Raw genomic sequence first — 56135 nt, forward strand, 5'->3', positions numbered from 1 at the left:
AAACCGGCGGATGTCTGTCGCGGCGGAGGCGCCCAGGTGGCATGGACCTCACGCGTCGTGGCGTCGGCATCCGATATCGTCTTCATCTGCGTCACCGGCTCGCGCGAGGTGGAGGCCATTATTCGCGGTCCCGGCGGCCTCAAGGAGGGGTTGAAGAAGGGGTCGGTCGTCGTCGACTGCTCCACCTCAGATCCGGTCTCGACGGTTGCACTTGCCGCAGAACTCAACGCGCTTGGCGTCGACTATGTCGACGCGCCGCTCAGCCGCACTCCGAAGGAAGCCTGGGAAGGCACGCTCGACGCCATGGTCGGCGCGCCCGACGCCGTCTTCGCCAGGGTCAAGCCGGTGATCGACACCTGGGCCGGCCGCATCGTCCATATCGGCGACACCGGTGACGGCCACCGCATGAAGCTGCTCAACAATTTCATCTCGCTGGGCTATGCCGCGATCTACTCCGAGGCATTGGCCCTGGCGGAGAAGGTCGGCATCTCGCCGCCGCGTTTCGACAGCGTCATCCGCAACGGCCGCATGGATTGCGGCTTCTACCAGACGTTCATGCGCTGGACGCTGGAAGGCGACCGCGACGCCCACAAATTCACCATCGCCAACGCCTTCAAGGACCTGACCTATCTGGAATCGATGGCCGGTGCGGCCGGCATCGCCAACCCGCTCGGCAACGCCACCAAGAACTCCTTCGCCGGCGCCCACGCAACCGGTCCGGCCGAGCAGTTCGTGCCGATGCTGGCCACGCACATCGCCAAAGTGAATGGCGTCGACCTGATGCCAATGAAGGACGGAAAGAAGCAGACGATCTGAGACCCGGACCGCCGGCGGGCCTTACCGCCGGCCCCTTCCGATCCCCTCATCGGTGTCGGCAAGCAGCTTGTGCACGGCGTTGCGCGCCGCCGCGGGCCGCTGCAGGCGGATGCTCTTCTCGATCGCCTCGTGCAGTTTCTGTGCCCGCCGCTGATCGCCAACCTGGCGCGTGGTGAAGACGAAGAGATGGTCGAGCGCCGATTCGATCAACACGCCGAGCGGCACCAGAAGGTCGTTGCCCGAGGCCCGCAGGATGGCGAGGTGGAAGCGCGTGTCGGCGCGGATGCGCTCGGGCAGGTTGGCCGCCTCGCCCATCTCGCGGCAGGCCAGGCTGATCTCGGCCATCTGCTCGTCGCTGCGCCGCATGGCGGCAAAGGCGGATGCTTCCGGTTCGATGATGTGGCGAAATTCCTGCACGGTGCGAAGGAACGCTTCGCGATCCGGCGCGGTCGCGTACCAGGCCAGCACGTCGCGGTCGAGCAGGTTCCAGCGCTCCTTCGGCTCGACCCAACTGCCGATCTTTGGCCGCGACGCCAAAAGGCTCTTGGCCATCAGCATCTTGATCGCCTCGCGCACCGCCGAACGGCTGACATTGAAGGTTTCGGCCCATTTGGCCTCATTGGGCAGGATGCTGCCAGGCGGATAGTCGCCGCGTACGATCCTGAGGCCAATCTCGCTGGCGAGCGAGGCATGGACGCTGGACCCGGGAAAGTGCGCCGCATCCGCCCTGCGCATGGCTGCCGGGTCGTGGCTGGCTTGCGCCTTGGCCCGGCCGGTTTTTTTCTTTGCCTTCTCGTCCGGCATCCACGTTCCAATAGGTCGGCCGCCAGTCACCCGGATTGATCCGAACCCGCGCGGCGCACCGATCCCGTTGCCGAAAATCCAAACCACTGACGCGTCAAAGCCGGGGCCCGATTGCCCCAACCATGGCGTCCTGTTGAAGAATTGAGGAAACGGGGCGCTCGTTGGCGAGCGCCCCGAAATCGCGGCCTACTTCTGGATGCAGGTGTCGACCGTGTCCTTGGTGCATTCGTCAAGACCGGTGAAGACCGGATCGTCAACCTTCTTGCCTTCGACCAAGTCGATCATCACCGATGGTGCCTTGTAGCCCATTTCGAAGGGCCGCTGGCCGACCAGCGCGGTGACAAGGCCGTCCCTGGCGATCGCCACCTCGTCGCCGATCGTGTCGGCGGCGCCGATGACGAAGTCGTTCTTGGCCAGCCGGTCCTTGAGCGGTTTGACCAGGTCGCGATAGGGCTGCGGCGCACCGAACAGCGGCCAGCCGCCCATGATGCCGAACGCGTCGAGCTTGGGGTTGGCGGCGAGGATGTCGGTCATCGCCTGAACGCCCTTGGCGCCATCGTCATTGGTGAACACCGGGCAGCCGGCGACTTCCGTCCAGCCGCCTTCGCCGGCAAGTGCCGTGAGGCCTTCCTTGCCCGTCAGCGCGTCGCGCATGCCTTGCGCGCGACGCAAGATGTTGTCGGCCGCCGGATTGCCCTCGATGGTGCAGATCGTGCCACCATTCGGCTTGGCCTTCTTGATGTACTCGCCGATCTTCTTGCCCATCAGGTAGTTGTCGGTGCCGAGATAGGTCTTGCGCAGTGCCGCGTCTTCCTTGGCGAGGTCGGCGTCGACGGTCATGATCGGGATCGACGGATTGGCGCTCTTGATCGTCTGTGCGATCAGTGGTGCGTTGGACGGCGAGATCGCCATCGCCACCGTGTCGGCCTTGCTCAGCATATCCTGCACGATCTGCGCCTCGCCGGCCTCGTCGGAAGTCGATGCCGGGCCGGTGTAGAAGCATTCATATTCCGAGCTGGCGTTTTCCTTGTTCCATTTCTCGCAGCCCTGGTGGATGGCTTCGAAGAATGGATTGTCGAGACCTTTCACCACGATGACGAGCTGCTTCTTGGCCAAAGCCGGCCCGGCGCCTAACGCCATGGCGGCGACGGCGGCGAGCAATACTGTTTTCCTCATGTCAGTCCTCCCTTTGCAACCAGACGGACACGGCGTGCCCGCCACACAAACCAGCCAGGATGCGAGATGACTGAGACGCGTGCGCCCATTCAATCCGGCCGGGCCGATAAGCATTTTCAGATGCGACCCTCCCAGCGACGACGCTGCATGATCGCCAAAACCTTCTTACCGCTGGCGCCGCCGAGGGCGTCGTCAAAGCCGGCATGTCCTCCTCCGACGCTCAACTAATAACGGCTTGCCGCCAACGTCAATGCTATTTGTCCTACAAAACGGATTTTTCAAAATTCGCACGGCACTATTCGTCTGACAATTGCCTGTTCGACAATTGACGCCCGCGACGCCATTCGCGTAAATGACCGCATCGCTGTCCCCGGGAGGAGCTGGGGAAAGCCAACGGAAGCTGTCGCCTGTCCGCGTGCGGATGGGCCAGGCATGGGAGGCAAAGACGGGTGGCGGTTCTCGAACTCACCAACATCTCGAAGCATTTCGGCGCCATCCAGGCGGTCAACGACGTGTCGCTGTCGATCGAACCGGGCCAGGTTGTCGGCCTGATGGGCGACAATGGCGCCGGCAAGTCGACGCTGGTCAAGATGATAGCCGGCAACTTCCGGCCGAGCCACGGCACGATGCGGATGGATGACAAGGAACTGATCCTGCACAAGCCGGTCGAGGCGCGCCAGCACGGCATCGAGATCGTCCACCAGGACCTGGCGCTCTGTAACAATCTGACGGCGGCGGCCAATGTCTATCTCGGGCGCGAATTGCGCCGTGGCGTCGGCCCGTTCCGCATCCTCGACTATGCCGCGATGTACAAGCGCGCCGGTCAGATCTTCGCCGAGTTGAAGTCCGAGACCCGCCCGCGCGACCTCGTCAAGCAGATGTCGGGCGGCCAGCGCCAGGCGGTGGCGATCGCCCGCACCATGCTGTCGCAGGCCAAGATCGTGCTGATGGACGAGCCGACGGCGGCGATCTCGGTGCGGCAGGTGGCCGAAGTGCTGAACCTCATCCGTCATCTGCGCGACCAGGGCATCGCGGTAGTGCTGATCAGCCACCGTATGCCCGACGTCTTCGACGTCGCCGACCGCGTCATCGTCATGCGGCGCGGCAGGAAGGTCGCCGACAAGGCGATCGCGTTGAGTTCGCCCGAGGAAGTCACCGGGCTGATCACCGGCGCCATCGAGCAGGTGGCATGACAATGGCGACCCCGGATTTCACCGCGCATCGGAAGCGCAGGAAAGGTCTATAATGGCAGTCACCCTTGACCAGACGATCGCGCAGAAGCAGCACAGCTTCCTGTCGCGCCTGTTCTCCAGCCAGACTTTCTGGGTGGTGATCGCCGTCATCCTGGCCTGTATTTTCCTGTCCTTCGCCACCGACGCCTTCGCCACCTCGAAGAACCTCTACAACATCACCCGCAACATCACCTTCGTCGCCATCGTCGCGCTCGGCATGACTTTCGTCATCATCACCGGCGGCATCGATTTGTCGGTCGGCTCGGTGCTGTGCCTGTGCTCGATGGTGCTGGCCGTCACCATGCATGCCGGCTATTCGATCGAGATCGGCATTCTGGCTTCGATCGCCACCGCGCTCGTCATCGGCGCCTTCAACGGCATTTTTATCGCCTATCTGGGCTTTCCGCCCTTCGTAGTGACGCTCGGTATGCTGTCGATCGCCCGCAGCCTCGCCATGGTCGCCTCCAACAACACCGTCGTCTTCCAGTTCGGGCCGGACCACGACAAGCTGCTGGCGCTTGGCGGCGGCGCCTGGGTGTTCGGCATCGCCAATCCGGTGCTCTACATGATCCTGCTGGCGCTGATCACCGGTTTCATCCTGCGCTGGACGAAGTTCGGCCGCCATATTTTCGCCATTGGCGGCAACGAGCACGCCGCGACGCTGACCGGCGTGCCGGTGCGCCAGATCAAGGTCGCCGTCTACATGATCTCGGCGCTGTCGGCCGGCATTGCCGGCATCATCGAGACCGGCTGGCTCGGCGCCGTCACCACCAATCTCGGCAACGGCATGGAACTGCAAGTGATCGCCGCCACCGTCATCGGTGGCGCCAATCTCGCCGGCGGCGTCGGCACCGCCTTTGGCGCCATCGTCGGTGCTGCCCTCATCGAGGTGATCCGCAACAGCCTTGGCCTGCTTGGCATCAACGCCTTCTGGCAAGGCACCTTCATCGGCGGCGCCATCCTGCTGGCGGTTTTGTTCGACCGCATCCGCAATTTCAGGCGCAGCGATTAGCGCTGCATCCACCTTCCCCCCCTTGTGGGGGAAGGTGGCCTCGCGAAGCGAGGTCGGATGAGGGGTGTTCCAGGGAATACCAACGCCTCACTCCGCTGGAACACCGCGCTGGAGCGCTATTCCTTTCGCCTCCTATCGCTCAGTCTGAAAATCCGTCGCCAAGAACCCTTGCGAGCGCACGCCCCGGGCCCGTAGCTTGACGCGAGCCAGCCCTCAGCCGCACAATCCTCCTGCAGGCGAAGGGAGGCCAGTCGCTTGCGGGAGGATATACCCATGACGGAAGCGATCAGGCTCTACTGGGGCCGGTTCGGACATGTCTCTGTCCTGAATGTCGCGAGCGACTTCGTCACCCATGCCCATGTCGAGGCACATCTGATCATCTGGCTCGAAGGCACCGCCGGCGAGATGACAATCGGCCGCGAGACGGTCCGCCTCGGCCCGGGCACCGCCGCCGGCATCAACTCGCTCCAGCCGCATAGCCACGTCCTGTCCCAGGATGGCAGGCCGGGCCTGTTCCTGGCCTTCTACATCGACCCGGACTGGGCGCGCCGGCGCCGCGACCTGCCATCCAGCGCGCCGCTGTTCTCGCAGGCGGCGATCGCGCTCGAACCATGGCTGCACCAGGCCGCCGCCAGCCTGCTCGACCATCTCACCGACAATGAAAGCGTCGACGATGTCGCCAATTACGAGATCGAGCGCTTCATCGACTCAGTGCTCGATGCCGCCGACGCTTCGGCACCGCAGGAGGCGCGCGGCCGCATAAACACGATGCAGGATTTCCGCGTCCGCAAGGCGATCCAGCTGATGAAGGCCAATGTCTGCGAGCGGATCTCCTTCGATGACGTCGCCCGCGCCGTTGGCCTGTCCAGGCCGCATTTCTTCGCCTTGTTCAAGGAACAGACCAATCTGACGCCCAACGTCTACTGGAACACGCTGCGCATGGAGGAAGCGGTGCGGCAGCTGCAATGGTCGCGGGAGCCGCTGATCTCTGTCGCCTGCAATCTCGGCTTCACCACGCAAGGCAATTTCTCGCGCTTCTTCCGCGATCATGTCGGAGTGCCGCCGACGCTCTACCGCGAGGCCGCGCGGGCGACGGCCTGAACCGGCAGCCATCTGTTTTTCAGACTGGTTGATACACGCTCAAGACGCATTGATAAACGCTGCCCGCTCTGGCGCCCTACCCTTGCCGCAACGATCATTCGGAAGGGAACATTTTATGGCGAAAGTCACCGTCTCCAGCGTCATCGACGCGCCGGTCGAAAAGGTTTGGGCGCGCATACGCGACTTCAACGGCCTGCCGGGCTGGCATCCGCGCATGGTCGAAAGCCATATCGAAGACGGCGAGGATTCCACCACGATTGGCTGCGTGCGCAACTTCCAGCTCGCCAGCGGCGCCCGCCTGCGCGAAAAACTGGTCGATTTTTCGGATGACGATTTCCTGGTCAGCTATTCCATCCTGGAAACACCGCAGCCGCTCACCAACCACAAGGCGACGCTGCAGCTCAGGCGCGTCACCGACGGCAACCGCACCTATGCCGAATGGACCGCCAGCTTCGACGCGGCCCCGGAGGAAGCCGACAAGCTGGCCGAGGGCATGGGTACCAATGTTTTTCAAGGCGGCTTCAATGCATTGAAGAGCCATTTCGCCGGCCAGAGCTGAAGGAGCGGGCCATGGCGCTGGCATTGCAGACATTCTCGACGGTGAAGGACGCGGATGCCGCCCTGAAGTCCGCCGGCACGCGCTATCTCGGCGGGGGTACACTCGTGGTCCGCGCGGCCAATGAAGGCGATGTCTCGGTCTCCGGCCTTGTCAGGTCGACCGACCCGGCGCTGTCGGCCATCGCGGTCAGCGGCGGTAAGGTCCGCATCGGCGCCTCGGTGACCATGGCGGAGATCGGCGGCCATCCGGAACTCGGCACCCTTGCCAAGGCCGCCCGCGCAGTCGGCGGCCCGGCGATCCGTAACATGGCGACCGTCGGCGGCAATCTGTTCGCGCCGGCGCCCTATGGTGATTTCGCCGTCGCCCTGCTGGCGCTCGATGCTACGGTCGGCACCGATGAGGGCGAAACGCCCATCGAGACCTTCCTGGCCGGACGGGACGATAGTCGCGCCATCGTCACGTCGGTCAGTTTCACGAAGGCTGACAGCTTCCGCTTCCTCAAAGTGTCGCGGGTCAAGCCCAAGGGGGTCGCGGTGCTCAGCATCGCGGTCGTTCTGGAACAGGCTGAAGACGGGACCGTGTCCTCGGCGCGGATCGCGCTCAGCTGCATGGCCGATCGGCCGATGCGTGCCAAGGCAGCGGAAAAGGCGCTGCTCGGCAGGACGCTCGATCCGGACGGCGTCGCGGCAGCGCTGGCCGCCGCCACCAAAGGCACCGCGCCCATCACCGATCCCATCGCCAGCGCCTGGTATCGCGCTGAAGTCCTGCCGGTCCATCTCGGCAGGCTGTTGCTCAGCTAATCACACGTGGGGGGCGCACGCTTGCCCTGCGGGGCAGGCGCGCAAGGAGGAAGAATGGCAAAGGTTCCGGTTCAATTCACGCTCAACGGGTCTGAAAAGGCCGAATTCATCGACAGCGCCACGACGTTGCTCAATGCCTTGCGCGACAAGATTGGCGACACCTCGCCGAAGGGCGGCTGCCACCAGGGCACGTGCGGCGCCTGCTCCGTTATTATCGACGGCGAGTTGAGGCTCTCCTGCCTGACGCTGGCCGAGACCTGCAATGGTGCAACGATCACCACCACGTCGGGCCTTGCCGAAGGCGGCGTGCTGCACCCGCTGCAACGGGCTTTTCTCGACACATTCGCTACCCAATGCGGCTTCTGCACGCCGGGCATGATCATGGCGGCCAAGGTGCTGCTCGACCACACCCCCAATCCCAGCCGCGAGGACGTCGTCGAGGCGCTGTCTGGGAACGTCTGCCGTTGCACCGGCTACGAGCCGATCATCCAGGCGGTGCTCGCCGCCGCCCGCGCCAATTCGCAGAACGCGGCTTGAGGGACCAAAGAATGGAACTGCGCAAGAGCTACTTCGCCGATGTCCGCAAGGACGATCTGCACGAGATCGGCCAGCCCCGGCCACGCTCGGATTCGCCCGGCCACGTCACCGGCAGAACCGCCTATTTCGCCGACCGTAATTTCCCCGGCATGCTGCACCTCAAGATGGTGCGCAGCCCGCACCACCATGCCCGCATCCGCTCGATCGACACCTCCGAGGCCAAAAAACACCCAGGCGTTATCAAGGTGCTGACGGCCAAGGACGTGCCGCACAATGTCTACACCATCCTGATCCTCATCCAGGTCGGACCGGAGGACGAGACGGTGCTGGCCGACGGCAAGGTGCGCTGGAAGGGCGAGGCCGTGGTGGCGGTGCTGGCCGAAACCGAGCGTGCCGCCCAGGAAGCGGCCGCCAAGGTCAAGGTCGACTATGAGGTGCTGCCCGCCGTCTTCGACATGGAAGAAGCACTGAAGCCCGGCGCGCCCATCGTCAACGAATATCACGGCCAGAACTATTACCTCTATGACAGCGGCGCGTGCCGCAAGGTGCGCTTCGGCGATGTCGAGGCGGGCTTTGCTCAAGCCGATCACGTGCTGGAGCAAAGCTATCAGTCCTCGCCGATCGAGCACGCGCCGACCGAGACCACCGGCTGCGTGGTGGCGCCTGAAGGCAATGACCGCTTCACCTGCTACACCAACACGCAGGCGATGTTCTTCACCCTCGACAACACATCGATCATCCTGCAGATGCCGGGCAGCAAGCTGCATTTCGTCGGCGGCACTGTCGGCGGCGGTTTCGGCGGCAAGGTCGATGTCATCGTCGAGCCGATCGCCATCCTCGGCGCAAAATTAACCGGGCGACCGGTCTGTTTTATCTACAGCCGCGAGGAGGAGATGCAGATTTCATCGCCCCGCGCGGCCGAAAAAGTCGTCATCAAGGACGGCGTCATGAAGGACGGCCGTATCGTCGCGCGGAAAGTCACAGGCTACACCGATGCCGGCGCCTACTCCCGCCACTCGCCCTATGGCGCGCAGAAGGGGGCGGGCCATTATCCCGGTCCCTACACCATCCCGAATGTCTGGATCGACACCTACTGCGTTTATACCAACCGCACGCCGTCATCGGCCATGCGCGGCTTCGGCGTCACCATCGGCGACTTCGCGCTGGAGGTGCAGATGGACAAGCTGGCCCGGCTGATCGGCATGGACCCGCTCGAATTCCGTTTCATCAACGCCTATCGCGACGGCGACATGAAGGCGCATCGCCAGCCGACGGAGGGCGCGGGGCTGATCGAGTGCATGCAGGAAGCCTCGCGCGTCGCCAACTGGCCGGTCGCGGAGAAATACATGGCGATGTCCTCCTACAAGAACGGAGCTTGAGATGGCGATCAGGCGCGGACGCGGCGTCGCCGCGATCAACTATCCCACCGGCATGAACCTTGGCGGCGACCCGACCCAGGCGCTGGTGCATTCGACCCCGACCGGCAATTTCATGGTGACGCTGTCGTCGGTCGATCTCGGCCAGGGCATGAAGCAGATCATGGCGCAGATCTGCGCAGAGACGATCGGCGTACCGACCGACCGCGTCGTTGTCGACACCGCCGACACCGATACCGGCCCGCATTGCATGGGCACCTTCGCCTCGCGCGGCACCCACCGCGCCGGCAATGCCGTCATCCAGGCCGCCAGGGAAGCCCGCCAGGTGATGCTGGAAGTGGCGGCCGAAGAGCTGGAGGTGAACGCGTCAGACCTCGAAACCGACGGCCAGGGCAACGTGCTGGTCAAGGGCGCGCCGCAGAAATCCATCTCGATCTTCGATGTCGCGCTGTCGGCGCATTTCAAGCGCGGCCGCTCGATCTCCGGCCGCGGCATGTTTTTGATCCCGCGCTCCTATCCGGAGAAGGAAACCGGCGCGATGAAGCCATCGACCTGCTACGCTCATGCCTGCACGGTCGCAGAAGTCGAGGTCGACGACGAGACCGGCGAAGTCACGGTGCTCACCGTCAAGAACGTCTTCGAGATTGGCCGCGCGCTGAACCCGAAAATGGTCGAGCAGCAGCTGGTCGGCGGCTCCTGGATGGGCATCAGCCACGCGCTTTACGAAACGACCGAGCCCTATTATCCCAACCGCGACCATGGCGGCACCGACTTCAACCAGTATCTGATGCCTGGCCCCGGCGACCTCGCCGAGACCGAGATCATCGTGCTGGAGCGTCCCTCGGCCGACGGACCGTATGGCGCCAAGGGGCCAGGCGAAATGTGCGCCAACCCGCAAATACCAGCGGTTGCCAATGCCGTCTTCGACGCCGTCGGCGTGCGCATCGACACGCTGCCGATCACGCCCGAGCGCATTTTGCGCGCGCTGAAGGCGCAGGCTTCCAACTGAGTGCTGAGAATGCCCGATGTGAACACCGAGACTGTCGCGACCTCGCCGGAGGCGGTGGCACAGCATCTCGCCGCCTCGCGCTATCTGGCCGACGACAGCCTCGCCACCGCCATCTTCCTTGCCATCCGGCTCGGCAAGCCGCTGCTGCTCGAAGGCGCGCCGGGCGTCGGCAAGACGGAAGCTGCCAAGGCGATCGCCGAACTGATCGGCCGAGATCTGGTGCGTCTGCAATGTTACGAAGGCATCGACGCCGCGCACGCGCTCTATGAGTGGAATTATCAGCGCCAACTGCTCGCCATCCGCCATGCCGGCGAGCATGAGATCGACATCTATGACGACCGTTTCCTCATTGCCCGGCCGCTGCTGCAGGTGTTGAAGGCGCCGCAGCAACGCGTGCTTTTGGTCGATGAGATCGACCGCTCGGACCATGAATTCGAGGCGCTGCTGCTGGAATTCCTGTCCGACTTCCAGATCAGCATTCCCGAGCGCGGCACCATCCGCGCCGAGGCACAGCCAATCGTCATCCTGACCTCGAACCGCACCCGCGAACTTGCCGAGGCGCTGCGTCGCCGCTGCGTCTATCACTGGATCGGCTATCCCGACGCCGAACGCGAGGCCGCCATCATCATGCTGCGCGCCGGCAATGTCGCGCAGGCCACCGCACGCGCCGTGGCGACAGCGGTGCAGACCATCCGAGCTCGCCCGCTGGCCAAACCCCCCGGCATCGCCGAGGCGGTCGAATGGGCGAACGCGGCCACCATTCTTGAAAAAGGCGGCAGCCCGTGGCCGGAAGCCTTCCGCCGCGCCATCGGCGTGCTGATCAAAGACGAGGAAGACCTCTCCTACATCGCGCCCGAGCTTGGCAGCATCGTCGAGGAGGCGCTGGCGTGAGCCGTGACCTCAACGATCCCTTCTCCCCGTTCACGGGGAGAAGGTGCCCCGAAGGGGCGGATGAGGGGCAGCGCCATGATGGGCAGAAGGTGGCGCCGCCCCTCACCTGCCCGCCGGCATCCTCTCCCCGTAAACGGGGCGAAACAAGCTTGCCCCGTGCCGCCGCACCCTTCCTCGGCTTCGCCCGGCTGCTGCGTCGCTACGGTTTCGCCATCGCCCCCGAACAAGTCTCCGGCTTCATGCAGGCGGTGACATTGCTTGGACCACGCTCGATGGCGGATATCCGCGAAGCAGCACTGGCCACCCTGGCGCCGCCACCTGACCGTCGCGACGAATTCGAGGCGCATTTCCAGAGCCATTTTTATGGCGACACATCAGCCGTGGTGGAAGGCGACGCCGACGAGGAAACCCGCATCAAGGATGATGGCGGCGCCGACGACGAGCGGATCGAGGCCGAGGAGCGACAGGAAGGCGGTGAGCTTTCCTCGGCGCTGGAGCAGTTGAGCAGCCGCGACTTCCAGCGCGACGGCGACAGGCTGACCGTCTTTCGCCGCCGACTGTCGAGCGCCTTGCCCGCGCGCCGCTCCTTCCGCATGGTGCGCACTCATTCGCGCGGCAAGCTCGACCTGCGCCGCTCGCTCAGGGAAATCGTCAGCGCCGATGGCGATATCCCCTCGCCCTTGTTGCGCCGCCGCCAGACAGTGCCGCGCAAGCTGCTGATCCTCATCGACGTCTCAGGCTCGATGAAGCTTCACACGGCTGACTACCTCAAGCTCGCGCATGCCGCCGCGCAGGGCGCTGACCGGGCGGAAATCTTCACCTTCGGCACGCGTCTGACCCGCATCACATCAGCATTGCGCATCAGCGACTGCGACCAGGCGCTGGCGCGCGCGGCCGCCCAGGTCGACGACTGGGACGGCGGCACCCGCATGGGACCGACGCTGCTGGCTTTTCTGTCGGTGCCGCGCTTTTCGTCCTTCGCGCGCGGTGCGGCAGTGGTCATCCTCTCGGACGCGCTGGAGCGCGGCGACCATGCCGAACTGGAGACGGCGATGCGCCGGCTGAGCGCCCGCGCCTTCCGGCTGTCGCTGGCGACACCTCTGGCCGGCGACCCGCGCTTCCAGCCGGCAACGGCGGCGCTTCGCGCTATCCTGCCAGTGCTCGACGATCTGGTGGACGGCTCGTCGGTGAACAGCCTCACCGATTTCATCCTGTCGCTCGCCCGCCCCGCCCCACGGGCGGCGACACTCTGGAAAAGGGTATCGTGATGCAGAAAGTCATCGACGCGCATTTCCACATCTGGCGCCAGCAGGATCAGCCCTGGCTGGTCGGGCCGATGGTGCCGCGCATCTTCGGCCCCTACGAGCCGATCCGCCGCGATTATCCGATCGAGGAGTTTCTCGCCGACCAGCAGGGTTCGGGTGTCGAGAAGGCCGTCTATGTCCAGACCAACTGGGCCAAGGAGGATTTCGAAAAGGAAGTCGCCTTCCTGCAGAAAACGGCCGACGAGACAGGCTGGCCGCACGCCATCGTCGGCTACACCGACATGACGGTGGACGATATCAGGCCCCAGATCGACCGCTTGAAAAAGTATCCGCTGCTGCGCGGCGTGCGCATGCAACTGCATTGGCACGAGACGCCGGCCTTCCGCTTCGCTGCCTCGGCCGATCAGGTCATCGATCCAAAAGTACGCGCCAATGTCGCTCGGCTGAAAGACTACGGCCTGTCCTTCGACCTGCAGCTCTTTCCCGCCCAGATGAAAGACGGGCTGACGCTGGTCGGAGAAAATCCAGAGACCAATTTCATCCTCACCCACGCCGGCATGCTGACCGGCATGGACGCGGAAACCACCGAAGCCTGGAAGGCCGGCCTGCGCACGCTGTCGGCGGCGCCGAACTTCTACGCCAAGCTGTCCGGTCTGGGCACCTTCGTCCACCGCAACGACCCGGCGCTGATCGGCTATATCGTCGACAACGCGATCGAGATATTAGGCGCGGATCGCCTGATGTTCGGCTCGAACTTCCCCATCGAGAAACTCTGGACCAGCCACGCCGAGTTGATCATGGCGCATCGCGATGCCGTGGCAAAGCATGGTGCGGCCGCCGAGGCGGATATCTTCTGGAACACGGCGGAGCGTGTCTACCGGCCGGTTTGATCGCCCGGGACCGCCGCGCCATTGGCGCGGCGATACCCTGCACAGCCCTTACTGCGTCGGCAGCATGCCTTCGACATCGCTTGCCGCGTCAGTGAGCGCTTCCTTCGGGGTCGCCGACTGGTCGACGATCCGCGACAGGTTGTCGACGATGGTCTGCGTCACCTTCACACCGTTGGTGCCCGGGAAAGCATACCACGGTATCATCCGCGGCATCTGGCTGAGCCCGGCCTGGAAGAGCGGGTTCTTCTTGTAGAAATCGCCGAGATATTCCGGCGATTTCGCCGCGAGCTCATTGTTGGGGACATAGCCCGTGCCGGGCACGACGACCGACGCGCCGTAAGGACCAGCGGCGAATTTCGCGAACTTCCAGGCGGCGTCCTGCTTTGCCGCATCCTTGGTCAGGATGACCACGGCGTTGCCGCCGGTCGGAAGATGGCCGTTGATTGGATCGATCAGCGGGATCTTGGCCGTGCGCAGCGTGAACTTGTCACCGACATTCTTGATGGTGTTGACCAGGGCGCCGGTGGTCTGGAACTCGAAGCCGACTTTGCCGGCCGCGAAAGCCTGCTCGCCCGCCGGCTTGGTGAAGACCGGCATGCCGCCCTCCTTCACCATCCGCTGCAGGATTTCCATTGCCTTCTCGCCCTCCGGCCCGTTGAAGGCGACCTTGCTTTCGTCCTCGTTCAGCATCTTTCCGCCAGCGCCGAACAGCAGCGCCGAAAACATCCAGTCGTCGCCCTGCCAGCGGAAATCGATGCCGTCGACGCCATTGCCGAGCGCCTTGATCTTGCCGCCGAGCGCGATCACCTCGTCCCAGGTCTTGGGCGGATTGTCCGGATCGCCGCCGGCGGCTTTCACCAGGTCGGCATTGTAGTACATGATGGGGTTCGAGGTGGCGAAGGCGAGGCCGACCTGCTTGCCGTTGACCTGCGCCAACTTCAGGATCGTGTCGGAGAAGCCGAGCTCCGCCATGTTGCCATCCTTCTTGACCAGCGGGCCAAGATCGACGGCAACATCGCGTTCGTTGAGCATCCGCAGGCGGTTGAGTCCGATGAAGGTGATGTCGGGCATTTCGTCGGTGCCGGCCTGGCGAAGGATGGTCTGGATGCCTTCCTCGTAGGTGGCGGACGGGCTGGCGAACTGGATCTTGATTTCAGGATTTTCTTCCATGAACTTCTTCGAGATCGTGTCCATCACGTTCTTGAAGAAGCCGGGCATCGGGTAATGAACCGTCAGCGTCGTGTCGGCATAGGCCGGAAGGGCGAACGCCAGCGAAACCGCCGCCGCTGCGAGAATCCTGGGAAGTTGCTTCATATGCTCGTGCTCCTGTTCGAACCGGTCAGCCTTTGAGACCGGTCATGGTGATGCCTTCGACGAAGCGCTTCTGTGCGAACAGGAAGGCGACGACGAGTGGAAGGGTGATGATCAGCGTGGCGGCCATCAGCGCGCCATAGTCGTCGCCTGCCTCGGCGGCGCGGAAATACATCAGGCCGAGCGGCGGCGTGGCGTAGGCCTGCTTGCTGACGACGATCAGCGGCCAGTAGAGATCGTTCCAGTGCGCGACCACCGAGAAGATCGCGAACGCGGTGACGGCCGGCCAGGCGTTGGGGACGATGACGCGCGCGACGATGCCGAGTTCGGACATGCCGTCGAGCCGCGCCGCGTGGATGAGGTCGTCGGGCATGGCGCGGAAGAACTGCAGGAACATGAAGATCGCGAACACCGAGATGGTGAACGGCGCCACCAGCGAGGTGTAGCTGTTGAGCAGCGACATCCTATCGAAGGCGACGTAGAGCGGCAGCGCCGTGGCATGGATCGGCACCAGCAGGCCGAGCATGACCAGCACCATCATCAGCCGAGCGGCGCGGAACTTCAGCTTAGCCATGGCGTAGGCGCAAGGAATGGCGACCAGCACCTGGAAGAAGAAGATCAGGCCGCAGACGACAACGCCGTTCCACAGCAGCGTTGCCATCGGCACCTTGTTCAGCGCCTTGGCGAAATTCTCGCCGAAGTAGAAATGCTCGGGGATGAGCGACAGCGACGAGGTGAAGATGTCGCTCTGCGTCTTGCCCGCGGTCGAGATCATGAAAATGTAAGGCGCAAGGATCATCAGCGCGCCGAGCGAAAGCAGGGCGAAACGGACGATGCGGCCGGTCGGGATACTGGTCATGTGTAATGCACCCGCCGGTCGAGCACGCGATATTGGAGGAGCATCAGCACGACGAGGATCGCCAGGAAGACGACCGTCATCGCCGAGGCATAGCCGACGCGCAGATAGACGAAACCTTCCTGGTAGATGGTGAACAGCAGCACTTCGGAGGCTTTGTTAGGCCCGCCGTCGGTCAGCATCTTCACAGTCTCGAAGACCTTCACCGCATTGGTGATGCTGATGGTGACGACAAACAGCGTCGTCGGCCCGAGCATCGGCCAGGTGACCAGGAAGAACCGGTCGAGCGCCGATTTCGCGCCGTCGACATGTGCGGCGGCATAGAGTTCGCGCGGGATCGCCGTCAGGCCCGCCAGGAACAACACCATGTTGAAGCCCACCGACTGCCAGACGCCGATGATCGACAGGCTGTAGAGCACGGTGCTCGAGGCGCCGAGCCAGTTCGGACCGGGAATGCCGGCGAGCGCAAGCAGCGCGTTGAGTGGTCCGATCGTCGGATGGAAGAGGTACTGCCAGACAGTCGCCATGGCGACGATCAGCGAAGCCACAGGCAGGAAATAGACGGTACGGAAGAAGCCGCGCGCGCGCGGTTCGCCTTCGATCAGCAAGGCAACGCCGAGACCGAGCACGATCGAGACCGGTGCCACGATCGCGGTATAGACTGACGTGTTCCACAGCGATCTGCGGAAGGTGCGGTCGGTCAGGAGATGCGCGTAGTTCTCGAAGCCGACCAGGCGAAATTTGCCATAGCCGAGCTCGAAATCGGTGAAGGCGAGAAAAATAACGGCAATCACCGGCAGCAGCACTAACAGCAGCAAAAGCACGATCGCGGGAGCCGCCAGCAGCCAGGCAGTGCGATCTTCGCTGCGCCTGTGGAGGGCCGCGGCGCTCGGGACATTGCCCGCCAGCGCGATACTAGACATAGGCCGGCTCCTGGCGTGCGGGCGCGGCACTCGCCGTACGCAGCCGCCTTCCCTCCGGCCCGAACACCATGGCCTGCTCGGGTGACAGAAGGACACCCACCGGCATTCCCGCGATCAAGTCCTTCGCCTCGTGCGGTGCCAGCTTGGTGATGACATTGTCGCCGGTCACGTCGAGCCGGCAGTGGGCAACGACCTCCGATCCGAGGAATTCCAGACGCTCAATCCGCCCGGCAAGGCCGCTCCGCCCGCTGGGAGACAGTTTGACGAATTCAGGCCGGATGCCGAGGCTGACAGCGCCATTCGCCACCTTCTCCAGCAAGGCCAGCCGGATGCCCATGAAATCGACACGGCCGTTTTCGGCGCGTGCCGGTATGATGTTGATCCTCGGCTGGCCGACAAAGCGCGCAACCTCGATATGGGCGGGATCGTTGTAGATCGCTTCGGGCGCGGCCAGCTGCAGCAGGTTGCCGCCAATCATCACCGCCACGCGATCGGCCATCGAAAGCGCTTCGGCCTGGTCATGCGTCACATAGAGCGTCGGCACGCCGGCGCGGCGGTGCAGTTCCACGATCTCGCCGCGGGCATGGACGCGCAGATTGGCGTCGAGATTGGAAAGCGGCTCATCCATCAGGAAGATGCTGGGGTGGCGCACCATGGCGCGTGCCAAGGCCACGCGCTGCCGCTGCCCGCCCGACATCTGTCCCGGCTTGCGGTCGATCAGATGGTCGATCTTCAGCACCGTCGCCATCTCGCGGACATCGCGCGAAATGCCGGCGCGGATCTCTTTCTGGCCCGGCAGGACCGAGCCGACCAGCGGCAGCCGCTGCGTCCGGCTCAGCCGCTTCATGGCCAGCGGGACCGCGATGTTCTGGCCGGCCGTCAGATGCGGATAGAGCGCGTAGGACTGGAACACCATGGCGATGTTGCGATCGGCCGCGGCGACCGCCGACATGTCCTTGCCGCCGACGAAAATCTCGCCGCTGTCAGCATGATCAAGCCCCGCCAGAATGCGCAGCAAGGTGCTTTTGCCGCAGCCCGAGGGGCCGACCAAAGCGATGAACTCGCCTGCTTCGACGTCGAGGCTGACGCCGTTCAGGACGGCGTTGCCGCCAAAGGACTTGTTCAGATCGCGAAGCGAGAGCGCGCTCATGATGCGACCTTCCCGCGGACCTTGTGCGCCTCGTGCGGGTAGACTTCCTCAACCACGTCATCGAGGACATGGACGCTCATGCCTTGGATCGCGACGATCTCACTGGTGACTGTGTCGCCGAATTCATGCACGACCGCGCCGAGCAGCCGCTCGCCCGGCATGTCGCGCTCCATGTCGCCGACGACGAAGGCCGCCGAAGGCCCCCATACCAGCGCGGTGCTTTCGTATTTGCCTTGCCATGCCCGGTGCAGGTGACCGCTGGCGAACAATGCAACATCATGGGAACCGATCAGGTCATAAAGACGCTGCCGCTGCGTCGGCCGAACGCTCCAGTAACCGGTGTCGCCCTCACCCGGCTCATCGATGAACAACGGCTTGTGGGCAAAGAGCGCGATGCGACGGCCGCCGCGGCTTTCCAGCACAGTCCGCAACCATTCGAACTGGGCCTCTTCCTCGGCATCATCAAAGCCCATCAGCAGGCTGTCGAGGCCGATAAATCGCCAGTTTCCAGCGTCCTCCATCCAGTAATCGGGACCGACCAGCCGGCGCCAGCGCTCGAGGCGTTCCGCATTGACCGGCTGCAACGAGCCTGGCAGATGGCCGACATCGTGATTGCCAGGCACGAGCAGCATCGGGACCGAAATCTCCCGCATCAGCTCCATGCAGAAGCTGATGTCGGCATCCTTGTCGGCGCCATCGACGCTGAGGTCGCCGGTGTGGATGACGAGATCGGCGCCGTTTTGCGCGATCCACGCGGCCAGCGGCTCCCAATTGCCGTTGAAATGCGGCTTGCTCGGGCTGAAATGGGTATCGGTGATCTGGACGATTTTCATGCCGGCTCCACTGCGAGAGCCGGCTGCCGGAAACCCACCGGCGCGACTTCGCGTGGGTCTCCTTAGTGCCGTTACATGTCACTTCCTTAACAGGCAGGGGACAAATTTTCCTTCCGATTGGCTGGCTGACTCCTAGATTAGCTCTTCACCTCGAATTGCGGATCGACAGGGATCTGCATCGCCGTGACCAGATGATTGGTCTGGCCAGCGAGCCCGATGATCGACACCAGTTCGCCATGCTGTACATCGGTCATGCCCTTGGCTCGCGCTGCCGCCGTGTGCGAATGAACGCAGTAGGAACAGCCATTGGCCGTCGATACCGCGATATAGATCATTTCCTTGGTCAATGGGTCGATGGCGCTGTCGGCGACCATCACCACCTTCAGCTGCTCCCAGATGCGCTTCAACGCCGCCGGATCATTGGCGAGCCCTCGCCAGAAATTGTTGACGAAATCCGATTTGCGCGTCGCCCTGATGTCGTCGAACACCGCCTTCACTACCGGGATCTTCTCCACCTCGGCATCGCTGAGGAGTCTTGTGGTGGCCATGGTCTGGTCCTTTCGTTCGGATCGATGAATTAGCCCGTTGAATCACGTCTCGAGCAAATGCGGCTAACCAACTTTTTTGACTCAGTTTTGGCGCTCAATGCACGGGACCTTGAAGGTTGGCCGAAGCACCTAAAACTTCGTCATCCCTGGGCGAAGCAGGAGCGAAGCTCCGTCGCGGAGACCCTGGGATCCATGCCGCGACCTTAGTTGTAGAGCGCAGCGGAGCAGAATCCTGCCCCGTGGCAACGCACCGGAGTCCCGGCATGGATCCTGAGGTCTGCGCCGCGTCGCTTCGCTCCTTGCTTCGCCCCAGGATGACGAAGTGGTCGCGTCGGCTAATCCTGAAGCCTGCAGCAAAGATTGTCAGATATATCGGGTATTCCTCGAACACACCCTAATGCACCGCCGCGTACATGATCTTCTCCTCCGTCGCCTCCGCCGGGGAAAACTCCTCGACGATGCGGCCCTGCCGACAGACCAAAATGCGATCCGACAGGTTCATGATCTCCGGCAAATAGGACGAGATGACAACGACCGCGAGGCCCTCGTCGGCCAGCCTGTTGATGATCTGGTGGATCTCGGCGATCGCGCCGACATCGACGCCGCGCGTCGGCTCGTCGAATATGACGATGCGCGGCTTCTGTACCAGCCCCTTGCCGATCACCACCTTCTGCTGGTTGCCGCCGGACAGCTCGACCACGCGGGCATTGTCGTTGATCGCCTTGATGTTCAGCGTCTTGGTCCATTCGGCCGAAAGCTGACGCATCTCCTGCTGGTTGATTACCCACGACTGTTCGCGGCCTGCCGCCAGCAGCCCGCCGAACAGGTTCTCGGCAATGCCCATCGTTTCGAAGATACCTTCGCTCTTGCGGTCCTCGGTGACATAGACGATGCCGTCCGCCACGGCTTCGCTCGGCACGAGATAGCGCACCGGCCTGTCGTCCAGCTCGATCGCCCCACCGCGCAAAAAATCGCGCTTGTAGATGCCCGACACGATCTTGAAGGTCTCGGTGCGGCCGGAACCGATCAGCCCGAACACGCCGGTGATCTGGCCTTCGAAGATCGAGAAGGAATTGTTGCGCACGACATTGCTCATCGAGATGTCCTGCACCGAGAGCACCTTCTTGCCGGCTTTGCGCAGCTTGGCTTCGTCGCGCTGGCGGTAAATCTGTCCCGACAGCGTTCGCCCGACCATGGCGGCGACGATCTTGTCGCGGTCGAAGGTTGATGTGTCGTCGGTGATGACCAGTTCGCCGTCGCGCAGGATGGTGATGCGGTCGGCGATCATCAGAGCCTCTTCGAGAGCATGGCTGATGAAGACGATCGACACACCGTTCGCCTTCAGCCGCCGGATCAGCGCGAAGAAATGCCGCTTCTCCTCCGGCGTCAGCGTCGCCGTCGGTTCATCGAAGATGATGATCTCGGCATTGTGGTGCACGGCGCGCGCGATCTCGACCATCTGCCGCTTGGCAGCACCCAGTGTCGCCACCATGGCGTTGGGATCGACCGGAAAATTCAGCGACTGCAGGAACTGCTGTGCTGAAATATACGTGCCGCGCAGCCGGTTGAGGAATTTTTCAGTACCGAGATAGAGGTTCTGCGCCACCGTCATCGACGGCACCAGGCTGGTCTCCTGGAACACCATGGCGATGCCGGCCTCGAGCGCCGCATGCGGCGAGGCGTAGGCGATCTCCCGCCCCTTGTGGAACATCCTGCCTGACGTGGCGTCGACCACACCGGCGATGATCTTGGTCAGTGTCGACTTGCCGGCACCATTCTCGCCGAGCAGCGCATGGATTTCGCCCTTGCGTAGCTCGAAGCTGACGTTCTTCACCGCGGGCACGCCGCGGTAATTCTTGGTGACGTTTTCGAGGCGAACGATCGGTTCCATCAGAAACCTCCCGAGGCAAGATCGACGGCCAGCACGCAATCGCCACCCCTGGACCCAATGAACAGCTCGCCGCCTTTCTCCACCACGCTGCAGATGCCGTGGCGCGTGCCGTTGGCGCGGCTGTGCAGGCTGAATTGTGGTTTCATCTCCCGGTCGAGCCGGACCACCAGCCCGTAGGAGCGGCTGGGCGACCATGGCTTGTGAATGCCCATCGTGCGGATGCCGCCGCATTGCAGCGGCTCGAGGAAACTGCGGTTTGATACCAGCGCCGGGGCAATCCAGTAGGCCGGCGGCACCTGGTCGATCATGTCCTGACGGTAATGCGTCTCCTGCAGCACGAATTCGATCAGCCGGTTGCGTGGGGCGAACAGCGTCAGCCACGCCCCGCCATCACCAGCAGGCGACAGCCGCGCGGGATAGCCGGGCAGATGCGTCAGCACCGTCGAGCGGTTGCCGGTCGCGCCATCGAAACGGACAAGCTGGTGGCGCCAGCTTTCGCTGACCAGCACATCGCTGCCAAGGATGTGAAGTCCATAGGGAAAAGCGATATCGCCAGCCACCTTGCGGAACTGGCCACCCGCCGCCCGCCCCCAAAGCGAACCGGACGCGCCCTTCTTCATCAGGTCGGCGGCCCATTGCGACGGCGAGAATTCGGCCGAACCATTGGCAAGCCACAGCGTACCGTCTCCTGCATAGGCAAGCGCGGTGATGCAGCCAATCCCTGCCGGCAAGGACAATTCCCTGCCCGCGATCAACAGCTTGCCGCTCTCCAGCCCCACCGTCAGTTCGCCTGAAGGCGACAGCGTCAGCGCCGTGACGGGAGATGGAAAGGTCCCGACCACGGCAGGTTTCACACCAACGGCAATCGCATAGACGGCGTTGCCGCTGGAGGCCAGCAGTCGGCCATCGGCAACCAGCAGATTGTCCGGCTCGGTCAGCTCGGCGAACGCCGGCGCATCATCGAGCCGCGTGTTGGGGCGGAAGGCGCCGTCGAGCGGCGGGATAGTCACCGCCTTGCCACGAAACATATCCAGGATCGGATCGAGGATCATGGCTTCGCTCCCCAGTAGGAGGCAGGGCTGGTCCAGCTCGGGTCGGCGCCGGCAATTTTGTAGCGGCCGATGCGATTGTTGAGGATGCCGCCGACGAAGAGATATCCCTTGTGCTCGCGCATCGAGGTGACCATTGGGTGCGCCCCGCCTGTCAAGTCGCCCATCGCCTCGACGATGCCGCCCTTTTCGTTGAATTTCACCACGCCGCCGGTGTTGATGTTGGGAAACAGCCATTCGTCCTGCGGCAGCCGGCGCGTCATGCGCTTGCGCATGTCGGGATGGCGCAGCGAGAGGTCGAAGCTCGGCGTGCGCATGCCCAGCCACGCCATCCAGTAATTGCCGTCCGACGCCCGGTTGATGTTGTCGGGGTAACCCGGCATGTCGCGGATGACGCATTCGGCGGTGCCGGCCTTCGGCCCTTCCAGCCAATAGCGGTGCACCCGGCAGGCCCAGCTTTCGGCGAAGAACAGCGACTTGCCGTCATGCGCCATGCAGACACCATTGGTGTAGCGGTAGCCATCGAGCAGCGTCTTCGTGGAATCGTCCTTCGGATCGTAGACCAGCAGCCGGCCTGTGGCGCGGTTTTCGATCGAATCCAGCGCCCAATCATGGGCATCATACCGCTTGGTCGAGTCCGTAAAATAGATGCGGCCGTCCGGCGCGATGTCGCAATCATTGGGATCGCGCAGCCGCGCATCGTCGACGATCGACGTCCAGGAGCGCGACGTCTCAGCCGACAGCCGTTTCACTTCGCGCTGCGGCGAAACCGAATATAGCCCCATGGCTCCGACGCAGCTGATCAAATTGCCCGACTTGTCGAAAGCCAGCCCCAGCGGAAACCCGCCAATATGGGCGAACACTTCCGACCTGACATAGTCCGGCGCGAAGAAGCGGACGATCTCGCCATGGCGCGTGCCGCAATAGAGATTGTCATCGCGGTCGAGGATGACGTCTTCTGGCCCTTCCAGCTCACCGAGCCCGATATGGTCCGCAGCCGATAGTCGGTTGTCGAGGGCGTAAGGCGTGCCGGAGCCCGGCACCGCGGACTGTGTTTTGCCCATCTTGAGATAGACCGGCGCGACATAGACCTCGTTGAGCACCTTGTGGCGGTTCTTCAGCCAGCGGATGTCGATGGTCACCGCCACCGCCAGCATGATGCCCAGTACCATCTGGTTGGTGCCGGTGCCGTAGCCAAGCCGGATCAGCCCATTCGTCATGGTGAGCACGATGATGGCGCCCATCAGGCCCTTGATCACCGAGCCGCGCCCGCCGCCGAGGCTGACGCCGCCGACCACCGCCGCGGTCAGCGCCATGATCTCGAGGTTGAGGCCTGTGCCCGGCCCTGCCCCGCTCAGGCGGCAAGCGATGAGAAAGCCGCCGATCGAGGCGCAGAAACCGGAAAAGACATAGGTCATGAACACGGTACGGCGCACCCGGATGCCGGCATTGTGCGCCGAGCGCCGGGAGCCACCCACCGCCAGCACATGCCAGCCGGGACGTGAACGTGTCAGCGCGATATGGGTGACGATGGCAAGGATGATCGCCAGCCATACCGAAACGGACAGGCCCCAGAAAGTGCTGTCGCCGATGAAATCGAGCACGTCGGACGTAGCGGTCGAAAGCTGTACGTCGGCGGCATAGGTGGTGACTAGGATGTCGAACAGCGCCCGCCCGAAGATGAAGGTGACGAGCGTGGTGAGGAAGGCACGCAGCCGCAGGTACCCGACGAGATAGCCGTTGATCGCGCCGAAGACTAGACCGGTGGCGAGGGAGGCGGCCAGCGCCAGCCAGATCGATTGTTCAAGGATGAAGAAGACATAGACCGCGGAAAAGCAGGACAGCGCGAAGATCGAGCCGACCGAGAGATCGATGCCGCCGCCAAGCATCACCACGGTCATGCCGGTGACCACCATCGAGAATTCGCCGAGTTGCCGGGTCGATTCCTGCAGCGAGGAGAGCTTGAAGAAGCCTGGAATGATCGCGCCGAACACGCCGAGCGTCGCCACCAGCGCCAGGAACGGAATGGCGTTGTCGGTCCAGCGCTTGGTCAGGATCTCGCCGACCAGATGGTCGGGCACGAGATTGTAGCGCCAGGACTGCAGGCGTTCGCGAAAGGTCATCGGGTCACTGCGGGCACGAGAGAACAAGGAAAGAGAAGAGGTGGCCGGAATTGTCCGGCCACCTCGCTGATACCAGCTGAAGGCAATCGGTTTACTTCGCCGCTGCTTCGGCCTGCAGCGCCTTCAGGTCCCAGCAGCTGTCCGGCTTGAGATCGGCCTTCGTCGTCGCCTTCTCCAGCGTATAGATGTAGGTGTGCGAGGTGCCGGCCGGCTGGCCGCTCTGCAGCAGGAATTTGATGATAGCGTTCATGTCGCCCGACTGCCGGGCAAGTTCCGTCATGACGACAGCACCGTAAGTGCCGTCCTGCAGCTTGTCGCAGTCGGCTGCCTTTTCGCCGCCGCCGGTCGTGACCAAAAACACCTTGCCGTCGAGCTTGGCGTCGCGGATCGCGGCGGATGCGCCGGTCGCGTCACCATCCCAGAAGTCGATGATCGAGCAGATGTCCGGGTTCTGCTGCAGCATGGTCGTCGTCACGTTGCGCGAGGTCGTGGCGTCCCAGTTGGAGTCGGGCTTGGCCACGACCTTGAAGTCGGGATGCTTGTCCAGCACCTTCATGATGCCGGCATACTGGTACAGGCTGGAAGAGTTGGCCTGGTCGCCCTGCACCAGCCCGATCTTCTTGGACGAGTTCTCGCCGCAGCCCTTGATCGCGGCTTCGGCTTCGAGCTGGCCGAGCCGGTCCCAGTCGCTGCCGACAAAGGCGTCGGCGGGGAAATTCGCCGGATTGTCGACGAGGATCACATAGGTGCCGGCGGCCTGCGCCTTCTTCATCAGCTTGGAATAGGAGTTGAGGTCCGGCGCATGGATGATCAGCACATCGGGCCTCGTGTCCGACGAGATCGCATCGGTGATCGCCTGCGCTCCGGCATCGACCACCCAGTTCGGATCACGCGTCTCGAACGTGCCGCCCCAGGCCTCGACCTCCTTCTTCAGGTAATGTGCCCAGCCCTGCGCCAGGTCGAAGCCCATCGCCAGCGGCACCAGCATGACGCGCTTGCCTTTCAGCGCTTGCGCATAGGCAGCGGGGCCTGGATCGTCGGCGGCGAAGGTCGGCGCCACGAAGGCGGTGACGGCAAGGGCCGTGGCCGCCGCCATGAGTGTTCTGATCAGTTTCATGTGTCATCCTCTGGTTCGGTTTTCATTGCCGGCCAATCGCCCCCGATCGCGCCGGGTACCCCGAGCAGATGGGCTAGCCCATCTGCTCTAAATGTCGCCCTGCTGCGCTGTCTGTTCGTCACGTGGATTGATGATGCCGTCGACGATGATGGCGCCAAGCAGGATCGCCGCCTTGATCAGGTTTTGGTAGAGCAGCGGAATATCGATGATGGTCATGGCGTTGAGCAGGACGCCGATGAGTGCTGCCCCGACCAGCACGTTGCGCACCCCGCCTCGCCCGCCCGACAGCCCGATGCCGCCGATCACCGCCACCAGCACGATGTCGTAGAGCAGCGTCGAATTGACGACACGCGTGTTGATCGAATGCAGGCTGGCCGCGGTCAAAAGGCCGGCGATCAGTGCCACGAAAGCGGACAGCACATAGCGCAGCACCAGCATCGGCCGTACCGGAATGCCGATATTGCGCGCCGCGACCGGATTGTCGCCGGCGAAATAGATATAGCGGCCCCATTTGGTGTAGCGCAGGAACAGGAAGAACAGGAAGGCGAGACCCGCGAAGACGAACACCTCGATCGGGACGTCGAGGAAGCGCAGGCCGCCGAGCAGTTCCACCCAATGGCCCTGCGGCACCGGCACCGCGTCCTGGGTGATCAATTGCGAACGGACATAGCCGAAGACGAAGGAGCCGGTCGCCAGCGTGACGAAGATCGCCGGCACATCGGCGTAGGCGACGAGAAAGCCGTTGAGCAGGCCGATGGCGAGCACGCCGGCCAGCACATAGGTGAAGGCCAGCCCATCCGGCGTTCCGGTATTGAGCAGTTGCAGATACCAGGCGACCGACATCGCCATGATCGCCACCGCCGACAGGTCAATGCCGCGGCCGATGATGACGACCGCCATGCCCAGCGCCAGAATACCCAGCACCGAGACCGAGCGGACGATGGCGACGAGATTGTTGGGATCTATGAAGCGAGGCAGGACTATAGCCGCTGCAACGAACAGCACCACCGCTATGGCAAAGACAATGCCTTCCTGATTCAGGCTCCTGAAGTTCAGCCAGCCGCCCATGTTCATTGTCTGCTTTCACCCCGCTGGCAGCGCTGCCGTCCTGGGAGAGAAAGCTAATCGGCTCAGCGCCGCTTCGTCAAATGAATCCGCGTTCAAAAGGCGGGCTGGCGATGAGATTCACAAAGTGGATGCATCGATTGCCGAATCTGGCGCAATGTCCGGAAACTCCTGCGCTTTTGGCAATTGTTTGTGTCATCGTCCGTGCCTGCGGATATACAGCACCAAGGCGAAAGGCGAAGACGGATTTAACCCTGCGGTCGGCGGGAAAATTCGATTTCAGTTCCGGCAATATGGCCCGAGACCTCAGCGCCGGCGGTCTTCGGCAACCCCAGGAAACGGAACGAGGAAACCAGTCCGATGACGCCGATCACCAGGAAGGCTGCTCGAAAATCGACGAGATCGAGCGCCGGCCGGTCCCTGGCGATCTGCGACAGGTTGAGGATCGCCGCCGCCACGGCAACGCCGAACAGCATCGCCACCTGCTGCAGCATGGAGGATAACGTCGCCGCGGAGCTGCGCTGACCAGCCGCGATATCGGCGAAGGCCAGCGTGTTGAGCGCGGTGAACTGCATCGAGCGCGTCAGGCCGGCGATCAGCATCAGCGCCACCACCAGGGCCTGAGGCGTCTGTGGCGAGATCGCCGCGCACGCCATGATCGATGCGGACGCGATGATGCCGTTGACGACCATCACCGAGCGAAAGCCGAAGCGGCGCAGCGTCGGCGTCGTCACCGTCTTCATGCCGAGATTGCCGAGGAAATAGGCCAGGATCATCATGCCGGCATCGACCGGCGATAGCCCGAAGCCGACCTGGAACAGCAGCGGCAAAAGGAATGGCGTGGCGTTGATTGCCACCCGGAAGATGGTTCCGGCGGCGAGCGTCGAGATGGCGAAGGTCTGCACCTTGAACGAGGAGAGGTCGAGCAGCGGATGCGGCGCGCGACGGAGATGCCGCACCGCTACCCAGCCGACGACGATGCCTGCAACGATCAGCCCCACCGTCGGCCAGACGCCATCTTCCGGATGCGCGATGCGCTCGAGACCATAGAGCAGGCAGGCGAGCCCCAGCGAGGTCAGGAAAAAACCCGGCCAGTCGAGTGGCTTGGCATCGGCTTCACGGTCGCCCGGGATGAAACGGGCGACCAGCGCCAGCCCGATCATGCCGAGCGGGATGTTGATGAAGAAATTCCAGTGCCAGGACAGATAGGTGGTGATGAAGCCGCCAAGCACCGGCCCGACGACAGGCGCGAAGAGCGCCGGCCAGGTGATCAGCGCCGTGGCGTTGAGCAATTCGGATTTCGACGCGTTGCGCAGCACCAGGATGCGGCCGACCGGTGTCATCAGCGCGCTGCCCAGGCCCTGCACGGCACGGGCAACGACAAATTCGGTCAGGTTCTGCGAAAAGCCGCAGGCGAGCGAAGCCAGAGTGAACAGCGCGATTGCCGCGAGGAAGATGTTGCGTGCGCCAAAACGGTCGGCGAGCCAGCCCGACAGCGGTACGAACACCGCCATGGTCAGCATGTAGACGGTGATGCCGATGCTCATCGCCACCGCCGGCACGCCGAAGGAGGCGCCCATCTGCGGCAGCGAGGTCGAGATGATAGTCGAATCCAGCAGTTGCATGAAAAAGGCGATGGCGACGATCAGCGCCACACGCCGCGAATTCCCGGCTGGGTCGGCTGAAGCTTCGGTCTCGGAAATGGCTGTCATGACGGACCGCTTTGAACAGCATTTGGCCGACTGCGTCCAGACAACAGCCAACAAACTTTCGTGTCGCGCCACGGCCTGTTATGGATGGGCGGGGTGGCCGAGGAACAGCGTGCGCATGAAGCCCATCTATATCGACTATCTCAATGCCCTGGACATCAAAGCGCTTGCCATGACCGATGCCGAGATCATCGGCGCGGTCGAGGCCGGGCTCGTTGCGCAAGGCAAGGGCCAGACGGTGATCGAGCCGCGTGTCCACCTCGAACCCGACCCGTCCTTCCACGGCCATTTCAATGTCTTGCGCGGCTACGTGGCGCCGCTCGACGCGGCCGGCGTGAAAATCGTCGGCGACTTTGTCGACAACTATCTTCATGGCCTGCCGTCGGAATTCGGCATCCTCAATTTGTTCGACCCGCGCACCGGCGCGCCGCGCGCCATCCTCGACGCCACCGTCATCACCGACATGCGCACCGGCGCCGTGACCGCGATCGGCGCCGAACACCTAGCTCGCAAGAATTCGAAGGTGCTCGCTCATATCGGCGCACGCGGCACCGCCTATTGGAACGTGCGCCTGCTCGACCATCTCTTCGATTTCGACGAGATCCGCGTCCATTCGCGCCGGCCGGAAAGCCGCGATGGCTTTGCAGCAAAACTCTCCGCCGACCTTGGCAAACCCGTTACTGCGGCCGCCGACTGGGAGAGCTGCGTCAAGGGCGCCGACATTGTCGTCGAAGCATCGCGCCTGCCCGAGCCGCAGCCGTTGCTGAAGACAGAATGGATCAAGCCGGGCGCGCTGGTCGTCCCCTATGGCACGATGAGCGCGGTGGAGCTGTCGCTGACCGACATCATGCAGAAGATGGTCGTCGACGATTGGGGCCAGTGCAAAGGCGGCAAGTTCGGCTCGCTGCGCGCTCATGTCGAGGCGGGACGGCTGAGCGAAGCAACGCTGCATGCCGAACTCGGCCAGATCGCCGCCGGACTCAAGCCAGGACGGCAAAGTGACGGCGAAACAATCCTGTTCTGGCATCGCGGCCTGTCGCTGTCCGACATAGCGCTCGGCAAGGCGATGCTGGCCAAGGCACAGGCGCAAGGCATCGGCCAAAGGCTGCGCTTCGCATGAGCGCGCTCGTCCTCACCGGGGCTGGCGTCAGAATCGGCGACGTCGCCGCTGTCGCCCGCGAGGCGCGCAAGGTGGAAATCGGACCCGATGTCATTGGCAGGCTGGAGAAGGCGCGAAAAGTGCTCGATCAGGCCGCGGCCTCCGGCCAGCAGATCTACGGCCTGAACACCGGGCTGGGCGCCAATCTCGGCACATCGGTCGAGGGTGACGCCAGCGCCTTCCAGCGTCAGTTGCTGGAAGGCCGCAGCGGCGCGGTCGGTGAAGCGCTGCCGGTCGAAGCCGTGCGTGCCACCATGCTCGCCCGCCTGACAATGTTGTCGGCCGGCGGATCCGGCCTCTCCCCGTCAGTCTTTGTCGCCTTGGCCGATGCGCTCAATGCCGGCGTCCATCCGGTGATGCCGTCGCTGGGCTCGATCGGCGCCGGCGACCTGGTGCTGATGACGGCGCTTGCTCGCCTGCTGATCGGCGAAGGCGAGGCTGATTATCAGGGAAGGCGCATGCCGGCGGTCAAGGCGCTGATGATGGCCCGCCTCGGCCCCATCGGCCTGGCGCCCAAGGATGGGCTGTCGCTGATCAACGCATCCGCCGTCTCCGCCGGCAGCGGCGCGCTTGTTGTCACGGACGCGCTGTCGGCCCTGGCCCAACAGCAGCAGGCTGGCGCGTTGACCATGGAAGGGATCGGCGCCAACCGCGCCATCCTCGATCCTCGGCTGCACATGGCGCGGCCGGCCGCCGGCCAGCAGGAAGCCGCCAAGGCGCTGCACGATCTTCTCGCCCGCGACGAAGCGCCGGCGCCCACCACCATACAGGATCCGCTATCGATCCGCTGCATGCCCTCGATCCATGGCGCGCTGATCGAGGCGATCGGCCAGGCAAGACGCGCCGTCGAGATCGAACTCAATGCCGCCGCCGACAATCCGCTGGTGCTGGGCGACGACGGCGTGGTGATGTCGACTGGCAACTTCCACACGGCGGCGCTCTCGCTCGCCTTCGAGACGCTAGGCCTCGCAATCGCGCAATGCGCCGCCGCAAGTGCCGCCCGCTTCATCCAGCTCACCGGCTCGGGCCGCAACGGCCTGCCCAAGTACCTGTCGCCGGTCGGTGGCGCCTCGGCCGGCTTCGTGCCGCTGCAGAAGACGGCGACATCGATCCTGGCCGCCATCCGCCACAAGGCCAATCCGGTGATGCTCGATTTTCTCCCGGTTTCGGAAGGCGTCGAGGATCACGCCACGCAGACGCCGCTGGCGATGTCGAAATGCGCGGACATGATCGTACTGTGGCGCCGGTTGATCGCTTTCGAACTGATGGCCGCGGCACAGGCAATCGACTTGCGTGAAGGGTTGACGCTGGCGCCACGCACATCGGCTGTCCACACGGCGATACGCGCGCTCGTTCTGACGCTGAAGGGTGACCGGCCGCTCGGCGTCGATGCGGAAGCACTCCACGCCGCACTGGCCGGCAGTGCGTGGCAGCCGGCCTTATCCCCGGCCGACCTTGTCGAGGAACAGGCGTAGCTCGGCCGGATCCATGTGCACGATGTGCCGGTCCTCGGGATAGGCGCCGCCGTTGACGTCGGCGACGAATTCGGAAAATGCCGCCACCCGTTCCGCCTGCAGCCGGTCATACTCGGCGGCGAAGTTGCGATAGACCTTGGAGTGGCGGGGCATGTGACCCCTGTTCTGGCCAAGGATGTCGTCGGCGAACAGATATTGCGCGTCGCAGCCCGTGCCCGCGCCCATCGACAGCATGATCAGCGACGTGCGCTCCGAGATCGCCTTGGCGACCTCGACCGGCACCACCTCGATCTCGGCGCCGATGGCGCCGGCCGCCTCCAGTTGCTTCACCGCCTCGAAGACCTGCATGGCCGTGTCGGCGGACTTGCCGACCGCCTTGAAGCCGCCGGTCCAGGTCGCACGGGAAGGAATGAGGCCGACATGGCCGATGACGGGAATGGCATCGTCCGCCATCCGCTTGATGGTTGCGTAGCCGGCACTGCAATAGACCGCGTCGGCGCTTGCCTTATAGAGCCGGAAGGCCCAGCGGACGAAATCATCCGCGGTGCCGATTTCGAAGAAATTGTCGCCGGGCATGGTGAACAGGCTGGGTGCCGCATCGCGGTATTGCGGATTGAGCACCAGTTCGGGCGGCACCGAGACGATGTCGACCCCTGCCCGTTCGGCGGCCTCCGCCTCGTCCAGGGTCAGCACCCGCAGCATGGTCAGTTGCCGCTTGCCCTTCATGGCGCGCAAATCGGCGACGGTCGGTCTCTTTCGGCTCATTAAAACGTCCCTCTGTTGGTTAGCATCGCGATGCCGATCGGTTGATCATGCCCCCGCTTCAGATCTGGATCATCACCTTACCGGCCTCGACCTTCACCGGATAAGTCGCGAGGTTGACGCAGACCGGCGCGCCCTTGGCCTGGCCGGTCTTGTAATTGAAGCGGCCATTGTGCTTGGGACATTCGATGATGTCGTCCATCACAAGCCCGTCGGCCAGATGCGCCTTTTCATGCGTGCAAAAACCATCGGTGGCGAAGAATTCGTCGTCCGGGGAGCGATAGATCGCGAAGCTCCGCCCACCATGGTCGAAGCGGATGACATCCTCTTCCTCGACATCGTCCACCGCGCAAGCTTCAACCCAATCGGCCATCTCAATCTCCTGCAACCATTCGCGATCGCTATTCGGCCGCCGCCGACATATCGACCTCGTGGAATTCGCTGCGATAGGGCCTCGCTGTCGGCGGCAATTCGCGCTTGAGGTAGTAATCCTCGTATTTCAGCTGCCTGAGCAGGACCGGCCAGACCTCGCGATAGGCATGCCACATCGAGGGATTGGGCGCGGGCAGATCATGCTTGATCAGTTCGTGCAGCCTGGGCAGCGCATGATAGGGCACCATCGGGAACATGTGGTGTTCCACATGATAGTTCATGTTCCAGTAGATGAACCGGCTGATCGGGTTCATGTAGACGGTGCGCGTGTTGAGCCGATGGTCGACGACATTGTCGGCCAAGCCGATATGCTGCAGCAGGCCGGTCGTCACCATGTGCCAGGTGCCGTAGAGGCGCGGCAGACCGATCAGCACCAGCGGTATCCATGACCTCAGCGCGATCGCCAGGGCGATTGTCGCCACATAGATCGCGACGTGCCAGCGGGCGGCGACCACGGCCTTATGCTGTTCCATCTCGGGGATATAGCTCTTCTCCTCGTCCGACAGCGTGCCGAATGCCTGGCGCACCAGCGTCGGCAGCGAATAGCGGAAATCGAGAATGCCGGTGAAGGCAAGCGCAGCCTTCAACAGATCCGGCGGACGCATGACGGCGATCTCGGCATCGCGGCCGACGATGATGGTGTCGGTGTGATGGCGGGCATGGCTCCAGCGCCATTGCACGGGATTGCGCATCAGCATGAACGAGGCGATGTGGTAGACGACATCGCTCATCCAGCGCGTACGGAAGGCCGTGCCATGGCCGCATTCGTGCCAGCGCGAGTCGCTCGACGAGCCGTAGAGCACGCCGTAGACGAACAGGAACGGCGCCATCCACCACGAACCCCAGAACCAGACGATACCGGCGGCCGAACCGACGATCGCGACAATCCAGATGATGGTGTCGCGGATCGCCGGCCCGTCGGAACGCTGCATCAGTTCCTTCATCGCCTTGCGCGGGACGTCGGTGTGGTACCATTCGGCCGAGGCAAGCCCGGTCTCGATCGCCGCCCTGGTGCTTTCGCCGACAAGGCTGTAGTCGCGCTTTTTTGCCATCGTCGTCACACTGACCTCCAACCGTCGCGCACCGCTGGCAATCCGGTCCGCCGGCCGGAGGGCTTGCTTTGGATAAATGTCGCACTCATGTCCTGCCGGCCAGTTTTGGAAAGTTTCCGGAAGGGTGAGGATAATCCTGCGCGGGCTGTCGGGCGATAGCCGCGATCCTGGCTTCGGCCGCTGCGATCTCACCGGCGCCATCGAGAACCCGGATCACCGCGTCGTACGCCCGGTTTTCGCCATGCTCCAGCCAGATCATCTCGCCGCGCTCGCGGGCGGCGAGATCACCGAGCACGTGGTGGGTCGATGGCTCTATGCCCAACGCGTACTGCCCGGCCTGGAAATTCTGCCACTGATAGGCACACGGCAACTGGTCCTTGCGCGTCACCAGTTCGAGACCGAGCCCAATACGGTCGTTGACGACGGCCACCGGCACCTCGCCATGGGCATCGGCAGCCATCTCATGCTGCCAGACCTGTTCGCTGAAGCTTGGTTGCGGCGCCGGCACCGTGCGATAGCCGACCCTCTGCGCCTCGTAGCGCTCGCCGGCATGGCCGGCCCAGACGACGTCGCGGATCGGTGCCAGATAGCGGGAGCCCTCATCCAGCAAGGGATGGCTGACATTGACGTGGTAGAAATACATATGCGGCGTGCGGTTGAAGCCGTGATTGACGACACGGTCGGAAAGCCGGATTTCGTTGCCGCCGACATCGGCCTCGATGCGCCGGACGAGATGCAGATCCTCGCCGAACACCGCCGACTGCTGGACGAGGCCTTCGGCCCACAGCACGCAGCGGTCGCCGTCCCAACGCTCGCCATAGCCGGTGAGCCGCGCCGGGATCGTACCGACACGGCCATGCAGCGAATGGAGCACCGTCTTCTTGCCCGGGTAGTTGTAGCTGTCGGCCGGCACGTCTTCGCGGGCCAGAATATGATCGAGGCCACAGGTGACCAGCAGGCCGGAGAAAGAGCGCGCCCAGGCCAACCCCCCTTCCCCTTCATACTCATGCAGGCCGGGATTGCGAAAACCGCTCGGCGAATGCCAGCCGATCGCCTGCCCCCTATAGTCGCAATCGGCGATGTCGAGCGCCCGGTCGACCAGCGCGGTGAAGCGCAGGCCCGAGCCGGTGCGGAATTCGAGCATGCGGATGCCGCGCTCCACACCGTCGCCGAGCGTCATCAGCCGCACGCCGGCGAATTGCGACAGCATGCCTGATCGCTCGGCCACTTGCCGGCGCGACAGCGTCTTGCCGTAAAGCTCTACCATGCGACGCCCTTCACTTTGCCCTCGCCTCCCTGAGCAAGGCCGACATGTCGGCGCCGGTGATGATGCTCTCCACGGTCAGAAGATCGGTGTCGGCGACCGTCTGTTCGGCGACGATCTCGCCCCGCCGCATGACGACGATGCGGTCGGCGACCTGGAAGACATGGTGGATGTTGTGGGTGATGAGCAGCACCGAATGGCCGGCGTCGCGCACCTCCTTGACGAAACGCAGCACGCCGTGGGTTTCCTCGACACCGAGATTGTTGGTCGGCTCGTCGAGGATGATGACCTTGGCGGCAAACTGCATGGCGCGCGAGATGGCGATCGACTGCCGCTCGCCGCCCGACAACGTCGAGATCAGCGCGTCGGCGTCGAGCCTTTTGGAAATGCCAACGCGTTTCAGCAATTCGGAAGCGGCCTTGCGCAACCTTGCAAGATCGAGCGGCGCGAACACGCCGAGCCAACCGAAATTGACCGGCTCGCGGCCGAGGAAAAGATTGCGCGCGATGCTGAGGTCCGGCGCCAGCGACGTGTCCTGGTGGATGGTCTCGATGCCGAGATCCATCGCATCGCGCGTCGAGCGGATCGAGACCTTCTCGCCACGCACAAAGATATCGCCCCGGTCGACAGGGAACACGCCCGAGATCGCCTTGATCAGCGTCGATTTGCCCGCGCCATTGTCGCCAAGCAGCGCCACCACCTCGCCTTCCCGCAGTGTCAGCGAGGCATTCTTCAGCGCCCGCACGCTACCGAAGGACTTTTGCAGGTTCTGCAGCCGAAGTACTTCTTGCATCATCGTCAGCCCCTTGCGGCGTTCTTCTGCAGCAAAGCGTGCAGGATGAGCATGGCAAGGATGATAAGGCCGACGAAGATGTTGTAGGCGAGCCCCGGCACGCCAATCAGCACGATGCCGTTTCGGATGGCACGCAGCATCAGCGCGCCGACGATTGTGCCGAGGATCGTGCCGCGTCCGCCGGTCAGCGCCGTGCCGCCGACCACCACCATAGCGATCACCTCCAGCTCATAGCCGGTGCCGGCCACCGGCGAGGCGGCCGAGATGCGGAAGGCGCTGATCATGCCGGCAAGGCCGGCCAGCACCGAGGTTGCGATGAACAGCCAGATCTTCACGGTGTCGGCGGGAACGCCGCGCGCCACCGCCGCGTTGCGATTAGAACCGATGGCGCTGATCCAGTTGCCGAGCTTGGCGTAACGCAGGACGTAGATGGCAAACAGCGACAGGCCGATGAACCACCACAGCGAGGTATAGAAGCGGAACGAACCGATGTTGAAGCTGCCGGCGAGCAGCGTCACGAAGAAGCCCGGCTGGTCCCAGGATTTCAGCGGAAAGCCTTGCGTGATGTAGAGCGCTGCCCCGCGCACGACGAGCAGCATCGACAGCGTCACCAGGAAGGAGGAAATGCCGATCTTGGTGATGATCAGCCCGTTGATCGCGCCGATCGAGATGCACAGCACTAGTCCGGCCAGAAGCGCGACACCTATATCCACGCCGCCATTCTGCACCAGCAGCATCACCACCACTGGCGCCAGTCCAAACACAGCGCCTACCGAAAGATCGAATTCGCCTGCCGTCAAAAGCAGTGTCATGCCGAGCGCGATGATCCCGAGCTCGGGCAGGAATGCCATCATGTTGGAGATGTTGAGCGGCGACAGGAAATTGGCGTCGGCGACAGCGAACACCGCCAGCAAAATGATGAGGATGACGAAGGAGGAGAATTGCGGCGAGCGCATCAGGCGCGATCTGCCCTTCACTCTCGGCGCGTCGTCTTCTGCGGCAATTGTCATGACTGCTTGGACCATGCTTGAAAGACGCCCGCCGCCTTGGCAGCGGGCGCTGGTTTTCTCATTTCTTGTCGTAGAGTTTCAGGATCGGCTCGACGCTGGAGGCATCGTAGAGACCGAAAGTGTGGACGTCGTAGCCGATCGGCTCGCCAGAGGCGGCAAGCCCGAGCAGCGCCACCGGCATGAAACCTTGCGCCGACGGGTACTGCCAGGCGGCGGCGTTGACGAAGCCGTCCTTGACGGCCTGCGCCGTCTCCTTGGAATTGCCCCAGCCGACGACCGGGATCTTGCCTGCCGGCACACCGGCGCCATCGAAGACGCGCTTGACGCTGGCCGCCACGGAATCGCCGAGCGCGATGATCGCCGGCGGATTGTTGGCGACCATGTAGTCGGTCATCTTGGCGATGATGCCAGCCGGATCGGTGCCGCAGTCAACCACGTCATATTTGATCCCCAACGGATCGAAAACACTGGCGATGCCCTCGGTCTCGAGTTGCTGGTAGCTGGCGCCGGGAACCTCGACCGGCAGGAAGACCTTGTCGCCCTGCTTCACCATCTTTTGGTCCACCAGATATTTGGCCCAGGTGACGCCGGCTTCCCTGAGGTCGGCCCCGACATAGGCCTGGCGTCCTGTCGCTGGATCGTCGGTGTTGAAGAACACGATCGGGATGCCGGCCGCCTTTGCCGCTTTCACCTCTTCGGTCCAAAGGCCGGGCTGCGCCGACGTCGTGGCGATGCCGTCGGGCTTGGCGGCAAGCGCCGAGTTGAAGGCCTCCTTTTGCGCCGCCATGTCGCCGCCGCTGAAGGAGATCTTGCAGGTCACCTTGAGTTGGTCGCGGGCCTTGGTCGCGCCGGCGTTCCAGTCGATCCAGAACGCATCCGACGGACCGCCATGCGACAAGAGATAGAAGGTCTTCTGGCCGTCCTGCGCCTGCGCCGCCGTGCCAAGGGCAACGCCGGCGAGCACTGTCGCGGCGGCCGCCAATTTCAATGCGAATTTCAACATTCTTTCCTCCCTTGTTTGAAGCCGCGCCGCCATGCATCGGGCGGCGCGGCCGGCCATCACAGACCGTTGGCGCGGAATTTCCCGTCGAGGAATGTCTTGGCGCGCGGTACGTCGTCCTCCGACAGATGCTCGATGATCACAGGGATGTTCGGATGCTTCTCGGCCAGCCGCTGGAGATAGAGGTCGTAGTTCAGCGAACCGAGGCCGGGCGCCGGCAGTTCGATCTCGCCAACGCCGCGGAAGGTGTGGCTCTCCATCGCGTCTGCGTCGCCGATATCGGCATGCTTCTCCGACTTGTCGTCGCCCGAGCGCTTGACGTCCTTGGCGTGCGCGATCTTGATCTTGTCGGTCAGCGTGTCGAACACCTGGTTCAGGATCTGATCCATCCGGTCGATGTTGTGGGTCTCGAAATAATTGGTCGGGTCCATTAGAAGGCCGAGGCCGGGATGGTCGACCTGCGCGAACATCTTCACCGTCTCCTCGACCGAGCCGACGACGTTGTTGACATAGGTTTCGAGCAGGAACACCGCACCGTGGTCATAGGCCGTCTGGGCGAGGTCCGCGATCACCTTGCGGCACTCCTCGAACCCTTCCTCGGTCTTGTTCTTGGGGTGATGCACCCAGTCGGATTCCGTGTTGTAGGTGCCGGTTTCCGAAATCACGTAAGGCGAGCCAAACGCGCGCGCATTGCGGATGATCTCCTTGAGATAACCGACGCGCTTCTCACGCTCGGCCTTGTCGGGATGAATGATGTTGGTGTAGCCCGACACGCAGCAGACCGGCAGGTTGTGGTCACGGAAGACGTCGCGCACCTGCTTGGCCTTGTCCTTGGTGATCTGGCCGGCCGACAGGTCGACATCCCTGAAATGCAGGTCGAGCTGCACCGTGTTGAAACCGAGCCCGCGGATTTTCTTCGCCGTCTCTTCGAGACCGTACGGGAAATAGCCCGTGAAAATGCCTGCCTGCATCATGATGTGAATTCCTCCCAGTAAGCGATTCAGTTGCCAGTGATTTCAGCTGCCGGTGATTTCAGCTGCCGGTGATTTCAGCTGCCAGTGATTTCAGCTGATTGAGTTTGTCGAGATTTCGGAGAGCTTGACGGTGCGGCCCGACGCGATCGAGCGGTAGCCCGCCTCGACCAGCGCCATGGTCTTGACGTTGTCGGCGACGGTGAGCGCCGGCGGCGTGCCGGTCTTCACGGCGTGCTGCAACTGCTCCATCACGCCGATGAAGGCATGCGGGAACCACATCGTCTCCCAGCTTGGGCTGATCCATTCGCCGCCGGTCGTCTCGGCCGAGGCGTAAGTCAGTGTCGAGGCAGCACCCGTCGGCCAGCCGATCGTGCCCTTGGCAACGCCCTTGGTGCCGTCGACCCGCCAGTTGATGTGCTGATCGTCCTTGTAGCCGTCCTGGCGCGGACCCGACCATACGTCCTCCAGCGATACGGCGAGCACGCCGGACGGGAAGCGCAGGGTCGAGACGGTGATGCCGTCGGAATGGTCGAATGTCGTTCGCGGATCCTTGCGCGTCAGCGTCGTGATCTCGTCGGGATCGCCGAACAGGAAGCGCAGCACGTCGAGGTGATGCACGCTCATATTGGCGAGTGTCAGCCGGTCATAGCCCTGAAGGAAGGTCTGCCAGTGCGGGATGGCATGCATGTCGATCTGCGCGAAGACGATGTCGCCGAGCGCGCCGCTCTCGATGATCTGCTTCAACACGCGCATCGACTGGTCGTAGCGCATGTTCTGGTTGACCGAGAGGATCTTGCCGGCCTTCGCCGCCTCGTCGCGCAGCCTGACGGCTTCCTCGACCGACAGCGCCAGAGGCTTCTGTGCCAGGATCCCCTTGATGTGGCTCTGCTTCAGCGCCTGGCGGATCAGCGCCGGCTGCTGGTCGGGCGGAAAGGCGAGGTCAATGATCTCGACATTTGCATCCTCGATCAGCTGTTCCGGTGTGTCGTGGACCGTCGGGATGTTCCAACGGTCGGCGACCTTTTGCGCATTCGCCTTGGTGCGCGAGGCGATCGCCACCACCAGGAATCCTGCCTCCTCGTAGGCAGCCAAATGGCACTCGGCCATGATCATGCCGGCGCCGACGCAGCCGATCCGGTATTCCTTCGTGCGGACCTTCACATCCGGCTCGAAGCCCTTGTCTGTCATGCCTTCCTCCCGAAATCCTGTCCTCGCGCCGCATTCATCTTGCCAACGCGCCTCCGCCCTGTCCGAAATAATGCACCCGTGCCGGCTCGCAGGATATTGCCACCATCGCGTCAGGCCTGATGTCAGGCTGGCCGCGCAGCAAGGCCTTCAGCCGCGCCTGCCCGGCGGCGAGCGTCACCACGGTGTAGCCGCCAAGCGGCTCGACCTCGAACACCCGCGCCGGGCGACCCGAGCTCGCCTTCTCATTGCCGCTCCAAGGTTTGACCTTAATATCCTCCGGCCTCAGCCCGATCTCAACGGCGTCGGCCGGCGCCGCGCGGTCAGCGATGCTGAGCGCGCCTTCGGCGGCCTCGACACTGCCCTCGCCGCGAACGGATTTAAGGATATTCATGACAGGCGAACCGAGCAGCCGCGCCACATAAGTGCTGGCCGGGCGGTCATAGATCTCGGCCGGCGCGCCGATCTGCCTGATACGGCCATTGTCCAGGATGGCGATGCGGTCGGCGATCGACATCGCCTCTTCCTGGTCGTGGGTGACATAGATCAGCGTCTTGCCGAGCTCGCGCTGGATGCGCTTCAGCTCGACGCGCGTTTCCTCGCGCAACCTTGCGTCGAGCGCCGAGATCGGATCGTCCATCAGATAGGCATTGGGATCGCGCATCAGCGCACGCGCGATCGCCACGCGCTGCCGCTCGCCGCCCGAAAGCTGCGCCGGCGGCTTGTGCAGGATATGGCTGATATGCAGCTTGGCCGCGACGTCAGCGACGCGCTTCTTGATATCGAGCTCGGCGACCCGGCGCTCGACCAGCGGGAAGCGGACATTGTCGAGCGCGCTCATATGCGGGAACAGCGCCAGGTTCTGGAACACCATGGCGACGTTGCGCTCGGCCGGCGACACCGCGTTGACCGGCTTGCCGCCGATGAGGATTTCGCCGGCATCCGGCGTTTCCAGCCCGAGCACCAGGCGCAGGATTGTCGACTTGCCCGACAGCGGCGGCCCGAAGAAGCAGAAGAACTCGTTGTCGTTGACGGTAAACGAGGCGTCATCGACGGCAAGCGTCGTGCCGTAGCGTTTGGTGACATTGCGGAAGACGATATCGGCCATGGTTCAGCCCGCCCTCATCGCTACGCCGCTGGCGGCGTCGAAGACGCGCACCGATGACGCCGTGGGCGCGACGACTGCGGTTTGCCCGATCGACAACCCGACATCATTGTCGAACACCGCTTTCACGGCGCCCTCGCCCTGGCCGAGATGAACGATGGTGCGCGCGCCGATGCGCTCGACGAAGGTGACATGCATGGCCAGCCCGCGCCCGTCTTGCGCCAGGGTCACCTCTTCCGGCCGGAAGCCGTAGAGAACCTCGCCGCGTGCGCCGCGCAAGCTGGCCGCCAGTTCGTCCGGCACCGGCGGTGTGACACCCAGAGGCCCGAGATCGACGACCGGACCCCGGTCACTCTCCGCCGGCCTGCCCTTGAGCAGGTTCATGCCCGGCGCGCCGATGAAACGGGCGACGAAGACATTGGCCGGATTGTTGTAGACCTCGAGCGGCGTGCCGACCTGCTGCAGCACGCCGTGATCCATGACGGCGATGCGGTCGGCCATGGTCATGGCTTCGAGCTGGTCGTGGGTGACGTAGACCATGGTCTGCCTGAACTGGCGCTGCAGCTGTTTCAGCTCGGTGCGCATGACCGCGCGGAAGGCCGCGTCGACATTGGACAGCGGCTCGTCGAGCAGGAAGATCGCCGGCTCCATGATCGCCGACCGGCCGATCGCCACGCGCTGCAATATGTTGACCGAGAGCCGGTCGGCCCTGCGGTCGAGCAGCGGCGTCAATTGCAGCAGCTCGGCGATCGCGCCGACGCGGCGGTCGATCTCGGCCTTGGCGGCACCGCGCATCCTCGGTCCGTAGGCAAGATTCTGGCGCACTGTCATGTGGGTGAAGATGGCATAGTTCTGGAACACGAAACCGACGCCGCGCCGGCCCATCGGCACGCCGGCCATGTCGCGTTCGCCAAACAGGATCTTGCCGCTGGTCGGCTCCTCCATGCCGGCGATCATGTTCATCGTCGTCGACTTGCCGCAGCCGGACGGCCCGAGCAGCGCCATGAACTCGCCGTCTGCGATGTCGAGGTCCATCGTCTTCAGCGCCGCGAAGTTGCCGAATATCTTGGTGAGGTGCTTGAGCTGGATCGTGCTCATGCCGGCACCTGCCTTGCCCGCGCCATGCGCTTCATGGCGAACACGGCGACGATGGAGAGCACGACCAGAATGGCCAGCGCGATCGCCGCCACATAGCCCCAGATCAGGTCCTGCGTGGTGACCTTGTAGATATAGACGGAGATCGTCTCGGTGGCGACACCGGGCCCGCCGCCGGTCATGATGTAGAGTGTGTCGAAGATCTTGAAGTTCTCGATCACTCTTATCGCCAGCGCGATGATGATGATCGTCTTCATTTTCGGCAGCACGATGGTGATAAAGCGCTGCCAGGGATTGGCGCCGAGCAAGGTCGCCGCCTTGATCTGGTCCTCCGGCACGCCGACCAGGCCGGCAAGCAGGATCAAAAACATCAGCGGCGTCCACTGCCAGATGTCGGCGATCATCACCGCGATCAGCGCCAGGGTCGGGTCCGACAGCCAGGCGATGGTGACGCGTGTGCCGGATATGACCGACAGGATGTCGTTCACCGGGCCGCCCGACTGGAACAGCATGAAGAACATATAGCCGGCCACCGCCGGCACCACCATCATCGGCATCAGCAGGATCGAATAGAAGATGCGCTTGCCGGGAAAATCGTCGGCGAACAGCGTCGCCAGCGCGAGGCCCAACAGGAATTCCGCCGGCACGCAGACGATCATGACAATGGCCGTGCGCTTCAGCGCGCTCCAGAACCGTGCGTCGGCGGCGAGATCGGTGTAGTTGGCAAAGCTGTTCCACATCTCCCAGGCGTTCCACCAGCCGAGGCCCGAAAGCGGCGACCAGTCGGTGACGCTGATGTAGAGCTGCATCAAGAGCGGAAAGGCCGAGATGAACAGCACCAGGATCTGCGCCGGCAAGGTCAGCCGAAAGCCCAACCGCGTGCCCTCGTCGCGCAGGGCTGGCCTGCCGCGCGCGGCGCTCATCTCGTCCTCCGAAATCGTTACGGTCACGGCGCTCATTGCTTGAGCGCTCCGAAAGTCAGCCCGCGCACCAGATGGCGCTGGATGGTGATGCCCATGATGACCGGCGGCACGGCGGCAACGAGCCCAAGCGCCGCCTTGGCGCCGTAGAGCTGGCCGGTCATCGAGGACGACAGCGAGGCCATGTAGACCGGGATCGTCACCCATTCGCGCGTCGTGAGCAGCAACGCGATCAGATAGTCCGACCAGTTGAGGATGAAGACGAAGAGGGCAGCGCTCGCCAGCGGCGCGCGCATCATCGGCAGCGTGATGCGGGTGAAGACGCGCAGCCGCGAGCAGCCCTCGACAAGGGCGGCCTCCTCGATCTCGCGCGGCATGTCGTCGAAGAAGGTCTTCATCAGCCAGAAGGCGAACGGCAAGGTGACGATGCCGTAGATCAGCGCTAGCCCCCACCAGCTGTCGGTGAAGTTGAGGAATGCCCACATGATCATGACAGGGATCATCACGGCCATCGGCGGAAACAGCCTGAGCTGAATCAGCGCCAACGGCAGGTTCTGGCCGGAGCCGAAGCGCGACAGGCCGTAGGCGGCGGTGGTGCCGGCTGACATGGCGATCGCGGTGCCGAACACCGCCGACAGAAGCGACGACAGGATCGGCTTCAGCGCGGTGCGGTCGAGCGCGACGATTAGATTATTGGTGGACTCGCCGAATACGAACTGGAAGTTGCTGAGCGTCGGGTTCTTCGGCCACCATGTCAGGTCGGCACCGGTCGCCGACCACTCGGCGATCGGCTTGAAGGCCATGGAGACCATCCACAAGATGGGCACCAGCGTGACAGCCATCGCCGCGAGGATCGCGGCATAGCGGAATATCTCGAAGGGGACGGAACGCTTCATCTGGCTGCTTTGCTGGTGGCGTCGGTTGCGGAGGGGAAGAACTTTCGCCCCTCCCCTCCGTCTCTGATCCAGGGCGACGGATCAGCTGATCGGATCGAGAACGGTCGGCCAAGCCTCCTTGTTGGTCCTGATGGCTTCGAGCAATTTGTCTTCGCCGATGCGCCGCGCGATCTTCTTCCACTCGGCTTCCGTGTCGGCCATCGCCTGCTCCGACGTCTTGGCTTTGGTCAGCGAGGCCATGAGGTTTTCATCCAGCGCGTTGTGGAAGGCGGTGGCGCCCGGATAGTTGATGGTTGGCACCGTGCGGGCGACCGTCTCGCGCACCACGTCCATGTGGTATGCATGATAGGTCTGGCGCACCAGCGGATCGGAAAAGTCCGAAAGCCGGAACGGATCGAGATAGCCGCCGGGGTTGGCGCTCATCCAGGCATAGATGCGGGCCGAACCCAGCCATTGCAGCAGGAGATAGGCGACTTCCTGGTTTTTCGACTGCGACGAGACCATGCCGGTCAGTGAGAACCAGAGCACGGAGCGGCTGATCAGCTTGCCGTCGATCTCGCGGCCGGGCGGCAGCATCGAGCCGATCTTGCCGGTGACCTTGGAGTCCTTGTTGCCGGCATTATCTAGGAATTTCGGCAGGTTGGAGAAGGCGCAGGTCATCGCCGTACCGCCCTTGGCGAAATTGCCGTATTGCTCGGGCCAGCCCCATGAAATGGCGTCCGGCGAATGATGGGCAAGCGATTCAACATATTCGTTGGTGGCGGCGATGCCGTGTTCGGAATTTATCAGCGGCTTGCCGTCGTCGCCGAACAGGAACTGGTTGGGCGAGGCCATCGAGACATAGCGCTGGTACCAGTTGGTGTAGCCCCAGCCCTGGTTGCGCAGGTCGGTGGATCCGAACAGGCCCTTGTCCGGGCGCTGGAAGAAGGCAGCGATATCGCCGTGCTGCTTCCAGGTTTTCGGCGGCGCCAGATCATAGCCGTATTTGTCCTTGAAGGCCTTCTTCTCGGCTTCGTCGCCGAACAGATCGGTGCGGTAGACCCAGGTCTGGAAGTCGCCGTCCAGCGACACGCCATAGTTCGAGCCGCGATATTTGTTGAGCAGCGACACGCCCTTGGCGCCGTCGACATAGCCTGTCTTGGGATCGTCCCATTCGGGTTTGTACTGGGCGACGAAATCGTCGAGCTTGGCGATGCCGCCGGTCTCGGCGAGATCGCCAAGGCGGTTCCACTCGGTCGAATAGATATCGTAGGCCCCACCCTTGGTGGAGATGTCCTGCATGGTCTTGGTGAATTCCTGACCATTCGGCAGGCCGACGATCTCGATCGGGATGCCGGTTTCCTTTTCCCAGAGCTCCTTGATCGACGGCGCGCCGGCAGGGAAAGGCTGGGTGAGCTGGCCGATCGAGCCGTCCGACAGGCCAAGCACGATCTTGGCCGGCGCCTTGCCGGCGCCCTTCAGCGCCTTGGCGGCCTCGACGGCGCGACCCTCAGGCGTGTCGACGCCATACTGGTAGCGCTCGGCGCCGTCGAAGCCGGTCGGCCCACCGATCATGCCGGGCGCCAGGGCATCGGCAGCATAAGCGCGGCCGGGACGGATGAATTGGGGTGCAATACCTGCAGCGGCTACGAATACCGCCGCCTTTCCTCCGGACGCCAGCAACCGGCGCCGCGAGATGCGGATCAGATCAGACATTGGAATTCCTCCCTCAGGCCCAATGTTTCCTCCACGAGCCCATGAGGGATATTGACGGCACTATCGGAAGGCTGTCAACATCATAAATAATCAAAATACCTCACAACATGGCAACGAAGCAGAGAAATGCACCATACCGGGATTCCTATACCTCTCCAGATGCCTCGATCTGATGGGAAATGTGTTTCCTTTCCCTGCATGATCGTGCCGGGCGACTCGATTTTAGCCCAACGGCTTGCGCATCGGCTAAGGCCGGATACATCATTTCCCATCAGAATCACGGATAACGAGGCGGCTGACGTCATCAGGCCTGCAGCCGGCATTGCTTGATCTTGATGCATTAGGAGATGAAAGACGGTGCGTTCCACCCTGACTGACATAGCCCGGGAAGCCGGCGTCTCCGCCGCCACCGTTGACCGCGTGCTCAACAACCGCCCCGGCGTGCGGGCTCGCACGCGCGAGGTCGTGCTCGAAATGGCGCAGCGCCTCGGCTACATCGCCGAGAGCCCAAACGGAGCGTCGCTGCGACCCATGCCCGGCGAGATCATCCGGCTCGACTTCGCGCTCCCGGCGGGCACCAATTCCTTCATCAAGATGCTGCACCACCACATCGAGGCGCAGGCCCTGGCGCGCCCCGATCTCGACGTCCATATCGCCACCATAGAGGGCTTCAATCCCGACCGGCTCGCCCGCCTGCTGCAGGATCTGCGCGGCCAGACGCAAGGCGTCGGCGTCATCGCACTCGACCATCCGACGGTGCGTGAAGCGATCCGCTCGCTGTCGGCCAACGACGTCAAGGTGGTGACCATCGCCTCAGACATTCTGCATGTGCCGAGGGTCGCCTATATCGGCATCGACAACCGCGCCGCCGGGCGGCTGGCCGGCTATCTGCTCAACCGTTTCATGGGTTCTGGGCGCCCCGGCAAGGTGGCGCTGTTCGCCGGCTCGCTCTCCTATCGCGGCCATGAGGAACGAGAGATGGGCTTCCGGCACATATTGACAGAGGAATCGCCCAATCTCGAGATCGTCGAGATGCGCGAAATGCTCGACGATCGCGAAAAAGCCTATTCGGAGGCGTCGGCCCTTCTGGAACGGCATCCCGACCTTGCCGCGATCTACAATGTCGGCGCCGGCAACACCGGCATCGCGCGCGCGCTCAAGGAGCGCGGCCGTGCGCAATCCATGGTTTTCCTCGGCCACGAGGCGACGGACGGCACCAAGGAACTGCTGCTCGACGGCACGCTCGACGCGGTCATCGACCAGAATCCGCGCGTCGAGGCCCGCGAGGCGCTCAACATCCTGACCCATGCGGTCAGGGGCCTACCCTATGAGCTGCACCAGCCGAGGCTGCAAGTAATCTTCAAGGAGAACATCCCGGAGATTTGACCGATCCAGACGAGCGGGCCTATTTTAGGGCGCCGCGCGGCTCGACGCTTCGGTCTACTGAACGACAGCGACTTCCGCCTCCGCGGCATTGACAAAGCTTTTGTCGACCCATTTGCCGTAGTCGATCGAGCCTTTCAAAAGCCCGGCACTTGCCATGAATTTTTCCTCGCCCTTCAGAGCTTCGATCGCGTCGTCGGTGAGTTTTGGATCCTGGTGAAACACCCCACCGGCATAGGTCTTGCGTACGGATTTTTCCGACGACTTGGTCGCCTCCACAAAGGTTTTGATCGTCTCGTCGGGATGAGCGTCGGCCCATCGCGAAATCTCGATATCGACTTTCAGCAGCCGCTTGACGAGGTCGGGATGATTGGCGGCGAAGGCGCCGTTGAGGATATGACGTTGGGCACGTTCCATTCCGGATGTGTGCCGGTGTCGAAAAGGACGCGGGCCTCGCCGGTATCGACCAGCTTGGCCGCCGTCGAATCCGTCTCGACAATGGCGTCGATCGTATTGACGAGGAGAAAGAACACCGAGGAATAGAAGGTGATTGCCACCTTCGCGGCCGGCTTGCACAGGCCGAGCCGCCGCCGCCTCGATACCTGGACATTTACGGTCAACCGGGCAGCTTAGAATATCGTGCCAATGTTTCGGGCCAAGCCGGCACGTTATTCGAGAGAAGGCGGTCTTGGAAGAAATGAGATTTGGGAAGGAAAAACGGCTCTCGAAGCGGCGACTTTCACCCGCAACGTTCGCGCCAACCTTCATCGGGAATGCAGGTTCCTAGACCTTGCGAATGATCGCCCCACCATCCTCACCAGCACCGATGAAGATCCGATCACCGGAAACGATCTCCGCAACCCCGCAGACCACCAGCGGCATGCTGATCCCGTAGAGGAACTCGGCGACGATGGCGCCGACGGCCAGGATCGGGTCCGGCCGCTCCAACAAAATACCCGCGGGCGCCGTGCCTCTGCGGATCGCCTCGGCCAAGACCGAGGATGAGGATGACGATCCCCGACCGCTTGGCATGATGAGGATCCTGCCAGCGACATTCTGGCCAAGGCCCGGATGCGAACGATCTACGATATTGCCGGTCTCGGCATCGATGCCGCCCCAGAAGCTGAGCGGCTGCGAAAACACCAAAGCCTCCCCCTCGGCGGCGCCGGTCAGCTGGAATGTCCCTGCTCTTTCAACCACCTTCACTTCAATCGGCTGCGTCATGACACACCCCGCACGACATGGCCGGCTGCGGCGGACTGGATGCAGTCCTTCATATCGGCGAAGGCGACGGTCACACCGATATTGCCCGGCGCGTAATGCGCCCATTTGCCGGAATTGGTCATCACCACGCCGTCGAGCCGCTCGAAGATCGAGGTGACGTAGGTGCAGGTGTCGGCGACCGGGATCAGGCCGAACGCCTCCATGCCGTCGAGCGACCCTTCCTCCCGCAGCCGGCTCAGCGTCGCGCGGCCCGTGTTGACATAGATCGGAATGCCCCTGTCAGGCGCGACCGCACGCAGCAGCGGCAGCAAGCGCATCCATTCGTCATGCGAGAAATGCGGCGTGCCCAGCGACACGGCGCGGAGCGGCGCGCCATCGGGCACCATCGACAGCCTGGACAACGCATGGTCGATGTCGGCACGGTTGATGTGGACAATCTCCTCGGGCACCGTGCCTTGAAAGGCCTCGTCGACGGTTCCGGCCTCCGGCGTGATGCCAACGGCATGGAACAGCGCCACCGCGCCAGTTGTTGCCGCCGCGGCACCAAGCGCTTTCAGCTGATCCTCGTCACGCGGCTTCGGCAGGCCCGCGATCACCGGAACGCGGTCGCCACAGGCTTGCCCGATAATTAGTCCGACGCCGACAAACAGACTGTCGCTCGGCTCTGAACCGGCGTCGAGTTCGAACAGGATACGGCCGCGCCGGTTCTCGCTCAGATGCAGGCCCCAGGCCGGTGCGCGCCCGGTCATGGCGCAGCACAGATCGATGAAATCGCCATAGCGATTGGTGCGCGCGCCGATCACCGAATTGGCGAAGACAATGGCGTTGGATTCCCCCCAGGCGATCTGCTGGCCGAATTCAGGCCGGAAGCGGGTCTGATAAGGCGCGCAGGTGAAGGTCGCCTGGCAGCCAAGCTCCAGATGCGCCTTCATCAACCGCCGCGCCGGCACTTCTTCCGCGACGGTCATCTTCACCATGCCGGGATGGATAAGGTCGAACGAGCCGACATTCAGCGTCGTCGGGACACGCACACGGCCGCCGCCCTCGACCAGCCGTTCGACGAAATCGAGTCCTGCCTTGCCGTGGTAGAGGCAGCCATCGATATGGGCACCGGTGATGTCGAGCAGGCTGCCGGCGCCGATGGCTTTGGAAAAGGCGATGAGGATCTTCATGGCGGCGACGACGGAAGGGCCTTGCTCACTGCCGAGCATGGATTTGTCCAGCGCACTCAGTTCCAAAGTCATCGGTGTGCTCCGGACTCTACCAACCTTTGGCGGGACAGCGCCCCCCTCTGCCTGCCGGGCATCTCCCCCACGATGGCCCACGAGGGGGAGATTGGCAGCTTCAGCCTTACTACACTTTTTGCACGTGGAACATCTATGAAACCGGCGATGACAGCCGATCTCCTCCCTCGTGGGGGAGATGTCCGGCAGGACAGAGGGGGGCGCGAAGGAATGCCAACCGTCGCAGCGATAGACGCCCTGACTACCCCGCCGCGATCAGCACCGTGCTCTCCGGTGACCACCGCAGCACCACATCCTGCCGCTGCGCCAGCCTGTCAGCGCTTCTACCTGGTCGTGGGTGACGAAGATGGTGGTGATGCCGATCTCGCGCTGGATGCGCTTCAATTCGATCTGCATGGAAGCGCAACGCCTTGTCGAGCGCGCCGAGCGGCTCGTCGAGAGCACGCGCAGCTATGTGAACTCTGTCAGCGATCGGCGCGGACGGACGCTTCACCGCAAGTGGCCCAGTATCACCCTGCGGCGAGCCAGCACTTCGAGGCAATCGCTTTGATGAAAAAGCAAAGCCCGCTCCGGGGATACCGGGCGGGCCTTGGAGGAGGATGAAAGGGTGGGACCTTCTCCTCTTGTTTCCACGGGGGTGTGGACCGCAATCACCCGCGGAATGTAGGATCACAAGCCGGCTTGCTTGCATCACAATCCGGTGCCCGGCGACGTGGCGATTGCCGCCGTGATCGAACTGCTAAATGCGTCCCAGAACGACAAGGATGATGACGATGAGCAACACAAGTCCGAGACCGCCACCACCATAATAACCGGTTCCGTAGAACGGGCCACCGCCGAGACCGCTGAAGCCGCCGAGCAGCGCGAGGATTAGAATAATGATCAGTATCGTTCCTAGACCCATGGCCTTCCCTGCTCCTGAATGCGCGCTTTCGCGCTGTTTCAACATCGCGCTATTTCGGATGTTGCAAGGTATGAACGTTTTAGGGGGGCTGGCGTTCCGCCGGACCATTGCATCTGCGGAACATTCAGCCCCGAAACGCAGAAAAGCCCGCCTGGACGGCGGGCTCGGACTGCTGACGACCCTGGCTTTTGCCGGGAGTCTTTGATTCACTGGGCGATGTTGAGGCGACCCGCCCCTGAACAGCCCAAAAATGGGTTCGCCAACAATGCCTTGGCGATCTTGCTCTCAGAATAGCCGATAGAACAGCCTGTAGTGCACGCGTTCCATGTAGGCGCGATACTCCGCCACGGTGGCCAGCAAGGCCTCCTCGCGCAAGATGCGGTAAAGCTGGAGATAGGTAATTACCGCATAGACCGCGAGATTGTGGAAGGAAAAGGCCGACAGGAGGTAGAGCACATGGCCGGCGAGGTAACCGGCATAGATCGGATGCCGCACCAGCCGATAGGCACCGCCCGTCATCACACCGCGATTGGCGGGCAGGATCGCAAAAGAGCGCCCCAGCGAGATCTTACCCCAGATAACGAACAACAGTGCGATGAACTGCAACGGCGCGGCGACATAAAGGGGGATGAGTGCAATGCCTGGTTGGAGGGTGATCAACGCAACGCCAAAACTGGCTGACACCGAAACGATGACCGTCAGCGGATTCCAGTCACGCGTCACCGGACGCCGCGACAGAAGCAGCCAGGTGAAGGTGAGTATCTCGGAAATCGCCACCAGCGCGGCATTGAGCCGGGTCGGATCCTCGATAAGCTGATAGACGCCGCGATAGACGAACAGCCCCGCGCACACCAAGGCGCAGACACGAAAGAAACCTTCGCGCAGGTCGAGCAGAATCTCGCGCTTGCGCGCCGCGGACAAAAACCGGTTATCTGCTGCAGGCGAAAGTGTGTCGCTTTTTAACATGAGCAAGGCAAGCATCCCGATGATCCCTCGGGGCGACCCTCGCACGCAACCATTGCCGGGTCGTTAACCGAGAAGATCAGATCGGCATCAAACCGGATCGAAGGTGAGGGCCGCACCCGGGGTTGTCGGGGCCGCAACCTTGGCGACATCCCGGCGTCCAGCATCGGACGATCCTTTCGCGGTTTCCGCATTGATGCCTATCTGAGGTACACATTGCTGAAATATTTCGCAAAATCGGGACGTTGCGCGACGATCTTGCCATCGGCGTCGTGCAGGATGCCGGCAGCAAGGAGATAGGAGCCGATCGCTTCCATCTTGGCCGGATCCATGATGCCGATGGTGCCGTCTTGCCCGCGCAGATAGTGCCCCTCGATCAGTGTCTTCAGCGAGGCGTGGATCAGCGCCGGATTGCTCAGGGCATCCTTGTTGGCGGCGATCAGCAGCGTGGCGGCTTCCTCTGGATGATCGACCGCGAACTGATAACCCCGCCGCGTTGCCTGGATGAAGGATGACGCCAGCTCGGGATTTGCCTGGAGATAGGCTTCGCTCGAAGAGATAAGCGTCGTGTGCTCGTCGGGGACGCCATAGTCGGCGTAGACGAAGCTGCGCTGCTTGACGCCCTTGAGTTCGGCTTCGACGCCCTCCCAGGTCGACACTTCGAGCGTGAAGTCGACCGAGCCGTTGGCCAGCGCCTCGTAGGCGGAAGTGCCGAGCGTCACCGTCTCGAAATCGCCCTTGCCGCCATCATGCCGGATGATGGTAGAAATCAGTGCGTTCTCCCAGGCACTGCCGAAGCCGCCATAGGTCAGGCCATCCAGATCCTTCGGACTTTTGATCTCGCTGCGCGCCGCATCGAACACCAGCCGGCCTGTCTCGGACTGCACGACGGCATAGACACCCTTCAAGTCGGCCCCAGCGGTCCTCTGGGTGAACAGGCTGATGGTGCCGTTGATGCCGAAATCGGCGACGCGGTTGGCGACAAGCGTACCGGCACCGGTATCGCTATAGGGCAGGATGTCGACCTCGAGGCCCGCCTCGCGATAAAAGCCCTTGTCGCGGGCGACGAACAGCCCGATATGGTTGGTGTTGACCGTCCAGTCGAGCGCGACGGTAACCTTCCGCGTTGCCGCGAAGGAGCGGCTCGATCCGGTGATCAGCGGTACGCTGCCGGCAAGGGTGAGCAGCAGAGCTTGCCTGCGCGTCAAGTCAGTCATGGTCATGTCCTTTGGATGGCTGGAGGTTGAGCAAAATATGGAGGATTTCGGCCTCGAGTGCCCCGGCCTGCCGTGTGGCGGTGCTGGTCGGATCACGCGGGCGCGGCAGTGGCACCTTGATTTCGCGCACGACATGGGCCGGCCGCGCCGACAGCACATAGATGCGGTCGGACAGGAACACGGCTTCGCGCACATCATGGGTGATCAGCATCGCCGTCCAGCGATGATGCCGCCACATCTGTTCGAGCCAGCGCTGCATGGCCGCCCGGGTCAGTGCATCGAGCGCGCCGAACGGCTCGTCGAGCAGCAACATGTCGCGTTCCTGCACGACAGTGCGCAGCAGCGCCGCGCGCTGGCGCATGCCGCCCGAAAGCTGCGCTGGAAAATGCCGCTCGAAGCCGGCGAGCCCGAACTCGGCAAACAGCGGCGCGACCCGCGTCCGCGCCGCCTTGCGGCTGACGCCTTGCACCTCGAGCCCGAGTGTCGTGTTGTCGAGGATGCGCCGCCACGGCATCAGCGCGTCGCGCTGCGGCATGAAGGCGAAATGCCTGCCGTGATCGTCGAGCGGCGCGCCGTCGAAGAACATCTCACCCTCGCCATGCTCGGCGCCGGTCAAAAGCTGGAACAGCGTCGACTTGCCGGCACCCGAAGGCCCAAGGATCGAGACGAATTCGCCGGCATCCACGCGCAGTGAAATGTCGGCGAGCACTTCGAGCCCGCCAAAGACCTTGCGCATATGCCGCAATTCGAGCCGGCTCATGCTTGCGGGCCTCTTCCGGCGGCTTGCCTGCCAGCGGCTTGTTCCCAGGGCATGGCCAGACGCTGCAGCAGCACCGTCAGCCCGAACAGGACGAGGGTGAGCGCGGCGCTGACGCCGACGGCGGCGAGCACCAGGTCGGGACGGAAATTGTTCTTGGCGTTGAGCATGTAGATGCCCAGCCCTTTGGCCGCGCCCGCATATTCGGCGAAGATGGCGCCGACGACGGCGTAGGTGATGGAGATCCTGAGGCCCGCGAAGAAATACGGCAGCGCCGAAGGCAACCGTGCCAGCATGAAGACCCGCCAGCGCCCTGCTCCCATGGCGCGCAGCATCTGGCCAATCTCAACCTCGGTCGCCTCGTAGCCCTGTACGAGGGCCACCAGCATCGGGAAGAAGGTGACCAGCGCCACCAGCATGATCTTGGGCGTCAGCCCGAAACCGAACCAAAGCACCACCAATGGCGCAATGGCGACCAGCGGCAAAGTCTGGCTGACGATAAACACGGGAAACAGTGCGCGCCGCAAAGGCTGGAAGAAGTCGACCAGCATCGACAGCGCAAAGGCGGCGCTGAGCGAACAGGCAAAACCGATCAGCGTGGCGCCGATGGTGGGAATGGCATTGTCGAGCAGCGCGTCACGATTGAGCATCGCCTGTTCGAAGACGCGCGAGGGCGCCGGCAGAACCGTCGCCTTGATGCCGGAATGGTTTGCGTAGAGTTCCCAAGCCACGAGCACCAGACCGATCGTTATCACGGCCGGCGCTGCCTGGGCGAAGAAGCCCGCGAGTTGACGCGGGTTGAATGACGATGAAACCACGAGAGGATAACCTTGACGGCGCGCGCTTCGGCGCGAGCGGTTCAGACGGCAGTGGGACTGTTGGCCGAAACCGTGACGTCGAGGGTTACGTGGCCGGCGCCTGGCCCGAAGCGGCAGAACGCTTCATCGAGCGCCGAGAAGATCGCGCCGGCATCGCCGCGCAGCTTGGTGCAGAAATTCTTGGAGCGATCGTAGACGCCGGACTGCTTCAGGAAATCGATGCAGCCATAGATCTCGTCCATGTGGTCGTCCGTGCCCATCACATAGAGCGAGAACTGCGCCGCCGCTGGCTGGCCAGTGGCGGGCGCGCCGCGCACGGCGGTGATGGCCGCTTGCTTGCGTGGTCCGAGTGGCCCGGCGGGTCCGCCGAACGTGTTGGAGCGGCAGATTGGATCGTCCGGCTCCCCTGGACAGCCACGCGAAATGGTGGCCGACAGCACGCAATGCTTGCCGCTGCCGGACGCAGCCACGAAAAGGTCGCGCAGCGCCGGGAACAACACCTCGGGGGGCCCGACCAGCAGGGTCGAGATGTCGTCGGTCTCGATCCTAAGCTTGTCGCGGTACGGATCGAGCGCGCCGAGCGCGCCCAGGATGACGCCGACAAAATCGTCGGCCATTGGATATAGGGAAACCTGTGCGCCTGAAAACATCGCCCGCCTCGCTCCGCTGGTATTACCCAGATCAGCTTCTAGGGTCTGTGGGCTTGCCGCCCCCGTCTCAGCCCCGACCGTACGGAGCACCCCTGTGGATGGCGGCGTTAAAGCACCATTCGATCGGTTGGGGAAGCTGTTTTTTCAGCAAGCTGCGCCAAAAGCATTGCGCCAGCGCAGACGCAACCGGGTGCCCCCGGCTCGGAAATTTGTCTGGACCTTCGCAATGTCGAGGGGTTGTTCACCAGACGCAATCGCAGGAAAAGTGTGAAGCGGTTTCTGGCCGGACTTGCGTCAAAACAAAGAGATAGAGCGGTCAGTTGCTTCCGCGAAGCCCGTGAACCGCTCTGGCGATGAATCCATAGAAATGGAGACAAACCATGCTTATGAAAATCCTCGCGGCTTCGGCCTTCACTATTGCCCTTGCAATATGAATTCCAACGCGGACCAGAATTACCCGAACAATCCGCAGGGCGCGCAGACGGATGCCAATGGCAATGCGACGGCGCCGACCGTTAACGACAGCAACTGCGGGAAATAGTTTCGCAGCATGGAAATCGCGGACTGACGTTCCGCGATTTCCATGCGCATCGATTCAGTGTCCGCCACGACCGCCCGGCGGCACCCCTCGCGCCGATTCGAACTGTCAACCCGCCGGACGGTGGTTAACAGCCGCTATCAAAAAAACTTATGAAACTGCCTTTTCGCGAACCGGCAGTTTCCAGCCTGGCCTGATGAAATGGCAGGTGTAGCCGTTGGGATATTTCTCCAGATAATCCTGGTGCTCGGGCTCGGCCTCCCAGAACGCACCGACCGGCGCGAGCTCGGTGACAACCTTGCCGGGCCACAGGCCGGAGGCATCGACATCGGCGATGGTGTCCTCCGCCACACGCTTCTGCTCCTCGCTGGTGTAGTAGATTGCCGAGCGATAGCTCATGCCGACATCGTTGCCCTGGCGGTTGCGCGTCGTCGGATCGTGTATCTGGAAGAAGAATTCCAGAAGCTGGCGGAAGCTGATTTTCGCCGGATCGAAGGTGATCTCGATGGCTTCGGCATGCGTGCCATGATTGCGATAGGTGGCGTTCGGCACGTCGCCGCCGCTGTAGCCGACGCGGGTGGCGAGGACGCCCGGGAAGCGCCGGATCAGATCCTGCATGCCCCAGAAGCAGCCACCGGCAAGCACTGCACGTTCGCTCGAAGTCGCCATGTAACGTCTCCTCAAAGGCAATCCCAGGAAAAGTGTAGCGGCTTTCCCCGGGGAATTGCGCGACAACAAATATGGATATCCCCATAAATGGGCATTGTCGCCCGGTTCGTCCAGTCAGACGAGCGGCCATTCGGTCATACCGGTGGAAGGCGCCCCCTAACGAACCGGCGCATGACACTGCCCGCCTTAGACGCGCGGGTGCCGGGTCCGGCTGCTGGCGGCAACCGGCAGATATCGCGCACCAGGCGGAATGGCGGCAAAACTGATCGCTACCGGCGGCGCCTCGCGCGACCAGTTGAAAAGAACCGTCTTGACCGGGATGTTGTCCAACCATGCCCGCAACTGTGGCGGCACGCCATGACCCCGCCAAATCATCAGCATGCCATGGTCGCGCAACCGCTGCCTCGTGATCCAGGGTGCGAACCGCATATCGAGGTCGGTGAAGATCGACGGCTTGTCATAGGCATTGAGGCCCGCCAGCATGGCAAGATTGGTGTCGCCACCGACGATGTCGAGCTGGCCGGGCGCCGCCGCGTGCCAGATTGCCTCGGCCTCGTCCGAGATCGGCTGCGCCGGCCAGCAGACGGCGTCCATGCGCCCGCGCACATTGCAGTCCGTCCAGCGGATTGCCGCATAGGCGCCCGACATGGTGACGATGCAGATGAAGGCGCAGATCGCTAGCTTTCGCATCTCGACGGCGGCGAGCCGGTGACCGAGAAAGGCCAGCGCGACCACACCGACAAGATTGTACATCGGCGCGCTCCAGGCCTCGCCGGTGCCGGTGAACAGCGAGGCGACCATGACTAGCGCCGCGGGCCCAAGCCCCATCCATATGAGATAGACGAGGGTGCCGCGCTCGACCGGCTCTTGCGGGGCTGGTGAGCGCCGCAAGAGCCCTGATAGCGCCA

The 56135-nt window shown here is 63.3% G+C and carries 56 protein-coding genes, 1 pseudogene and 1 riboswitch (1 of these 58 running past the window's edge); of the genes and pseudogenes, 16 read left to right on the forward strand and 41 right to left on the reverse strand.

The window, feature by feature from the left end:
- Window positions 1-816, forward strand: an 816-nt coding sequence (locus FJ960_RS10130) for an NAD(P)-dependent oxidoreductase (RefSeq protein WP_140713609.1), incomplete at its 5' end; no start/stop codon positions are given.
- A gap of 21 nt (window positions 817-837) precedes the next feature.
- Here FJ960_RS10130 and FJ960_RS10135 read toward each other — a convergent pair.
- Complete coding sequence (locus tag FJ960_RS10135; protein WP_140713611.1) at window positions 838-1620, reverse strand: FadR/GntR family transcriptional regulator; 783 nt, start codon at window positions 1618-1620, stop codon at window positions 838-840.
- A 186-nt stretch (window positions 1621-1806) separates the two neighbouring features.
- Entirely contained in the window at window positions 1807-2796 is a 990-nt protein-coding gene (locus tag FJ960_RS10140; RefSeq protein ID WP_140502314.1) for a sugar-binding protein, read from the reverse strand.
- Window positions 2797-3245: 449 nt separating this feature from the next.
- Here FJ960_RS10140 and FJ960_RS10145 point away from each other — a divergent pair, with 449 nt between their 5' ends.
- The 11 genes from FJ960_RS10145 (at window position 3246) to FJ960_RS10195 (ending at window position 13468) form a co-directional block, all read left to right on the forward strand.
- Complete coding sequence (locus FJ960_RS10145) at window positions 3246-3989, forward strand: ATP-binding cassette domain-containing protein (protein WP_027141547.1); 744 nt, start codon at window positions 3246-3248, stop codon at window positions 3987-3989.
- 52 nt (window positions 3990-4041) lie between these two features.
- Complete coding sequence (locus FJ960_RS10150; protein WP_140502312.1) at window positions 4042-5040, forward strand: ABC transporter permease; 999 nt, start codon at window positions 4042-4044, stop codon at window positions 5038-5040.
- 273 nt (window positions 5041-5313) lie between these two features.
- Window positions 5314-6141: an AraC family transcriptional regulator gene (locus FJ960_RS10155; protein ID WP_140713613.1), complete on the forward strand. Its 828-nt coding sequence runs from the start codon at window positions 5314-5316 to the stop codon at window positions 6139-6141.
- A gap of 115 nt (window positions 6142-6256) precedes the next feature.
- A complete protein-coding gene (locus FJ960_RS10160) occupies window positions 6257-6700 on the forward strand; it encodes an SRPBCC family protein (protein WP_140713615.1) in 444 nt (147 codons plus the stop codon).
- A gap of 11 nt (window positions 6701-6711) precedes the next feature.
- On the forward strand, window positions 6712-7500 hold the full coding sequence (locus FJ960_RS10165; protein WP_140713617.1) for an FAD binding domain-containing protein: 789 nt from the start codon (window positions 6712-6714) through the stop codon (window positions 7498-7500).
- A 54-nt stretch (window positions 7501-7554) separates the two neighbouring features.
- A complete protein-coding gene (locus tag FJ960_RS10170) occupies window positions 7555-8037 on the forward strand; it encodes a (2Fe-2S)-binding protein (RefSeq protein WP_140713618.1) in 483 nt (160 codons plus the stop codon).
- Between the two features lie 11 nt (window positions 8038-8048).
- Window positions 8049-9416 (forward strand): xanthine dehydrogenase family protein molybdopterin-binding subunit, encoded by a 1368-nt coding sequence (locus tag FJ960_RS30150; RefSeq protein ID WP_140713620.1) that lies wholly within the window; start codon window positions 8049-8051, stop codon window positions 9414-9416.
- Between the two features lies 1 nt (window position 9417).
- Window positions 9418-10422 (forward strand): molybdopterin cofactor-binding domain-containing protein, encoded by a 1005-nt coding sequence (locus FJ960_RS30155; protein ID WP_140502306.1) that lies wholly within the window; start codon window positions 9418-9420, stop codon window positions 10420-10422.
- Window positions 10423-10431: 9 nt separating this feature from the next.
- Window positions 10432-11313: a MoxR family ATPase gene (locus FJ960_RS10185; RefSeq protein WP_140713622.1), complete on the forward strand. Its 882-nt coding sequence runs from the start codon at window positions 10432-10434 to the stop codon at window positions 11311-11313.
- A 149-nt stretch (window positions 11314-11462) separates the two neighbouring features.
- The gene (locus FJ960_RS10190; protein WP_246672695.1) at window positions 11463-12581 is read left to right on the forward strand and encodes a VWA domain-containing protein; all 1119 of its coding nucleotides are present in this window, start codon (window positions 11463-11465) and stop codon (window positions 12579-12581) included.
- Window positions 12581-13468 carry an amidohydrolase gene (locus FJ960_RS10195; protein WP_181174198.1) on the forward strand — a complete coding sequence of 296 codons (888 nt, stop codon included), beginning with the start codon at window positions 12581-12583 and terminating at the stop codon, window positions 13466-13468. Before FJ960_RS10190 ends, FJ960_RS10195 begins: the two co-directional genes overlap by 1 nt.
- A gap of 48 nt (window positions 13469-13516) precedes the next feature.
- Here FJ960_RS10195 and FJ960_RS10200 read toward each other — a convergent pair whose 3' ends face one another.
- From FJ960_RS10200 to FJ960_RS10260, 12 genes are all read right to left on the reverse strand, one after another.
- On the reverse strand, window positions 13517-14782 hold the full coding sequence (locus FJ960_RS10200; RefSeq protein ID WP_140713626.1) for an ABC transporter substrate-binding protein: 1266 nt from the start codon (window positions 14780-14782) through the stop codon (window positions 13517-13519).
- Window positions 14783-14807: 25 nt separating this feature from the next.
- Window positions 14808-15638 (reverse strand): carbohydrate ABC transporter permease, encoded by an 831-nt coding sequence (locus tag FJ960_RS10205; protein WP_140713628.1) that lies wholly within the window; start codon window positions 15636-15638, stop codon window positions 14808-14810.
- Window positions 15635-16558, reverse strand: a complete 924-nt coding sequence (locus FJ960_RS10210) for a sugar ABC transporter permease (RefSeq protein ID WP_140713630.1) — start codon at window positions 16556-16558, stop codon at window positions 15635-15637. Before FJ960_RS10210 ends, FJ960_RS10205 begins: the two co-directional genes overlap by 4 nt.
- Window positions 16551-17708 carry an ABC transporter ATP-binding protein gene (locus FJ960_RS10215; RefSeq protein ID WP_140713632.1) on the reverse strand — a complete coding sequence of 386 codons (1158 nt, stop codon included), beginning with the start codon at window positions 17706-17708 and terminating at the stop codon, window positions 16551-16553. Before FJ960_RS10215 ends, FJ960_RS10210 begins: the two co-directional genes overlap by 8 nt.
- Window positions 17705-18541 carry a metallophosphoesterase gene (locus FJ960_RS10220; protein ID WP_140713634.1) on the reverse strand — a complete coding sequence of 279 codons (837 nt, stop codon included), beginning with the start codon at window positions 18539-18541 and terminating at the stop codon, window positions 17705-17707. Before FJ960_RS10220 ends, FJ960_RS10215 begins: the two co-directional genes overlap by 4 nt.
- Window positions 18542-18678: 137 nt before the next feature.
- Entirely contained in the window at window positions 18679-19089 is a 411-nt protein-coding gene (locus FJ960_RS10225) for a carboxymuconolactone decarboxylase family protein (RefSeq protein WP_140713636.1), read from the reverse strand.
- A gap of 394 nt (window positions 19090-19483) precedes the next feature.
- On the reverse strand, window positions 19484-20980 hold the full coding sequence (locus FJ960_RS10235; RefSeq protein WP_140713639.1) for a sugar ABC transporter ATP-binding protein: 1497 nt from the start codon (window positions 20978-20980) through the stop codon (window positions 19484-19486).
- Window positions 20980-22032, reverse strand: a complete 1053-nt coding sequence (locus FJ960_RS10240; protein WP_140713641.1) for an SMP-30/gluconolactonase/LRE family protein — start codon at window positions 22030-22032, stop codon at window positions 20980-20982. Before FJ960_RS10240 ends, FJ960_RS10235 begins: the two co-directional genes overlap by 1 nt.
- The gene (locus FJ960_RS10245; protein WP_140713643.1) at window positions 22029-24152 is read right to left on the reverse strand and encodes an SMP-30/gluconolactonase/LRE family protein; all 2124 of its coding nucleotides are present in this window, start codon (window positions 24150-24152) and stop codon (window positions 22029-22031) included. The genes FJ960_RS10240 and FJ960_RS10245 overlap by 4 nt, the downstream gene beginning before the upstream one ends.
- Before the next feature lie 91 nt (window positions 24153-24243).
- The gene (locus tag FJ960_RS10250; RefSeq protein WP_027141528.1) at window positions 24244-25269 is read right to left on the reverse strand and encodes a sugar ABC transporter substrate-binding protein; all 1026 of its coding nucleotides are present in this window, start codon (window positions 25267-25269) and stop codon (window positions 24244-24246) included.
- A gap of 87 nt (window positions 25270-25356) precedes the next feature.
- Entirely contained in the window at window positions 25357-26343 is a 987-nt protein-coding gene (locus FJ960_RS10255) for an ABC transporter permease (RefSeq protein ID WP_140713645.1), read from the reverse strand.
- A 239-nt stretch (window positions 26344-26582) separates the two neighbouring features.
- On the reverse strand, window positions 26583-28046 hold the full coding sequence (locus FJ960_RS10260) for a DHA2 family efflux MFS transporter permease subunit (RefSeq protein ID WP_140502291.1): 1464 nt from the start codon (window positions 28044-28046) through the stop codon (window positions 26583-26585).
- A gap of 115 nt (window positions 28047-28161) precedes the next feature.
- Here FJ960_RS10260 and FJ960_RS10265 point away from each other — a divergent pair, with 115 nt between their 5' ends.
- Complete coding sequence (locus FJ960_RS10265; protein WP_140713647.1) at window positions 28162-29163, forward strand: ornithine cyclodeaminase family protein; 1002 nt, start codon at window positions 28162-28164, stop codon at window positions 29161-29163.
- Window positions 29160-30677, forward strand: coding sequence for a histidine ammonia-lyase (gene hutH, locus FJ960_RS10270; RefSeq protein WP_140713648.1), 1518 nt, complete (start codon window positions 29160-29162; stop codon window positions 30675-30677). The genes FJ960_RS10265 and hutH overlap by 4 nt, the downstream gene beginning before the upstream one ends.
- On the opposite strand, the gene FJ960_RS10275 is transcribed toward hutH, so the two are convergent.
- The 14 genes from FJ960_RS10275 to FJ960_RS10340 all read right to left on the reverse strand — a co-directional run bounded on the left by FJ960_RS10275 (window position 30642) and on the right by FJ960_RS10340 (window position 44860).
- Entirely contained in the window at window positions 30642-31442 is an 801-nt protein-coding gene (locus FJ960_RS10275) for a 3-methyl-2-oxobutanoate hydroxymethyltransferase (RefSeq protein WP_027141523.1), read from the reverse strand. The genes hutH and FJ960_RS10275 overlap by 36 nt on opposite strands.
- Window positions 31443-31500: 58 nt before the next feature.
- Window positions 31501-31812, reverse strand: a complete 312-nt coding sequence (locus FJ960_RS10280; protein ID WP_140502288.1) for a MocE family 2Fe-2S type ferredoxin — start codon at window positions 31810-31812, stop codon at window positions 31501-31503.
- Between the two features lie 28 nt (window positions 31813-31840).
- Window positions 31841-32923 carry a fatty acid desaturase family protein gene (locus tag FJ960_RS10285; RefSeq protein ID WP_140713972.1) on the reverse strand — a complete coding sequence of 361 codons (1083 nt, stop codon included), beginning with the start codon at window positions 32921-32923 and terminating at the stop codon, window positions 31841-31843.
- 85 nt (window positions 32924-33008) lie between these two features.
- The gene (locus FJ960_RS10290; RefSeq protein WP_140713650.1) at window positions 33009-34190 is read right to left on the reverse strand and encodes an aldose 1-epimerase family protein; all 1182 of its coding nucleotides are present in this window, start codon (window positions 34188-34190) and stop codon (window positions 33009-33011) included.
- A gap of 10 nt (window positions 34191-34200) precedes the next feature.
- Complete coding sequence (locus FJ960_RS10295) at window positions 34201-34983, reverse strand: ATP-binding cassette domain-containing protein (RefSeq protein WP_140713652.1); 783 nt, start codon at window positions 34981-34983, stop codon at window positions 34201-34203.
- A gap of 2 nt (window positions 34984-34985) precedes the next feature.
- Entirely contained in the window at window positions 34986-35990 is a 1005-nt protein-coding gene (locus tag FJ960_RS10300; protein ID WP_246672696.1) for an ABC transporter permease, read from the reverse strand.
- A 58-nt stretch (window positions 35991-36048) separates the two neighbouring features.
- Complete coding sequence (locus FJ960_RS10305) at window positions 36049-36993, reverse strand: substrate-binding domain-containing protein (RefSeq protein ID WP_140713656.1); 945 nt, start codon at window positions 36991-36993, stop codon at window positions 36049-36051.
- A gap of 56 nt (window positions 36994-37049) precedes the next feature.
- On the reverse strand, window positions 37050-37964 hold the full coding sequence (locus FJ960_RS10310) for a sugar phosphate isomerase/epimerase (RefSeq protein WP_140713658.1): 915 nt from the start codon (window positions 37962-37964) through the stop codon (window positions 37050-37052).
- 90 nt (window positions 37965-38054) lie between these two features.
- Window positions 38055-39152 carry a Gfo/Idh/MocA family oxidoreductase gene (locus FJ960_RS10315; RefSeq protein WP_140713660.1) on the reverse strand — a complete coding sequence of 366 codons (1098 nt, stop codon included), beginning with the start codon at window positions 39150-39152 and terminating at the stop codon, window positions 38055-38057.
- 34 nt (window positions 39153-39186) lie between these two features.
- Window positions 39187-40257, reverse strand: a complete 1071-nt coding sequence (locus tag FJ960_RS10320) for an ABC transporter ATP-binding protein (protein WP_140713662.1) — start codon at window positions 40255-40257, stop codon at window positions 39187-39189.
- A 3-nt stretch (window positions 40258-40260) separates the two neighbouring features.
- A complete protein-coding gene (locus FJ960_RS10325; protein ID WP_140713664.1) occupies window positions 40261-41352 on the reverse strand; it encodes an ABC transporter ATP-binding protein in 1092 nt (363 codons plus the stop codon).
- Window positions 41349-42308: a sugar ABC transporter permease gene (locus FJ960_RS10330; protein ID WP_140713666.1), complete on the reverse strand. Its 960-nt coding sequence runs from the start codon at window positions 42306-42308 to the stop codon at window positions 41349-41351. The genes FJ960_RS10325 and FJ960_RS10330 overlap by 4 nt, the downstream gene beginning before the upstream one ends.
- Window positions 42305-43165 (reverse strand): carbohydrate ABC transporter permease, encoded by an 861-nt coding sequence (locus FJ960_RS10335; RefSeq protein WP_140713669.1) that lies wholly within the window; start codon window positions 43163-43165, stop codon window positions 42305-42307. The genes FJ960_RS10330 and FJ960_RS10335 overlap by 4 nt, the downstream gene beginning before the upstream one ends.
- Window positions 43166-43246: 81 nt before the next feature.
- Window positions 43247-44860, reverse strand: coding sequence for an extracellular solute-binding protein (locus tag FJ960_RS10340; RefSeq protein ID WP_140713671.1), 1614 nt, complete (start codon window positions 44858-44860; stop codon window positions 43247-43249).
- Window positions 44861-45217: 357 nt separating this feature from the next.
- Here FJ960_RS10340 and FJ960_RS10345 point away from each other — a divergent pair, with 357 nt between their 5' ends.
- Window positions 45218-46246, forward strand: a complete 1029-nt coding sequence (locus FJ960_RS10345) for a LacI family DNA-binding transcriptional regulator (protein ID WP_140502273.1) — start codon at window positions 45218-45220, stop codon at window positions 46244-46246.
- A 54-nt stretch (window positions 46247-46300) separates the two neighbouring features.
- Here FJ960_RS10345 and FJ960_RS29810 read toward each other — a convergent pair whose 3' ends face one another.
- The 5 genes and pseudogenes from FJ960_RS29810 to FJ960_RS10375 all read right to left on the reverse strand — a co-directional run bounded on the left by FJ960_RS29810 (window position 46301) and on the right by FJ960_RS10375 (window position 49615).
- Window positions 46301-47011, reverse strand: a complete 711-nt coding sequence (locus FJ960_RS29810) for a hypothetical protein (protein ID WP_246672697.1) — start codon at window positions 47009-47011, stop codon at window positions 46301-46303.
- 15 nt (window positions 47012-47026) lie between these two features.
- A complete protein-coding gene (locus tag FJ960_RS10355; RefSeq protein WP_140713673.1) occupies window positions 47027-47467 on the reverse strand; it encodes a DUF126 domain-containing protein in 441 nt (146 codons plus the stop codon).
- A complete protein-coding gene (locus FJ960_RS10360) occupies window positions 47464-48711 on the reverse strand; it encodes an aconitase X (protein ID WP_140713675.1) in 1248 nt (415 codons plus the stop codon). The genes FJ960_RS10355 and FJ960_RS10360 overlap by 4 nt, the downstream gene beginning before the upstream one ends.
- A 312-nt stretch (window positions 48712-49023) precedes the next feature.
- A pseudogene (locus FJ960_RS10370) lies at window positions 49024-49150 on the reverse strand (spermidine/putrescine ABC transporter ATP-binding protein); the annotation flags it as partial.
- Between the two features lie 300 nt (window positions 49151-49450).
- Complete coding sequence (locus tag FJ960_RS10375) at window positions 49451-49615, reverse strand: DUF3309 family protein (protein ID WP_023768317.1); 165 nt, start codon at window positions 49613-49615, stop codon at window positions 49451-49453.
- On the opposite strand from FJ960_RS10375, the gene FJ960_RS29445 reads away from it, so the two are divergent.
- Window positions 49590-49820 (forward strand): hypothetical protein, encoded by a 231-nt coding sequence (locus tag FJ960_RS29445; RefSeq protein WP_181174211.1) that lies wholly within the window; start codon window positions 49590-49592, stop codon window positions 49818-49820. The two genes, FJ960_RS10375 and FJ960_RS29445, sit on opposite strands and share 26 nt — an antisense overlap.
- Window positions 49821-49900: 80 nt before the next feature.
- Here the strand turns inward: FJ960_RS29445 and FJ960_RS10380 are convergent, their stop codons facing one another.
- From FJ960_RS10380 to FJ960_RS10415, 8 genes are all read right to left on the reverse strand, one after another.
- Complete coding sequence (locus tag FJ960_RS10380; RefSeq protein ID WP_245262035.1) at window positions 49901-50536, reverse strand: isoprenylcysteine carboxylmethyltransferase family protein; 636 nt, start codon at window positions 50534-50536, stop codon at window positions 49901-49903.
- A gap of 242 nt (window positions 50537-50778) precedes the next feature.
- A complete protein-coding gene (locus FJ960_RS10385) occupies window positions 50779-51795 on the reverse strand; it encodes an ABC transporter substrate-binding protein (protein ID WP_140713677.1) in 1017 nt (338 codons plus the stop codon).
- The gene (locus FJ960_RS10390; protein WP_140713679.1) at window positions 51788-52555 is read right to left on the reverse strand and encodes an ABC transporter ATP-binding protein; all 768 of its coding nucleotides are present in this window, start codon (window positions 52553-52555) and stop codon (window positions 51788-51790) included. Before FJ960_RS10390 ends, FJ960_RS10385 begins: the two co-directional genes overlap by 8 nt.
- Window positions 52552-53370, reverse strand: coding sequence for an ABC transporter permease (locus tag FJ960_RS10395; RefSeq protein WP_181170022.1), 819 nt, complete (start codon window positions 53368-53370; stop codon window positions 52552-52554). Before FJ960_RS10395 ends, FJ960_RS10390 begins: the two co-directional genes overlap by 4 nt.
- A 41-nt stretch (window positions 53371-53411) precedes the next feature.
- Window positions 53412-54020: a YkoF family thiamine/hydroxymethylpyrimidine-binding protein gene (locus tag FJ960_RS10400; RefSeq protein ID WP_140510681.1), complete on the reverse strand. Its 609-nt coding sequence runs from the start codon at window positions 54018-54020 to the stop codon at window positions 53412-53414.
- Window positions 54011-54124, reverse strand: a riboswitch (TPP riboswitch). (Overlaps the previous gene by 10 nt.)
- A gap of 349 nt (window positions 54125-54473) precedes the next feature.
- The gene (locus FJ960_RS29450; RefSeq protein ID WP_181174199.1) at window positions 54474-54611 is read right to left on the reverse strand and encodes a hypothetical protein; all 138 of its coding nucleotides are present in this window, start codon (window positions 54609-54611) and stop codon (window positions 54474-54476) included.
- Between the two features lie 97 nt (window positions 54612-54708).
- A complete protein-coding gene (gene msrA / locus FJ960_RS10410) occupies window positions 54709-55227 on the reverse strand; it encodes a peptide-methionine (S)-S-oxide reductase MsrA (protein ID WP_140713683.1) in 519 nt (172 codons plus the stop codon).
- Between the two features lie 186 nt (window positions 55228-55413).
- A protein-coding gene (locus FJ960_RS10415; protein WP_140713685.1) for a glycosyltransferase family 39 protein crosses the window boundary here: on the reverse strand, window positions 55414-56135 show its end. Its footprint extends 814 nt past the window's final position; the window shows 722 of its 1536 coding nt (coding positions 815-1536); its start codon lies off the right edge, out of view — the gene reads right to left on this strand; it ends in the stop codon at window positions 55414-55416.

It is taken from the genome of Mesorhizobium sp. B2-3-11, from assembly GCF_006442215.1.
GTDB classification, from domain to species: Bacteria; Pseudomonadota; Alphaproteobacteria; order Rhizobiales; family Rhizobiaceae; genus Mesorhizobium; species Mesorhizobium salmacidum.

Coding starts and splice junctions, on each gene's coding strand:
- FJ960_RS10200 (WP_140713626.1), bottom strand. CDS start 14,782: ATGAAGCAACTTCCCAGGATTCTCGCAGCGGCGGCGGTTTCGCTGGCG.
- FJ960_RS30150 (WP_140713620.1), top strand. CDS start 8,049: ATGGAACTGCGCAAGAGCTACTTCGCCGATGTCCGCAAGGACGATCTG.
- FJ960_RS10220 (WP_140713634.1), bottom strand. CDS start 18,541: ATGAAAATCGTCCAGATCACCGATACCCATTTCAGCCCGAGCAAGCCG.
- FJ960_RS10135 (WP_140713611.1), bottom strand. CDS start 1,620: ATGCCGGACGAGAAGGCAAAGAAAAAAACCGGCCGGGCCAAGGCGCAA.
- FJ960_RS10195 (WP_181174198.1), top strand. CDS start 12,581: ATGCAGAAAGTCATCGACGCGCATTTCCACATCTGGCGCCAGCAGGAT.
- FJ960_RS10305 (WP_140713656.1), bottom strand. CDS start 36,993: ATGTTGAAATTCGCATTGAAATTGGCGGCCGCCGCGACAGTGCTCGCC.
- FJ960_RS10360 (WP_140713675.1), bottom strand. CDS start 48,711: ATGACTTTGGAACTGAGTGCGCTGGACAAATCCATGCTCGGCAGTGAG.
- FJ960_RS10295 (WP_140713652.1), bottom strand. CDS start 34,983: ATGATGCAAGAAGTACTTCGGCTGCAGAACCTGCAAAAGTCCTTCGGT.
- FJ960_RS10225 (WP_140713636.1), bottom strand. CDS start 19,089: ATGGCCACCACAAGACTCCTCAGCGATGCCGAGGTGGAGAAGATCCCG.
- FJ960_RS10335 (WP_140713669.1), bottom strand. CDS start 43,165: ATGAAGCGTTCCGTCCCCTTCGAGATATTCCGCTATGCCGCGATCCTC.
- FJ960_RS10265 (WP_140713647.1), top strand. CDS start 28,162: ATGAAGCCCATCTATATCGACTATCTCAATGCCCTGGACATCAAAGCG.
- FJ960_RS10390 (WP_140713679.1), bottom strand. CDS start 52,555: ATGAGCCGGCTCGAATTGCGGCATATGCGCAAGGTCTTTGGCGGGCTC.
- FJ960_RS30155 (WP_140502306.1), top strand. CDS start 9,418: ATGGCGATCAGGCGCGGACGCGGCGTCGCCGCGATCAACTATCCCACC.
- FJ960_RS10310 (WP_140713658.1), bottom strand. CDS start 37,964: ATGATGCAGGCAGGCATTTTCACGGGCTATTTCCCGTACGGTCTCGAA.
- FJ960_RS10300 (WP_246672696.1), bottom strand. CDS start 35,990: ATGACAATTGCCGCAGAAGACGACGCGCCGAGAGTGAAGGGCAGATCG.
- FJ960_RS10280 (WP_140502288.1), bottom strand. CDS start 31,812: ATGGCCGATTGGGTTGAAGCTTGCGCGGTGGACGATGTCGAGGAAGAG.
- FJ960_RS10285 (WP_140713972.1), bottom strand. CDS start 32,923: ATGGCAAAAAAGCGCGACTACAGCCTTGTCGGCGAAAGCACCAGGGCG.
- msrA (WP_140713683.1), bottom strand. CDS start 55,227: ATGGCGACTTCGAGCGAACGTGCAGTGCTTGCCGGTGGCTGCTTCTGG.
- FJ960_RS10185 (WP_140713622.1), top strand. CDS start 10,432: ATGCCCGATGTGAACACCGAGACTGTCGCGACCTCGCCGGAGGCGGTG.
- FJ960_RS10315 (WP_140713660.1), bottom strand. CDS start 39,152: ATGACAGACAAGGGCTTCGAGCCGGATGTGAAGGTCCGCACGAAGGAA.
- FJ960_RS10155 (WP_140713613.1), top strand. CDS start 5,314: ATGACGGAAGCGATCAGGCTCTACTGGGGCCGGTTCGGACATGTCTCT.
- FJ960_RS10330 (WP_140713666.1), bottom strand. CDS start 42,308: ATGAGCGCCGTGACCGTAACGATTTCGGAGGACGAGATGAGCGCCGCG.
- FJ960_RS10140 (WP_140502314.1), bottom strand. CDS start 2,796: ATGAGGAAAACAGTATTGCTCGCCGCCGTCGCCGCCATGGCGTTAGGC.
- FJ960_RS10235 (WP_140713639.1), bottom strand. CDS start 20,980: ATGGAACCGATCGTTCGCCTCGAAAACGTCACCAAGAATTACCGCGGC.
- FJ960_RS29810 (WP_246672697.1), bottom strand. CDS start 47,011: ATGAAGGTTGGCGCGAACGTTGCGGGTGAAAGTCGCCGCTTCGAGAGC.
- FJ960_RS10260 (WP_140502291.1), bottom strand. CDS start 28,046: ATGACAGCCATTTCCGAGACCGAAGCTTCAGCCGACCCAGCCGGGAAT.
- FJ960_RS10245 (WP_140713643.1), bottom strand. CDS start 24,152: ATGACCTTTCGCGAACGCCTGCAGTCCTGGCGCTACAATCTCGTGCCC.
- FJ960_RS29445 (WP_181174211.1), top strand. CDS start 49,590: ATGATCAGTATCGTTCCTAGACCCATGGCCTTCCCTGCTCCTGAATGC.
- FJ960_RS10170 (WP_140713618.1), top strand. CDS start 7,555: ATGGCAAAGGTTCCGGTTCAATTCACGCTCAACGGGTCTGAAAAGGCC.
- FJ960_RS10160 (WP_140713615.1), top strand. CDS start 6,257: ATGGCGAAAGTCACCGTCTCCAGCGTCATCGACGCGCCGGTCGAAAAG.
- FJ960_RS10205 (WP_140713628.1), bottom strand. CDS start 15,638: ATGACCAGTATCCCGACCGGCCGCATCGTCCGTTTCGCCCTGCTTTCG.
- FJ960_RS10320 (WP_140713662.1), bottom strand. CDS start 40,257: ATGGCCGATATCGTCTTCCGCAATGTCACCAAACGCTACGGCACGACG.
- FJ960_RS10385 (WP_140713677.1), bottom strand. CDS start 51,795: ATGACTGACTTGACGCGCAGGCAAGCTCTGCTGCTCACCCTTGCCGGC.
- FJ960_RS10240 (WP_140713641.1), bottom strand. CDS start 22,032: ATGATCCTCGATCCGATCCTGGATATGTTTCGTGGCAAGGCGGTGACT.
- FJ960_RS29450 (WP_181174199.1), bottom strand. CDS start 54,611: ATGCGCATGGAAATCGCGGAACGTCAGTCCGCGATTTCCATGCTGCGA.
- FJ960_RS10325 (WP_140713664.1), bottom strand. CDS start 41,352: ATGAGCACGATCCAGCTCAAGCACCTCACCAAGATATTCGGCAACTTC.
- FJ960_RS10215 (WP_140713632.1), bottom strand. CDS start 17,708: ATGAGCGCGCTCTCGCTTCGCGATCTGAACAAGTCCTTTGGCGGCAAC.
- FJ960_RS10250 (WP_027141528.1), bottom strand. CDS start 25,269: ATGAAACTGATCAGAACACTCATGGCGGCGGCCACGGCCCTTGCCGTC.
- FJ960_RS10355 (WP_140713673.1), bottom strand. CDS start 47,467: ATGACGCAGCCGATTGAAGTGAAGGTGGTTGAAAGAGCAGGGACATTC.
- FJ960_RS10275 (WP_027141523.1), bottom strand. CDS start 31,442: ATGAGCCGAAAGAGACCGACCGTCGCCGATTTGCGCGCCATGAAGGGC.
- FJ960_RS10290 (WP_140713650.1), bottom strand. CDS start 34,190: ATGGTAGAGCTTTACGGCAAGACGCTGTCGCGCCGGCAAGTGGCCGAG.
- hutH (WP_140713648.1), top strand. CDS start 29,160: ATGAGCGCGCTCGTCCTCACCGGGGCTGGCGTCAGAATCGGCGACGTC.
- FJ960_RS10150 (WP_140502312.1), top strand. CDS start 4,042: ATGGCAGTCACCCTTGACCAGACGATCGCGCAGAAGCAGCACAGCTTC.
- FJ960_RS10400 (WP_140510681.1), bottom strand. CDS start 54,020: ATGTTTTCAGGCGCACAGGTTTCCCTATATCCAATGGCCGACGATTTT.
- FJ960_RS10255 (WP_140713645.1), bottom strand. CDS start 26,343: ATGAACATGGGCGGCTGGCTGAACTTCAGGAGCCTGAATCAGGAAGGC.
- FJ960_RS10210 (WP_140713630.1), bottom strand. CDS start 16,558: ATGTCTAGTATCGCGCTGGCGGGCAATGTCCCGAGCGCCGCGGCCCTC.
- FJ960_RS10375 (WP_023768317.1), bottom strand. CDS start 49,615: ATGGGTCTAGGAACGATACTGATCATTATTCTAATCCTCGCGCTGCTC.
- FJ960_RS10165 (WP_140713617.1), top strand. CDS start 6,712: ATGGCGCTGGCATTGCAGACATTCTCGACGGTGAAGGACGCGGATGCC.
- FJ960_RS10340 (WP_140713671.1), bottom strand. CDS start 44,860: ATGTCTGATCTGATCCGCATCTCGCGGCGCCGGTTGCTGGCGTCCGGA.